Source organism: Mycobacterium sp. Marseille-P9652 (assembly GCF_902652685.1).
GTDB lineage: Bacteria > Actinomycetota > Actinomycetes > Mycobacteriales > Mycobacteriaceae > Mycobacterium.
In genome coordinates this window covers 1-57,671 of sequence record NZ_CACRUY010000009.1, presented here as the reverse complement: position 1 = coordinate 57,671, position 57,671 = coordinate 1, and the positions used below count along the sequence as shown (strand labels likewise).

Here is a 57,671-nt window from a genome sequence, read left to right as displayed (position 1 = left end):
GGACTACTACTACGACCCGGAACCCGGTGTTCCCGGCCGCTCAGTGTGCAAGTGGGGTTCGTTCCTCGACGAGGTCGGCGACTTCGACCCCGAGTTCTTCGGCATCACCGAAAAAGAAGCGACCGCGATGGACCCCCAGCACCGGTTGCTGATGGAAACCGCTTGGGAGGCCATGGAGCACGCCGGCCTCACCAAGGACACCATCGCCAAGCAGACGGGCGTCTTCGTCGGGTTGATGCACGACGACTACAAATTCCTGCACGCCACGACCGACGCCTTCGACGGACCATACGGAAATCCCGGCACCATCTCCTGCATGGCGTCCGGACGAGTCTCCTACGCCCTGGGCTTGCACGGCCCGGCGTCGACGGTGGACACCGCCTGCTCCTCGGGCCTGTTCGCGATCCACCAGGCCTGCCGCAGCCTGCACGACGGCGAGAGCACGATGGCGTTCGCGGGCGGCGTCAACGTGATGTTGGAGCCTCGCAGGTCTGCTTCCGCGTCGGCCGGCGGCATGCTGTCCGGGACCGGGCACTGCCACGCTTTCGACGTCAAGGCCGACGGTTTCGTGTCGGGCGAGGGTTGCGTGGTGCTGCTGCTCAAGCGCCTGACGGACGCGCAGCGCGACGGTGACCGCATCCTCGGCGTCATCCGCTCGACGGCGGCGAACCAGGACGGCCACACCGCGAACATCGCGATGCCGTCGGGCGAGGCGCAGGCCGCGGTGTACCGCGCCGCGCTGGCCGCCGCGGGCGTCGAGGCCGGCAGCGTCGGCATGGTGGAGGCGCACGGCACCGGCACACCTGTCGGAGACCCGATCGAATTCTCAAGCCTCGCAGCGGTATACGGCGTCGAGAACCCTTGCGTGCTCGGAGCTTCGAAGACCAATTTCGGCCACACCCAGGCCGCGGCTGGTGCGCTCGGCATGATGAAGGCCGTCCTTGCCGTCCAGCACGGTGTCGTTCCGAAGAACCTGCACTTCGAGGCGCTGCCCGAAGAGATGGCGCGGATCGACACGAACCTCTTTGTGCCGCAGGAAAACACGTTGTGGCCACTCGAGGGGGGCGAACCGCGCCGCGCGGCGGTTTCGGCGTACGGCCTCTCCGGAACGAACGTGCATGCCATCGTCGAGCAGGCTCCCGCGCCTTTGTCGCGCAACGGCGTGGCGGTCCGGCGGGGCGATGACGGCGCGATGCTGTTCCCGATCTCCTCCTCCTCGGCGGAGGGGCTGCGCGAGACGGCCGAACGACTGGCCGACTGGGTCGAGGCGCATGCGTCGGAATTGGCCACTCCCGACTTGGCATACACGCTCGCCCGCAAGCGCGGGCACCGGTCGGTCCGGACCGCCGTGCTGGCCCGCGACAACGCCGAGTTGGTGCAAGCCCTGCGGGAGGCGGCCGACGGAGACGCGCTCTACCAGGACGTCGTGGGCCAGGAGGAGCGCGGACCGGTCTGGGTGTTCTCGGGGCAGGGATCGCAGTGGGCCGCCATGGGCGCGGACCTGCTGGCCAAAGAGCCCACGTTCGCCGCGACCATCGCCACAATCGAGCCGCTGATCGCCGCGGAATCCGGGTTCTCGGTGACCGAGGCGCTCTCGGCGCCCGAGAAGGTGACCGGCATCGACCGCGTCCAGCCAACCGTCTTCGCCATGCAGGTCGCACTTGCGGCCGCGATGAAGTCGCTCGGGGTGCGTCCGGGGGCGGTCATCGGCCACTCGATGGGTGAGTCCGCCGCGGCCGTCGTCGCGGGCGCCCTGTCCCTCGAGGACGGCGTGCGGGTGATCTGCCGCCGGTCGCGACTGATGACCAAGATCGCCGGATCCGGCGCGATGGCCTCCGTGGAACTGCCCGCGCAGCAAGTGCTTTCGGAACTGATGGCACGCGGCGTCGACGACGCCGTGGTGGCGGTGGTGGCGTCTCCGCAGTCCACTGTGATCGGCGGCGCGACCGAGACCGTTCGCGAGCTGGTCGAGGCGTGGGAGCAGCGCGACATCATGGCCCGGGAGGTGGCGGTCGACGTGGCGTCGCACTCGCCGCAGGTCGACCCGATCCTCGACGAGCTGTACGACGTGCTGGCCGAGATCGAGCCGCTGAGCCCCGAGATCCCCTACTACTCGGCGACGTCGTTCGACCCTCGCGAGGAGCCGTACTGCGACGCCAACTACTGGGTCGACAACCTGCGCCACACGGTCCGGTTCTCGGCGGCGGTGCAAGCGGCGCTCGAAGACGGCTACCGCGTGTTCGGCGAACTGGCGCCGCACCCACTGCTCACCCACGCCGTCGACCAGACAGCCCGCAGCTTGGACATGACGGTCGCCGCACTGGCGGCCATGCGGCGCGAGCAGCCCCTGCCTCACGGCATGCGCGGCTTCGTGGGCGACCTGTATGCAACCGGCGCCGCGATCGACTTCTCCGCGCTCTACCCGTACGGACACCTGGTCGACGCTCCCCTGCCGGCATGGACGCACCGCACGCTGCTGCTGAGCCGCGACGGGCACAGCTCCCGGGCGCTGCGGTCCAGCGTGGCGGTGCACCCGCTGATGGGTCAGCACGTTCGCTTGCCCGAGGAGCCCGAGCGCCACGTCTGGCAGGCCGAGATCGGCACCGCGACCTTGCCGTGGCTGGCCGACCACCAGGTGCATGGCATGGCCACCCTGCCCGGCGCGGCCTACTGCGAGATGGCGCTGGCCGCGGCCCGCACCGTCTTCGGGGAGGCGGCCGGTGTCCGCGACGTCCGCTTCGAGCAGATGCTGCTCCTCGACGAGGAGACGCAGATCAGCCTCACCGCCACCGCGGAAGTGCCGGGCCACCTCACGTTCGCGGTGGACACCAGTGAGGACGGGCTCCAGACACGCCGGGCGTCGGCCGTGCTGGAAGCGCTCGAAGACGCCGCAGAGCCGGCACAGCCGGCCGCCCACGACATCGAGCTGCTGCTGGCCGCGCACCCCAGCCGCCTGGACGGTGACGACCTGCGCGACGCCATGGACTTGTGCGGAATCCAGTACGGCCCGGCTTTCACCGGCCTGGCCGCGGCGCACACCGCCGAGACCGGCACCACGGTGCTGGCCGAGATCGGGCTGCCCAGCGTGATCCGCACGCAGCAAACGAATTTCGGCGTGCACCCCGCCCTGCTGGACGCGTGCTTCCAGTCCGTGGCGGCCCACCCCAGCGTCGCAAACGCCAGCCTGGGCGGTCTGCTGCTGCCGCTGGGCGTGCGGGAGCTGCGGACCTACGCCCCGGTTCACACCGCGCGCTACTGCTACTCGCGGGTGACCGCGGCGACGGGCGGAGCGGTCGAGGCCGACCTCGACATCCTGGACAAGCACGGGACCGTCCTGCTGGCCGTGCGCGGACTGCAGATGGGCACCGGCATCTCGCAGGGCGGTGAGCGGGCTCGCGTCATGAGCGAGCGGTTGCTGACCGTGGAGTGGCAGCAACGCCAATTGCCCGAGGTGGCGACCACCGAACCCGGATCGTGGCTGCTGGTCAGCACTTCCGATGCCGCGGACCTCGTGGCGACGGCCTACACCGACGCGCTGAAGCTGCACGACGCGGAATGCACCACCCTGTCCTGGCCGGACTACGCCGACCACTCGGCGACGGCCGCGCGGCTGCGGGAGCTGATCGCTCGGGGCGGGTTCACCGGCGTGGTGCTGGTGACCGCCGCCAAGAACGGCAACCCTGACGAGGAATCGCCCTCTCGCGCAGGCGATTACGTGCGTCACCTGGTGCGCATCACGCGCGAGCTGCCGGAGATCCAGGGCGAGGCGCCCCGCCTGGTCGTCATCACGCGCAACGCGCAGGCGGTGCTGCCGGAGGACGTGCCCAACCTGGAGCAGGGCGGTCTGCGGGGCCTGCTCCGGGTGATCGGCATGGAACACCCGCACCTGCACACCACTCAGATCGACGTCGACGAGCAGACCGGCGCCGAGCACGTGGTTCGCCAACTCCTGCTGGCCGGCCCGGGCGAGGACGAAACCGCCTGGCGTAACGACGAGTGGTACACGGCGCGCCTGTCCCCCTCCCCCCTTCGCCCCGAGGAGCGGCAGAGCACGATCGCGGCTCACGAGAGCGACGGCGTGCGCATGCAGATCCGCACTCCTGGTGACCTGCAGACGATGGAGTTCGCCGCCTTCGACCGGGTTCCGCCGGGTCCCGGACAGGTCGAGGTCGCCGTGACGGCGTCGAGCATCAACTTCGCCGATGTCCTCAACGCGTTCGGCCGCTACCAGAGCCTCGACGGCATCCTGCCGAAGCTGGGCACGGACTTCGCGGGTGTCGTGACGGCCGTCGGACCCGACGTCACCAACCACAAGGTCGGCGACCACGTCGGCGGCATGTCGCCCCACGGCTGCTGGGCAACCTTCGTCACGTGTGACGCGCGGCTGGCGACGACGCTGCCCGAGGGGTTGACGGACGCCCAGGCCGCGGCCGTGACCACCGCGCACGCCACCGCCTGGTACGGGCTGAACGACCTGGCCCGCATCAAGGCCGGCGACAAGGTGCTGATCCACTCCGGCACCGGCGGCGTGGGGCAGGCGGCGATCGCCATCGCTCGCGCGGCCGGTGCGGAGATCTTCGCCACCGCCGGCAGCGAACAGCGTCGGCAGATGTTGCGGGACATGGGCATCGAGCATGTCTACGACTCGCGCAGCGTGGAGTTCGCCGACCAGATCCGCCACGATACCGACGGCTACGGCGTCGACATCGTCCTCAACTCCGTGACGGGCGCCGCGCAGCTGGCCGGGCTCAAACTGCTTTCGCTGGGTGGGCGTTTCGTCGAGATCGGCAAGCGTGACATCTACGGGGACACCAAGTTGGGCCTCTTCCCCTTCCGTCGCAACCTCGCCTTCTACGGGGTCGACCTCGGGCTGATGTCGGTCACCCACCCGCGGGAGGTCAGTGACATCCTGGGCACGGTCTACCGGTTGACCGCCGAAGGCAAGCTGCCGATGCCGGAGACCACGCACTACCCGTTGGCCGAGGCGGCGACGGCGATTCGCGTGATGAGCGCGGCCGAGCACACCGGCAAGCTCATCCTCGACATCCCGCAGGCCGGGCGAAGCAGTGTTGTGCTGCCGCCCGAGCAGGCTCACGTGTTCCGCCGCGACGGCTCCTACATCATCACGGGTGGTCTGGGCGGCCTGGGCCTGTTCCTCGCCGAGAAGATGGCCGGCGCCGGTGCCGGACGGATCGTGCTCAGCTCCCGCTCCGAGCCGACGCTGAAAGCTTTGGAGACAATCGAACTCGTGCGTTCGATCGGGTCGGACGTGGTGGTCGAGTGCGGCGACATCGCGCAGGCGGACACCGCGGAACGGCTGGTCGCGGCGGCCACCGCCACGGGACTTCCGCTGCGCGGCGTGCTGCATGCCGCCGCGGTGGTCGAGGACGCCACCCTGACCAACATCACCGACGAGTTGGTCGACCGTGACTGGGCGCCAAAGGTTTACGGCGCGTGGAACTTGCACCAGGCGACCGCCAAAGCGGACCTGGACTGGTTCTGCTCCTTCTCCTCAGCGGCCGCCCTCCTGGGCTCGCCCGGACAGGGCGCCTACGCCGCGGCCAACAGCTGGCTGGACGCCTTCACGCGCTGGCGTCGCGCCCAGGGCCTGCCGGCAACGGCGATCGCCTGGGGAGCCTGGGGTGAGATCGGCCGCGGCGCAGGCTTCGCCGAAGGCACCGGCGCTGCAATCACTCCCGACGAAGGCGCCTACGCGTTCGAGGAATTGCTGCGCCACGACCGCGCGTACACGGGTTACACGCCGCTCGTCGGTACGCCGTGGATATCGTCCTTCGCCGACCGCAGCAAGTTCCTGGAGCTGTTCAAGTCGGCGGGCGAAAAGCGCTCGGGTTCCGGCAAGTTGCGCGCCGAGCTGGCCGAACTTCCCCTCGACGAGTGGCCCGGCCGGTTGCGTCGTCTGCTCGCCGAGCAGATCGGCCTCATCCTGCGCCGAAACATCGATCCGGATCAGCGACTTTCCGAGTATGGACTCGATTCGCTTGGTAACCTCGAGCTGAGGACACACATTGAGGCGCAAACGGGGGTGCGCATCACCTCGGCCGACATCACCACGGTGCGGGGGCTCGCAGATCACCTGTTCGACAAGCTGGCTCCGAAAGAGGGCGCAACTGCGTGACTGATCTTCAGACGGCAAAGTCGCCTTTACCGCAGCGGGTGGAAAATAGGAGGGAATCGTGTTCATAGGTGGAGGGTCGGAGCACGACAGCCTGCGCGTAGGGAGCGCCTACGACTGGAACCCCGGTGCGGGGAACGTCATTACGTGGCATCCAACGCCCAGTTCACTCGCGAAGGCGCGCCAGGCGCCGGCGACCTCGGTTCCGCCGAGTTCCATGCAGGCGGGCCACCTTCGCGGATACGTCGAGTTCCGCGAGCGCGGCCTCGACTACTCCCGCACGGTCATGGGTTCCTGGGACGTGCCCGGCAAGTGCGACATCCGTGCGATGACGTACCTGATCAACGCGCACCTGCGGCGCCAGGCGACCTACCACAGCTGGTTCGAGTACCGCGACGAGAAGAACATCATCCGGCACACCATCAAGAACCCGCGCGACATCAACTTCGTCCCGAAGGAATACGGCGTCCTCACACAGCAGCAGTGGCACGACCACGTGCAGGCCACCCCCGACCCGCTGCAGTGGGATTGCTTCCGGTTCGGCGTCATTCAGCACGACGACCGATTCACGCTCTACGCCGTCGTCGACCACCTGCACTGCGACCCGATGCTGCTCTCCGGGCTCTACATCGAGATCCTGATGAACTACACGTCGATCCTGGAGGGCAAGGCGCCGGTCGCGTTGCCGCCGGCGAACGGATATGACGAGTTCTGCCTTCGGGAAAGCCAAACGGTGGAGTCGATGACGCTGGACTCGCCGGAGGTGCGGACCTGGGTCGACTTCGCCGAAGCCAACGGTGGCACGCTGCCCGATTTCCCGCTGCCGCTGGGCGATCAGTCGATTCCGTGCGGCGGTGACGTCCACGTGGAGCAGCTGCTGGGATCGGACAAGACCGCCGACTTCGAGGCCCTGTGCCAGCGCGCGGGTGCCCGGTTCAGCGGTGGCCTGTTCGCCTGCCTCGCACTGGCGCACTACGAAATGACCGGCGCCGAAACGTATTACGGGCTCACCCCCACCGACAAGCGCAAGAGCCCGGAGGACTTCCTGACGGTGGGCTGGTTCACCGGTGTCGTGCCGTTCACCGTTCCGGTCGACCCGACCTCGTTCGAGGAGACGGCCCGCGCCGCGCAGGCGTCCTTCGACGCGAACATGAACTGCGCGCAGGTGCCGTACGACCGCGTGCTCGAGCTGGCCCCCTGGCTCCAGAGGCCCGGACCGCAGTTCACCATGGTGAGCTACATGGATGCGGGACTTCCGCCCCTTTCCGGTGTGGTCGCCACCGCGCTGGACGGCGTGAATGCGACCGCGTTCACCGACGGCAGGAGCCCGGCGTACATGTACTCGACGGTGTTCCGGCTGTTCGACGAGGTCTCCATCATGGTGTCCTACCCGAACAACCCGATCGCCCGAGAGTCGGTGATGCGCTTCACCGCCCAGCTGAAGTCGGTGTTCGAGCGGGTCGTCGCCGGCCGCCTGTCCGAGGTCGCGGTTCGCGTCGCCAGGTAGGCATCGCGGCTTCGCGTCCCGGTCGAAAGGCTCACCTTCGCCGATGAAGTTCGTCTTGGCGGCGCACGGGACTCGCGGCGACATCGAGCCCGGCGCCGCGGTCGGTGTCGAGTTGCAGCGCCGCGGGCATGACGTTCGAATGGCGGTGCCGCCGAACCTTGTCGGCTTCGTCGAGGACGCCGGACTGTGCGGCGTCGCCTACGGGCCCGACACCCGGGAACAGGTGGAGGCCGTCGCGGACTTCACCCACAACGCCTTGACGGTCCAGAACCCCGCCAAGATGTTCCGCGACCTGCGTGAGCTCTTCGTCGAGGGTTGGGCGGAGATGAGCCGCACCCTCACCTCGCTGGCCGACGGGGCCGATTTGCTCTTGACCGGCCAGACCTACCACGGGGTCGTGGCGAATGTCGCGGAATACCAAGGCATTCCGGTGGCGGGGCTGCATCACTTCCCGGTCCGGGTCAACGGCCAGCTCGGCGTCCCGTTCCTTCCGACGCCGGCGCCCGTGGCGCGCAACACCTTGCGGGCGGCGTGGTGGCTGTATTCGCGTGTCATCACCAAGGCCGACGAGGACGCCCAGCGCCGGGCGTTGGGCCTGCCGGCCACCTCCGTTCCGGCCTGGGAGCGGATGGCCCAAACAAGGACTCTCGAGATCCAGGCCTACGACGCGGCCCTGTTCCCGAAGCTCGAGGCGGAATGGAATGGCCGGCGGCCGTTCGTCGGCGGCCTGACGCTCGGGCTGGGCGCGGACACCGACGACGAAGTCGTGTCATGGATTTCGCAGGGGTCGCCGCCGATTTACTTCGGTTTCGGCAGCACGCCGGTCCGCTCCCCGGCCGAGACGGTGAGCATGATCGCCGAGGCCTGCGCGGAGGTGGGCGAGCGGGCGCTGATCTACTCGGGCACCCAGGACTCGGTCGCGCATCCCGACCACGTCAAGCTCGTGGGCCACCTCAACTACGCCACGATCCTGCCCATGTGCCGCGCGGCGGTGCACCACGGCGGCGCGGGCACCACCGCCGCGAGCCTGCGGGCCGGGCTGCCGACATTGGTGCTGTGGGATGTCGCCGACCAGTTCATCTGGGCAACTCAGGTCAAACGGCTCAAGGTGGGATCCGCCCGGCGGTTGTTGAGGATCACGCGCAAATCCCTGGTGGCGGAGCTCCGCGCGATCATGGAGCCCGGATGCGTGGCCCGCGCCCGCCGGATTGCCCCCCAGATGTCGACACCCGCCCGCAGCGCCGCCACCGCCGCCGACCTGTTGGAGCAGACCGTGGGGGCGCGGGTTTGATCTAGCGCGGGCTGCTCTACCCTCGGGCGGGCGCCTCTTGCGGGAGCGGGAATGACTTGTGCCACTTGCGCTTGTGCGCCATACCCATCTCGCGCAGGATGCCCATGGCCGCGGGCCAGCCATGCGTCCGCCGCAAGCCCTGGATCATCGCCCAGCTGGAGCCCCAGTGGTACTGGCGACCACCGAAATGAGCGTTGGCTGTCTTCCGTCCGAAGTGATTGACATAGGCCATTTCCGTTGTGTACACGCCGAATCCAGCTTTTCGGGCACGCAGCGCGAGGTCCAGGTCGAGGCCCCACCCATAACGACCGAACGTCGCCAGATCCATTCCGCCGACGCTGTCCCAGCATGCCCGGGACATCACCAGCGCGGTCCCCTCCACGGCAGGGACGACGCGGTACCGCGGCCGGGGGATGTAATCGGAAGCGGCCGGCGCCTCGTCGTCGAGCGCATACGGGAAACCGATGTTGAACATCGGCCCGACTATCCCGACGTCAGCCGGCAGCCGCGGGTCGAGCAAGCCTGCGACGAAGCCTTTTGATATTCGCGTGTCGTTGTTGAGTGTCATCGCGTGGGAGTAGCCCTCCGCGAAAGCCGTCCGACAGCCGAGTTCGCTGCCGCCGGCCCAGCCGAGATTCTCCCCGGGCGTGACGACACGTTCATTGCCGATCTTCGGATAGTCGCCACGGTTGTCGACGATCAGATAATCGACGCCTTCGCGGACGAGGTCGGCCACCAGTGCGTGGGTGTACTCGTGCTGCCCGAACACCGGCACCGTGATCAGAAGGGACACAGCCGGAGCGTACCCCGGCAGGTCCGGTGAGGAGTGGTCTTTCCCGACGCCCATCGCAGGTCAGCCGCGGCGAGCGGCGGCTTCCACCAGGTCGGCGACGTCGGTAACGCTTGCCGCGGGTTTGGTCATGCGGGAGGCGATCTCCCGGGCGCGGGCGGCAAACTCGGGCGAGACAACGGTCCGCAGATCCGCAATCAGCGATTCTCGGTTCGTGTTCGAGAATCTGCGGCCGAGCCCGACCCCCAGCTGCTTCATTTGTGCAGCCCAGATCGGCTGGTCGGACGTCACCCACAGGATCAACGTCGGGACTCCCGCGCGCAGACCCGCCGCGGTGGTTCCCGCACCGCCGTGGTGGACCACCGCCCGGCAGCTGGGAAAGACGGCCGCATGGTTGACCGCGCGCACGACCTTGACGTGGTCAAAACTCGGAATGCCGCGTACCTCAGCCGGTCCCGAGCAGATCAATGCCCGCTCCCCCAGCGCCGCGGTGGCGGCGCCGATCATCGCGACCCTGTCGGCCAGCGATCCGACCGGCATGCTGCCGAAACCGAAGTAGATCGGCGGGCTTCCGGCAGCGATCCACGAGGCCACCTCGTCGTCAGCCTCCGTCGGCAACTCCATCGTCAACGCGCCGACAAACGGTCGTCGGTTGTCCCACTCCGCGCCCAGTCCCGGGAAACACAGTTCGTCGTAGGCCTGTATCTCCAACGCACCTCGCTCGGCCATCCGCCGCGGCGCCGGCGCGGTTGCCCTCGGCAGGCCCAACGCTCGGCGCTGGGCGTCCTCGACCCGCTTGGTGGCGCGCCAGTAGATGTAGTCAAGCGTCTTCATCGTGGAGCGGACGACCGCCGGCGGGAACCGGGCCGGGAAGGCGATCTGGCCGTTCGGCCGCATGGGATAGAAATGCAAAGCGGCAAGCGGAATGTCGTAGTGCTCGGCGACATTCGCAACCACCTCCTGGTAGATCTGGCCCGTCAACAGCAAATCGGCGCCGTCGGCTACGGGCGTCAGCATCTCACCCAACTCGACCCAGCCCGCGGTGACCGGCTCCATGGCTTGTCGCGCCAACCTGATCGGGTTCTGGATCTTCCATGACACTTCGTGCAGAAACTGCTCGTCGAGTTGCTGCTGCGAGTCCCGCCGCCCGTACAAAGTCGCGGCAAGCCCCGCCGACTCGACGAACCCAATCAGGTTGGGCGGCACGGCCATAACGACATCGTGCCCGCGGCGCAGCAGTTCGGATCCCACGGCGGCGCACGGCTCGATGTCGCCTCGAGTGCCGTAGCTGGCCACGACGAACTTCATCGGCGGCACCTGAGCTTCAACAACCTCAGGGGCACGTCCGCGTCATCAGTCCTTGGCAAAGCAGTAGATCCGGTACGAGAATCCACCGGCGCGGCGCAGGTCCCAGTCCAAGACGCTCACGGCGTATCGGGTCAAGCCGGCGAGCAACGCCGGCGCGCGCCGACCGATGGCCTCCTGCGAGCGTTGGGTGTTGGCATCCAGGCCGCGTTTCGCCTCTTGTTCGATGTTGCGTTCGGAAATCTTGCGGAGTGGCGCAGCTGCCAGTGCCGACTCCCATTCGGGCACAACCGGGTTGCGGCGGGAATCGGTGTACAGGAAGTGTCCTCCGCGGCGAAGCACACGACTCACCTCGGTCAGGAACTTGGGGAAGTCGGGGTACTGGTGCGATGCCTCGACATTGATCACCGCGTCGAATGACTCATCGGGGAAGGGCAGGTTCTGCGCGTCGCCCTGCACGAAATCGAGTCCCGGAAGCTTGTGCTTCTTCTTGCACAGCTCGATGCTTGCCGGGTTCAAATCGAGACCCGTGTACGAGGCCGGGCCCAGGGTGCGCACTATGTAGGACGCCCCGCCACCGGCGCCGCAACTGACCTCCAAGACCCGTTTGCCGGTGAGATCCACCTGGCTCGCGGTCTGGTGATACAGCTGGATGCAGTAGCGGTTGGGCTCATCGGAGGCGTCCAACGGCAGCGCCATCGGCGGATTCTCCTCGTAGCCGAAGTTGAAGAACACCACGTCATCGCCGACCTGCCGGGTACCCAGGGGCAGAAGATACTTGGTAGTCACCTTTCCGACGAGCGGATTCGATTGCAGGCGGTATCTGAGAGCCACGGGGCACAGTGTCGCATGGATGCGCGGCACGGGGCCGCCGAATGAGTGACGTCGACACGTCGACACGCCCTGACCTGCGGTAAACGCCGCTGTACGGCCAAGTCGCGGCAACCTGAGGGTAGCCTGAGAGATCTTGATTAGCCCTCGCCGCGAAGCGGTCGATTGTAGGATCGATCGGGTGTCAAGCCGGATCCATACAGGCGAGGCAGCCAAGCCTGGGGGACTCTTCGACCGCCTCGGCGACGTGGTCCTGCGCTGGCCGCTGCTCGTCATCGCCTGCTGGATCGCGGTCGCGGGCAGCCTGGCGCTGGCCTTCCCGCCCCTGATGGAAGCGGCCAGCAAGCACGAGCAGAAGCCCCTGCCCGACGACGCTCCGACCAACATCACCAACAGGGAGATGGGCAAAGCGTTCGCGCCCATAGCTTTGCCCGCTGACAAGGCAGGCAAACCCGGTGGTGGCGGGAATCCCGGCAGCGAGTCCACACCTCCACCGAGTAGTGCGGCCGCAACGAATCCGTTGGGCGCCGGCGGTTCCCTGCTGATGATTCTGCTGACCGACGAGAAAGGTCTCACCAAGGCCGACGAGGACACCTATCGCAAGCTGGTCGAAGCGCTCCGCGCGGACAAGGTGCACCAACCGACGGTGCAAGACTTCCTCGGGTCGCCGCAGATACGGGAGGTCATGGCCAGTAAGGACGGCAAAGCGTTCGTTTTGCCGGTTTCCTTCCCGGGCGCTCCCACCGCGCCGGTGACGATCGAGGCTTACAAGAAGGCCCAGGAGATCACCAAGCAGGTCACAGCAGGTACGACGCTGAAGGCCAATGTCACCGGACCGCTGGCGAGTCTCATCGACGCGACCGAAATGGCGCAAGAGGACGCGCATTTCATTGAAATCGGCACAGTGACCGCCGTCTTGTTGATCCTGTTCCTCATCTATCGCAACCTGGTCACCATGTTGGTCCCGCTGGCCAACATCGGTGCGTCCATCGGGACCACGCAGGGCGTGTTGTCCGCACTTTCGGAAACCGTCGGCCTGCCGGTGAATCTGCAGAGCATGGTTCTGATGAGCGCGGTCATGATCGGGGCGGGAACGGACTACGCCGTCTTCCTGATCAGTCGCTATCACGACTACGTGCGACGCGGCCACGATTCCGATGAAGCGGTCAAGATGGCGTTGATGTCGATCGGCAAGGTGATCGCCGCATCGGCAGCCACCGTGGCGGTCACATTCCTCGCCATGGTGTTCACCAAACTCGAGGTGTTCTCGACGGTCGGCCCGTCCATCGCGGTATCGGTCGGCGTGGCTTTGCTGTCTGCCACGACCTTGCTCCCCGCTGTGCTCGTGCTGGCCGGGCGGCGCGGGTGGATCAAGCCCCGGCGGGATCTGACGACCCGGTTCTGGAGGGTGACGGGGACGCGCGTCGTGCGCCGACCACGTGTTCATCTGGCCGGCAGCCTCATCGTGCTGATCGCCCTGGCGAGTTGCACATCCGTGATGCGCTTCAACTACGACGATCTCAAGTCCATGCCGGATTCCGTCGACAGTTCCCGGGGTTGGGACGCGATCAATCGCCATTTCCCCAACAACGCACTCAACCCCATGGTGATGCTCATCCAGTCGCCGTCACACAACTTGCGGACACCGGCCGCGCTCGCCGATTTGGAGCAGATGGCCGCACGCGTGAGTCAGGTGCCCGGTATCGCGATGGTGCGAGGGCTGACGCGTCCCAACGGGGAACCGCTGGAGCAGACCAAAGTCTCCTACCAGGCCGGCGAGGTCGGCGGCAAGCTCGACGACGCCTCCACCCAGATCCGCACCCGCAACGGGGATTTGGACAGGTTGGTCAACGGGTCGAACCAGTTGGCCGACGCGCTGGCGGGACTCCGAGACCAGGTCACCGGCGCCGTGACCAGCCTGAGCCCCGTGGTTGAACTGCTGACGACCATGGAGCAGTTGGCGGGCGGCGACCGCACCATCGCCGCCCTCGATCAGGGGGCTGCCCTCACCGGTCGGATGAAAACCCTTGGTGACAACCTCAGCTCGTCGACCGCGAACGCGGAGAACATCGCGGCCTGGGGCGGACCGATGTTGAATGCGCTCAACAACAGCCCGGATTGCAACGCCGACCCGGGCTGCGTGAGTTCTCGTTCGAGTTTGGCGGCGCTGGTCCAAGCCAACAATGACGGGACCTTGACCTCGATCAAGATCATGGCCCGCAACCTTCAGGCGGCGCAGCAGGCGGGTTCTATCGGGCAGACCCTCGACAAGATCCAGCAGACGTTGACGCAGGCCTCGGCCGCCATGACAACGATCAAGAACCTGCAGAGCACGATGTCGTCGGCGGAACAAGGCGCCAACGCCCTTGCCGACGGGAGCCGCGCGGTCGCCGGCGGGGTCAAGGCACTGGTCGACTCGACGAGGCAGATCGGCAGCGGCCTCGGCGAGGCGTCGGAATTCCTGCTGAACATGAAGCACGACACGGACGCCAAAGCATCCATGTCCGGCTTCAACATCCCGCCGCAGGTCATGACGAAAGACGAGTTCAAGCAAGGCGCCGCGATATTCATCTCTCCGGACGGCCACGCCGCGCGTTACCTGGTCCAAAGCGAGCTCAATCCGTTCACCACCGAAGCCATGGACCAGATTCCCAGAATCATCAAGGCCGCCCAAACGGCTACACCGGGCACCGACCTGGCGGATGCGAAGGTGTCATTGGTCGGCGTCACCAGCGGGCTGAAGGACACCCGCGATTACTACAACGGCGACATCGCCTTCATCGTGATCGCGACGATCCTCATCGTCTTCCTGATCCTGGTGGTGTTGTTGCGGGCGATCGTCGCGCCGCTGTACCTGATCGGTTCCGTGCTGCTGTCGTACTTGTCGGCCATGGGCCTCGGCGTGCTCGTGTTTCAGCTGATCCTGGGGCACAACCTGCACTGGAGCTTGCCGGGATTGTCTTTCATCCTGCTCGTCGCGGTCGGCGCGGATTACAACATGCTGCTCATCTCGCGCATCCGCGACGAGTCGGCGCATAGTGTGCGCGTCGGCGTCATCCGCACCGTCGGATCCACCGGCGGGGTGATCACCTCGGCCGGCCTCATCTTTGCGGCCTCGATGTTCGGCTTGACGACCGCCAGCATCTACACCATGGCGGAGGCGGGCTTCATCCTTGGAACGGGTATCTTGATCGACACGTTCCTGGTCCGATCGATTACGGTTCCGGCCCTGGCCTCGATGATCGGCCAAAAGAACTGGTGGCCGTCCCACCTGGGCAAGAGCGCCACACAGGTCTACGCGGCCCACCAGAAGAAGCAGGCACAGCTGCAACAGCTGAGCGAGCAGCTGGTCCGGATGAAGGTGCTACCGAGCCCGCACACGATCAAGCCGGCGCCGGTCGCCCAGCCGAACGGCGACGCTGAGTTTTCGACCCCCGGCGACCTGCTGGTGCGCCTCAAGATGGTGCCCGACCGCAAGCCGCGGAAAGGGCAGGCGAAGCCACGCGCGGCCGGCGCAGCACGATCGACCGTTCCTGTTCCCACGCATGCGCTGCCCCTATTCGACCTCAGCGGCTTGCCGGACCACGTGACCGACGACCTCAGAGACTCGGCGCTGGACACAGCGCCGACGACCGCGTCCAACGGCAAGCGGAAAGCCGAGCGGTACCTCGGCCACTCTCTGCCGTTGTTCGGTCACGGCGCGGCGGTTCAGCGCCCAATCACTCTCAGCGCCAAAGCCAATGGTCATACCAACGGCAACGGGCGCGCCAAAGATTCGGCCGAGGACGAGGCGGGCGACCCGCTTCCGCTCTTCGGGCCGAACGCCTGAACGTCTACGCGTCCAGCCGGACGAACTCGTCCTGGCGATACAGCTCGACACATTGCGATCGCCTGATCTTGCCGCTGGTGGTGATCGGAATCGAGCCCGGCGACACCAGGACCAGGTCCGCCACCTTCAGACCGTGCGACTTGGAAATCGCTGACGCGACTTCACTTTTCACGCCCCGCAGCCTATCTGCCGCCTCCTCTTCGGAGTCGCCCCGCTTCTTGAGCTCGACGATCGCGACCAGCTTCTCTACGCCCCGGTCGGGCACCGCGATCGCGGCACAGCGGCCAGCGGTGATCTCCTGGATCGTCGCCTCGATGTCGTCCGGAGAATGGTTGCGGCCGTAGACGATCAACAAGTCCTTGATGCGGGCGATGATGAACAACTCTCCCGCAGAGAAGAAGCCAGAGTCTCCGGTTCGCAGCCAAGGCTGTTCGGGTGTCCCCGGCGACGGGTCAACGATGGACCCGCCGAACGTGCGCTCGCTCTCGTCGGGTTTCTGCCAGTATCCGGCCGCCACATTGTCCCCGCGCACCCATATCTCACCAACGGTGCCCTCGGGACACTCCCGTCGCGTCTCCGGGTCGACGATGCGCACGAGCATCGATTTCGGATCGCCATAGCTGACCAGCGGTGTGCCGCTGCCGCTTTCGCACCGCTGCGCTTGCCCACCGGGAAGTTTCTCCGAATCGAAGTAGACGATCTCGGGGGGCTCACCCACCTGTCGCGTCGCCATGTACACCGTCGCCTCGGCCATGCCGTAGCAGGGCCGCAACGCCCGTGGGTCGAAGTTGAAGCGGGCGAACCGGTCGGCGAATCGCTTGAGCGTCGCCGGCTGCACGCGCTCGGCGCCGTTGAGAATCGTGTGCACGCCGGAGAGGTCGAGGCCGGCCATGTCGTCATCGGACGTCTTGCGCACCGCCAACTCGTAGGCGAAGTTGGGTCCAGCCGAGATCGTGCATCCGTTTGTTGCCAGCAGTTGCATCCAGCGAGCAGGCCGCTGCAGGAAGCCGACCGGGCTCGTCAGCACCGTCGGCACGCCCGCCAAGATGGGCATGATGATTCCCAGGAAGAGTCCCATGTCGTGGTAAAGCGGCAGCCACGACATACACGTGATGTCGGGGGGCGGCACCCCGCCCTCGGGGGCGAAGAAGTCGCCCATGATTTGCTCGAAGTTGGCGAAAACATTCCGGCTGGACACCATGACACCGGCCGGCGTCCGGGTCGACCCGGAGGTGTACTGCAGGAATATGAAATCCGACCTGTCGCCGGCGCCGGCGCGGGGCCTCTTGCCTGTGGGCCGTTGCCGGGTCTCGAGATCCAGCAAGTCCAATTCGACGACCGCGGGTTCTGATCCGGCCTGATGCGATCGAAGTGACGCGCTGACGTTGTCCATGACCGGGGACGTCGTGAGAACTACTGAGGGCGAGGTGTCGGCCAACACCGCGATCGTGCGTTCGTCGTGGGCGCCGCCGTAGGGAACCGAGAGCGGAACGGCGACCAGTCCGGCCTGAAGGGTTCCGAGGAAGCCAAGGACGTAATCGAGCCCCTGAGGGGCGAGGATGAGGGCCCGGTCACCGGTGGATCCGTGGGCTCTGAGCTGATCGCCCAGGTTGAGCACTCGCCGATACAGTTGCGACCACGTCAGCGTATGTGCAACGCCTTCCCAATCGTGGTCATAGTCAATGTATGTGAACGCCGTGTCGTTCGGCTGCAGGCTGGCGCGCTCGCGCAACACGTCGGGGATCGAAGACAGAACCACGGACAACACACTACCTTCGCCGCCCACCTTTCCGGCCGGGAACCGCGAGTTGAGACCACGCAGACGCGCGCCCGCAACGGAGCCCGCGAGCCGCACGCTCAGCCGGAGGCCAGCGGTGTCTCCGGCTTCGCGGTTAGGCCGTCTCGCACCCGCCGAGCGTGGGAGAACGCGGAAGGCGCCCCCGCCAACGTCTTCAGATGCATCCTCCGCTGCGGCCCGAATACGGCTACTTCGACGGCCAGCCTCAGCCATGCGGGCACCCACCATAGCAGCGCGATGATCCGGACGGAGAGGGGCGACGCCGGATCAACGGCCAGCCAGCTGAGGATGCGTAGCTGGTCGAGCACATTGCGCCAGGTGCTCATGACATGCGTCGTTTCCGTTCCCCTCATGTGACTGCGCACCGACAGTTCGTGCGGCACGAAGCACACAACCGAGCGCAGCATCAACCGCAGCCACATGTCCAGGTCGACCATCTGGTAGATGTCGTCGCGGAAACCGCCTACATCAAGGGCAAGCCGGCGCCGGAACATGACGGAACTTGGTTCGCCCACCCAGTTGTGCTTTCCGCCGCTCAGCACCAGTTGTCGCACCAACGACGGCCCGTCATTGCGTTCGCGCAGATTCCGGAAGTGCTTGTGCACCTTGCCGTATCTGCGCCGCCATCGCTCGTCGTCGCCCACCACCTGCCGTGGCGCGAACGCCAAGCCGACGGCCGGGTCGTCGAAGCACCGGGAGAGCGTCGCCAAGGCACCGGGCAGCAGCCAGTCGTCGCCGTGGACGAACTGGACACACCTGCCGCGAGCCAGTTCCAGGCACCTGTTGTGGTTTCCGTTGAGGCCCAGACGGGGTTGGTTCCGCACCAGCCGGTCTTGCGGCCGCAGCATCCCGGCGGCAATGGTGGGGCCGTCGTCGGACGAATCGTCGTCAACCACCACGATCTCGAAGTCGACGCCGTCCTGCTCCAGGATGCTATGCAGGCAACGCTCGATCGTTGCGCCGTTGTTGTACATCGGAATGCAGACCGAGACCAGCGGACTCGACGACGGTTGGTCAATGCCGTTCAGGTTCACCGAAACACAGCCGATGTCATCGTGCCGGTCCGCGGGTGACTCAGAGACTGGTCACACCCTGGAACAAACACATAACGCCCGTGAAGCCGATGATGGCTTGGGTGAGCTGTAGGCGATAGGTCCTCATCCACTCGTGGATGCGCTCCACCACCGCGTGGGTCTTCGCCGGGACCGCCAGATAGCAGAGCAGCGGGATCTCGATGACGGCAAGCAGCAGCAGCATGAAGAGCATGAGCGCGCCGAACTGGGTGCCCACCGCGGCTCCCGAGGCGCCGATCGCGGCCACTACCAACCAGCCCTCATAAGGCGGAAACGACGAGCAAAGGCCCACGAAGAACGGTGGCCAGAGGCGATCCCCGCTCAGGATGTCGTGGCTTCGGGCTCCCAATCGCTGGAATACGTTCGCCGGGCGCTCCTCCACCAGCGTGGCTACATGGCCACCGCCCATATCGGCCCCGCCGACACTCAATCGCGCCGCGGTGCGCGCCCGGATCGTCATCACTGCAAGGATCACGAACGCGAGCACACCGAAGGCGATCTGCAAACGCCCGCCCATGAAGATGACGGTGGCGACCCTGACCCTCGTCAATACGTCCACGACGAAGTGCAACGCCATAGTTGTCAGATCACGCATCACCACCAGCGCGGCCAGTCCAACGGCGACGCCAGCCACTACGCCACCCAACCAGAAAGCCATGAGATTTCTGAAGGGTCGCCGCTGCGACATCATGATCACGGCGAGACCAATCCGCACGGGATCAATCGCCATGCCTAGCCCGCACACCACGACTATCGTCCACATCAAGGGGGACTTTACTAGCCCGTGGCGCTTCCCGTGGCGCGACTGAGAAAAAGCTAAAAAGTATGTCCTGAACAGCAACAACCCGCCGCGACCGACGCCTGCTGTTGACCCGTCAGCGGGTTGTGCGCGCCGCCGCTCACGACGGGACGTTGCGCACGTAAAGCACGCAGCCTTCACAGCCGGGGACGTCGACCGAGATGGCGTGGAACTGCCGGGCCACGAGCGCGAAGAGTTCGGGATAGAACCGCGACAGCGTTATCCTCTCCGGAAGGCACTCAGGCACTGGGGCGTCGAGGCTCTCGCCGGGACATTTGGCCCGCTTCACGCTCGATGTATCGACCACGCACTTTGCCTGGTCGATGCTGGCACGGACCACCGGCTCAGCCGACTTCTTTAACGCATCGCTGTAGACCAGCCCGCCCACAATCGTGTAGGGCGTAGTGCTCTGCCAGTCCTGTTCGATATAGAGTTCACCCGCCCAGCCCCAGACCATGGCTCTCGACCCGGGCGGGCACTCTCGGGCCATTATCGGGTTGCGGTGGACCGAATTAGGTGAGAAAGCGGCCAGGGCCATCCGGGGTGGCGTTGGTCGCCAAGTGTTGGTGAGGTAACCGGCTACCAGCACGAGAGCCGCCACCATGGCGAGTGCCCCGGCCACTAATTTCGGCGTCATCCGCGGCGGGAGCAAGCTGGCGTCAGGGTTGACCGGCATGGTGGCGGCCAGGGCGCCGGCCCCGAACAACAGGATGTTGTAAGGGGGGAAACCCCTGCCGCCGAACAGCATGGCCGCCAACCCGCCCGTGATGAGGACGACGCGGGCCACGTTGGACGATCTGTCGCTGTGCCGGGCCAGCCAGATCAGGCCGGCTAGCGCCACGAGAATATAACCGCCCGGCGCGATGAGCGACCCGAAGGTGACTGCGAACCGCTGCACCAGGGATGGGCCGGCACCGTAGCTCAACACGGCGGAGAAGTTCTGCTCGACGAGCGTCCAGTTGGTCGCCGGTGAGACCACGACGACCAAAGCGATCGCGGCCAATGGCAGGATCGCGCCCACCAGCCACCACAGCACCGCCACGACGATGCGCCTCACGTTGGGGCGCAGCACAATAACCTGCGCCACGGCGAACGCGCCGGCCAGCGGAGCGACTTGAGGCTTCGCGCCGATCGCGAGGCCGGCCAACAGGCCGAGGACGGCGAACAGCCAAGGCCGCGCCGCCAACTGTTCGCGGGGCACCAGCGCCGACGCCACAACGAGCAGTACCGGCAAGTACTCGGTGCTCAGCGTGTTGTAAGCCTCCGGAAAGCCCAACCCGAAAGTCGTCGCGAGAGGTAGCCACCACACCATCGTGGCCACCAGCGCGGGTCCCCGACCGATGGCGCGGGACCCGGCGACGAAGAAGACTGCGGCGGTGAGCGCCAACAGAATTGCCGTCAGCATGTGTGCGAAGGCAAACGTCAGCGGGGCGCCGAGCGCGGCGAGCCCGGCGAGGAAAAGTGGCCAGAATGGGCCGAGGGTCGCAAATTGCCAGGTGCTGAACGGGACGGGAGAGTGCAGCGCGGCGCGCCCCCAGACCAACAGCCCCGTCTCGTCAGGGTTGAGGAATCGCCAGTCGGTGATCGCGTGTCCGCGCAGGATTACGGTGGCTACCACGAGCACGGCGGCAACCGAGACATCTACGACGGCGGGCCGCGCGCAAACGCTACGGATGGTCAGCTCCTTTCCCGTGGCCGCCCGGAATCTATCATGATGAAGATTGCGGCGTTGTGGCCGCCATCGAGCGACTGCACGATTTGCAGGCCGGCACATCGGCTCTGGTTGTCGGCAGTGTGATATAACGAAAACCGTTGTCTCGCACCGATTCGAGTGCGATCAGGCGCTGGCTTTTCATCCGGGAAGGGTGCAATCTGACGCAAAAGCTGATCTTTCTGGGAGCCGGAGGCATCGCTACAGTTGCGTTCGATATAGCGATCGCGCACGGATTCGAGGTCGCTGGTTTTCTGGACGACGATCCCGCCCGCCACGGAACCACATTCCGCGGCAAAACAATACTGGGTGGAGTTGATTTGCTCCCGGAACTGAAGAAACAGGGACTGGCACTGGCTTCGGTGGCGTTCGGCAATTGCGCGGGGCGGCTGAAGTCCGCCGCCCTGGTGCGCTCACTCGGCTTCGAGATGCCTAACCTCGTGCATCCTTCGGCGGTTATAGCGCCAAACGCGGAGCTTGGCCCGGGAGCAATTGTCATGCCGGGCGCCATCGTCAGTACGGGGGCCAAGGTCGGCGCGAATGTCATTCTGAATACGGCCTGTAGCGTTGACCACGATTGCCGTGTAGCCGAGGGCGCGCACATCGCGCCGGGCGTGCACATTTCGGGACGCGTGACGATCGGCCGCGCAGCCTGGGTGGGCCCAGGCGCCGTGGTGCTCGAGGACGTCAACATTGGGGCCGACGCTTTGGTCGGCGCCAGTTCGCTTGTGCTGAAAGACATTCCGGACGGTGTGGTGGCCTACGGAACGCCCGCGAGGGTGATACGGCCAAACACGCCGGCCGGGTAGCGCCCTACGCCCCTCGCTCGCCCTCACGGGCAACCACGGGAACGGGCACCATCGACGCACTCACCAGACTCCCCGCCGGGAGCTTCTGGGTGCCCGCGGCAACATGAGCGGAGACGGTCTGCTCCAGCGAAGCAACGAGGGTGGCAGCCAGCGATTTCGCCAACGAGCGGATGCGGGGCGCGTTCTCCACGTGCCACAAGCGGATTCTGGAATTGAAATTCCCGCCGATCAGCGGCCCGATGAAGTAAAAAGCCGGGCTCGCCTCGAAATCGTCGTTCACAAAGACGCCCCGGTTGGTGCGGTTGGGTCGGCAAAGGCCGTTCTGCATCACACTGACGAGAAACGGCGAGGAACATGCGTCCAGTTCCTCGAAACCGCCGCAATTGACCACCACGGAGAAAGGTACGGGATGCACATGCTCGGCACCGCCGGCGCGGTAGATCATGGTGGCGAACGGCTGGCCGGATGCACACGGTTCCACGCGCAACACTTCGCCGGCCAGCGTGTTCAACGTGCCGTCCGCGACTAATTCCTCCGATGCTTGGCGGCAATCACGCCCCGCGCGCCGCACCAACTTGGTGAAGTTCATGCCGTGTACGCAGTAGAACTCCTCCTGCTGCGCGATATCCATCTGCGCCAGTGCCTGCGCCACCAAGACGCCGATGGCGTCGTACAAATCAGCCAGGTTCAGCGAGCGTTCCTCGGCAATTCCCAGATCGGCCCGGATCGCGGACATAAGATCTGCCGCCTCTACCGTCTCCTCACCGAGCAGCGCGTTGAGCCGCGGAAATTCGAACTCCGGCGGCTCGTCGCAGATCTTGTAGGGAAGCATGCCCGAGCGCGAGACGACGGTGATGGAATGGATTCGCTCACGGATCCGGGTGTCGTGACGCATGAGGTAAAGCGCCTCGAGAGAGGTGGCATTGGACCCCACCACCAGCACGTTGCGCTTCTCGCGCGGCTCGATGCGGTCGAGCGACTCGCGCAGCCGCTGCAGATTGGTCTCCTCGCAGGGCAAGTAGAAATCGTCGATATAGGTGAACGCGGGGTCGGAACCGCACTCGACGATCGATTTGGTAGGCGGGCTGCCGATCGCCGCGATGACTTTGCCCGCTTCGATCTCCGTCGGCCCCTCTCCGCACGGGCTGAGGCCGATTAGGAAGTGGCCCTGTGCGGCCCGGGCGCTGATGGCCTCGGCATGGATGGTGACGACTTCGGCCAGATCGCGCTCGCGAAGCTCCGCGATGGCGGCATTTACCTGTTCCGCGATGAAAACCCCGAAGAGATACCGCGGCAGGTAAAGCCCACCCCAGCTGTTGGCGTCCAGAGCCTCGCGGTTGTCGCGGATCCAGCACGCCGCTGCCTCACCCCCATGCTCCTGGAAGGATGCCAGCCATTGCGCCTTGTTGCGTTCCAACCAGGCGATATACGCGGACCTTTCGGGCCCGGTGACGAAATCGTCGAGCTTCTGAATGGCGAGCGAGCGGACACTGGTACGCCGACCGTAGGGAATTCCCGACCAAAACTCCTCGTCCCGCTCCACCACCGCAATGCGCAGCCTGGGCTGCGGCAGCCCGGGCCTCAGCAAAATCTCGGCCAGTTCCAGCAGAGTCATGGAGCATGCGACGCCGCTGCCGATGAACGCTATGTCGAAGACAGTGGTTGGCTCAGGCGACAGGCGCGACGTATTCGCACCGTGGCCATCGTCTGCCATGGGTGGTCTCCCTAAGATTCAGTTCGCCAGACTTACGTCTGGTTTCGACGAAGTCGCCCCACACAGGAAAGTCATTCCCGGGTGCGGCGACATATCCGGCCCGCGGATGCCCCGCAATGCTCTTCCTTGCGCCTGGCCGGGCCCGTTCTCGTCGCCTCGACAGCTGCAAGAGACATCAAATCATCAAACCAGGCACTGGACATGAATTTCGGCCCAAAGGAGCGGCCGCACCGACGCAGTTCTGCGATTCCAGCCCACTGCCGAGGGCTCGGCACTCTACTTCAGGAGCGCGTGCTCCGTGTCCACTGTCCAGAAGGCGCCGTGCCTGCCAGTCTGCGCGAACACGCACTTCAGGCATGTCGACGACAACAACCACTACACACCGGCATCCGTACTTTGTGGCGAACCCCCAGGTGGTAGAGTTCGCGAATCTGTCAGTCACGGAGCACATCTGATTGCGAATCGTGTCGCTGCCGATCCACGACGACATGGCATCCAAGCGGGACGGGTCGTCGCCGCCGTTAAGGAAGGGGGACTCGCTTTTGACCGAGTCCTCTGAGATTCCCTTCATTCGCCCGAGTTTTCCCGGGCCGGCCGAGCTCGCCGAGGACTTCGAGGACATCGTTCGCGCCAACTGGTACACGAACTTCGGCCCGAAGGAGCGGCAGTTCGCCCGCGCCCTGGGCGAATACCTCGGACCTGACCGGCACGTGGCCACCCTCGCGAACGGTACCGTGGCGCTCCTCGCAGCACTCGACATCACCTTCGGTCCCGGAGCGCAGGACAGCTACCTGCTGATGCCGTCGTTCACGTTCATCGCGGTGGCTCAGGCCGCTCTGTGGACCGGCTACCGCCCGTGGTTCATCGACATCGACCCCGTCACATGGCAGCCCAGCGCGGCCTCCGCCCGTGCAGTCCTCGAGCGCTCCCGCGACCAGGTCGCCGGCATCCTGGTCGCCAACACGTTCGGCGTCGGCAACCCCGACATCGGTAGCTGGGAGGATCTCGCCGCCGAGTGGGAGCTGCCCATGGTGGTCGACTCGGCGGCGGGCTTTGGCTCGATGTACGCCGACGGCGAACGCCTCGGCGGCCGCGGCGCCTGCGAGATCTTCTCCTTTCATGCGACCAAGCCGTTCGCGGTCGGTGAGGGCGGCGCGCTGGCCTCTCGCGACCCGCGGCTCGTCGAACAGGCGAATCGCTTTCAGAACTTCGGCTTCACGGCGTCGCGGCGGGAGTCCACTCAGCTCGGGATGAACGGCAAGCTGCAAGAGATCAACGCCGCCATCGGCCTGCGCCAACTGGTCGGGCTCGATCGGCGCCTCACGAGCCGCCGTAACGTCCTGAAGTGCTATCGAGGCGAGCTCAGCGGCGCGGGTCTGCGGTTCCAGCCGAACGCCGACGCCGCTTCGCTCTGTTTCGCGAGCGCATGTTGCACGTCCGCCGACCACAGGGCCGCGGTGCTCGCCAGCCTGAGTGAACACGCGGTCCAGGCCCGTGACTACTACAACCCGCCGCTGCACCTGCAGCCGTACTTCAAGGCAAACCCTCAGGTGGAGTCAGCCGGCCTGCCCGTCACAGAGGACATCTGCTCGCGAATCGTCTCACTGCCGGTCCACGACAACATGGCCCCCGAAGATGTCGCGCGCGTCGTTGCCGCCGTCCAGGAAGGGAGCTCGCGGTGACCGAACAGGCACCCGCGAACCCAACCAAGGTGAGCGTGGTGTCCATCACCTACAACCATGAGGCCTACATTCGAGAGGCCCTGGACGGCTTCGTCGCCCAGAAGACCGACTTCCCCGTGGAGTTCATCATCGCCGACGATGCCTCGACCGACGCCACCCCGGCGATCATCCGGGAGTACGCGGATCGCCACCCGCACCTGTTCCGTCCTATCCTGCGGTCCGAGAACGTCGGCACCTACGCGAATTTCACCGACGCGCTGTGCGCCGCTCGAGGCGAGTACCTCGCTCTGTGCGAGGGAGACGACTACTGGATCGATCCGCTGAAGCTGACCAAGCAGGTTGCGTTCCTCGACCGGCATCCCGAAACCGCGGTGTGCTTCCATCCCGTGCGGATGACCTGGACCGACGGCCACGCCAGAGACTCGAAATTCCCGCCACTCAAAATTCGCGGCAGGTTGAGCGTGGAGACCCTCATCTCGCGGAATTTCATCCAGACCAACTCGGTCATCTACCGCCGCCTCGCGCGCTACGACGACATCCCCGTCGACGTCATGCCCATGGACTGGTACCTCCACGTCCGGCACGCGGTCCACGGCGACATCGTCATGCTGCCCGACACGATGGCCGTCTACCGCCGCCACGCTGAGGGTATGTGGCATAACAGGGACGCGGACCCCCGACGGTTCTGGTTGAGGCGAGGTCTCGGGCACGCGGCGTTGTTCGACGCGATGTTCGACGTGGTCCGCGGCGACGCCGTGCGCGAGGATCTCGTCGCGCGCAAGGCGGACTGGGTCCTGCGCGAGATCGCGAAGGTCCCGGGCCCGGAGGGGCGCGCGGCGCTGCTGGACACCATCACACGGCACCCCCGGTCCGCAATGCTGGCACTGCAGCACCGGTGGACGACGCCGAGGCGACGGTTCAAGACCATTCGCCGCAAGCTCGCCGCCGCTTCACCGAGCCGCAGGGGACTCGTCGACATATCCCCCGGCCGACTCAAGCACCAGTGGGAGAAGGCCGGCAGTCCCGTTTAGCCGCATGGCGACTGGCGTTAGCGCCGCCCAACCACGGTCGGCCTGTCAGACGGCGTCGGCCTCCGGCTTGCGCACGACGTACAGCACCGAGCCGGGCGCGATGGCGTGCCGGGTAAACGTCTCGTCGCCGAAAGTCGATGAGTCCAGGCTCGCAACCTCAAACCCGCTCTGACGGATTCGTGAGAGGAGCGTGGAGCGATCGTAGAGCCGCACGTGATCCCCTTGGGCGAAGCGGCGCCACCGCTCGGATTCATCGGTCACCGCCGGGTCTTCGTCGAAGCTGCCCTCAGGCGCAATGGGAGTCATGACGATGCCACGCCCGCCGGGCGCCAGTATCCGGTACAGCTCTTTCAGGGCGCGGCCGTCGTCCGGGACGTGTTCGAGGACGTGGGAGCAGATGAAGAAGTCGAACGATGCGTCTGCGTACATCGGCATGTCGGTGATGTCGACGACGTCGTCGACGCCCGCCATCATCAGATCCGCAGTGCGGTGCTGGAAGTCGGCGCGGCTGCGCAGGTACGCCGAAAGGGGCGCCGACGGCGCGAATTCCAGCACCCGCCGGACGCCGTCGGGCGGAAGAAAGCGGTCGATATACAGCTTGTAGAGCCGGTCCCGGTCGACGGAGCCGCACACCGGACAGAGGTACCGGCGGTGGTTCAGAGTCTCGAATTCGTCGAGTGAGTAGGGGCAACCGTACGTGGCCAGCGTGCCGCCGACCGTGCGACTCACGCTCCTGAAGCGGACGCGGCTCCCGCATATGTTGCATTGACCTCGGCCCACGTAGTACGCGCGACGGATGAGGCGGTCAGCACGCCGGCCGGTGTCCGAGAGCAGCATGCGTCTCATTCAACAACAGCGGTGTCGGCAATGGCACCGAGGCTGGCATGACGGCGACTCCTGGCCGATTGGACGCTGCCCAGAATCGGTGGCCGCCGCCGAAAGCGGTGCGATACCCGTTGTCCTGCGCGCGCGGAGCATTTCGGGCGCCCACGTGCAGAAGCCACAGGGCTACGCGTTGGGCTCGATGATCCGGGATGCTGATGCGGGAACCATCCGAATCATGGCGCGCCGTACAGTATTTCGCCGCTACGTGCTCGCCGAAGAGCTATTCGCGATAGGCGTCGCGGAGGGTGGCGTGGGTCCCGCCACGGTCGACAGCGGCGGCGGACTGATGGAGATGGCCGAACTCGCCACGCGGATCGCCGCCGTCGTGCGACCTGACGCGGTGATCACCCGCGACGAGGTGGATACCCCTGATCTGGATAGGCATTACTCCGACGGCCAGGGTTGGGAACGGCGTTGCCACAGACGGGGTTTGGCGAGCGCTTCGCTTGATCGTCAGATCGAGATCAGCGCACGCGGGGTGCTCGGCGCGCGTGATCAACCATAAACAGGTCGGCGAGAGGTACAGCGCAACTGGCGAGGGGCCGGGGCCGTGGCGGCGATCTCCTTCACACCCTCGGCTACCTGCTCTAATTTCGCGGCGACTCGTCCTGAGTTCCGGCGGGACTTCGCCGGAAGGAAAAGTAGCGGTGACCGAGGTAGTTCAGCAGCAGGGTGGGCACAAAGACGATTGCTTGCGCTGGTATCCGGTGCACTCCCAGTTCGACGAGGACAAGTAAGGCGACGGCGTTGATGCCGAACGTGGTGACGTAGACACTCTCGAAGCGCAAGAGGTCCCGCAGCACGTGGCCTTCCACACGAAATACGAACCGTCGATGCATGACGAAGGCGAATAACACGCTGAGTATGTGCGAGATGACGATCGTGACAAGGGTTCCGGCGATCGCGCCGAACCTACGGTCGACGAAATGGCCAACGGTCTGCGAGCAAGCGACAAAGATCCCAAAGCCGACCGCGGTGTTGATGCCTCCTACCAGCACAAAAGCGGTCCGCTGGTCGCGGACGAACCGGATCAGCGGTCCAGGCGGCGCCGATTCGGGCGGCAGATCGAATTCAGTCATTCGAGTCCTTCGACTGCGGCGACCTGCCCAAAGGTCACCATAAGCGCGTCGGCGTCGGGGTGCATGCGCCGCTCCCGGTCGGTCGTCCATGCCAGGGCATCGCGGAAGCCTAGCCGACTACGCCAGCTGTACGATTCCATCCCTCTCCCTCGTATCGGAGCGCTTCCCACAGACAAATACCCGAATACCTCATCATCTCGACGTTAGGCAAACGCGGTCACCCGCGGACGCGACCGCGAATATGGTCTCGGCGCCGGTGCCGTCGTCGGCGCACCCGCGCATTGATCGCCGCATCCGAGGCCTGTTCGGCGCTGTCGGCGATGCACACCTCGGGCCGCAAACACCGCTTGCTGAACCAGAGGGCGCGCATGACTTCGGCCCCTCCTTCGGCACTGCCGGTGAAGGTTCTCTGCTGGGAGGTGCAGGTCGCGGAGTTGAGAGCGCACCCGTCAGCGGTGCTGGCTGTCAGTTCCAGAGATGTCATCGACGCCGCGGGGAAAGATTGGTGGTGTTACGGACACGAACCGGAAAGGGCCACAAGTGATGTGGCTTAAACCCGGTTAGTCGATCAAGGGCGTGTGAGGGTCTTGCGGCCTACGACATGGGCAGGAAGGCTCGACGGAAGTCATGGCGAGAGGAAGCGGCACAGCTCCGAGCAGCTCATGCACAAGCTGGTGACGGCGAAGCAACACCTTCCCAGATGAAGCCGTACGGAAAACCAAGTAACTTTCCAATCTAAGGGTGCGGCGGTGCTGGCCAAGGTAACCTGTTGCAGGTGATTGAGCCTTCCGTTCAGCCATGTTGAGTGAGAGCGCCGGTCTGCAGCCCAATGACACGGTGTTCACGCTTGTTGATCATGGGCGGGATTGGGGCGGCGTTGCCGAGACCTCGACGTGGTCCCAGTCGTATCGGTGAGCGCTACAAAAGCCCAGGCTTTACGGTCTTTGGTGTCCCGCGGCGGCTTTGGCAGTCCAGGGAGTGGTCTAGTTCGCTGCGCTTCCGGGGCATTGCAGACGGGCAAGGTCAGTTCGCCCGATTGAACGCGTAGGAATCATTTGCTATGAGCACGAACTCTGAAATCGCTGGCGTCAATACCATCGTCAGCCGCTGGCGAAAGCGGCGACGGATGGGGAGCATCAAACTCGGGCAGGTATTCGATCCTCGCGAGAACGCGCTGAACGCGTGGCGGTTAGCGCTGGCGACATCGGTTATCCTGTGCCACTCCTACCCAATCACCGGCCGCGAGGTGCGGTACGCGCCGGCTGAGCAACTTCTTGATCAGGTGGGGGTCGATGGGTTCTTTGCGATCTCAGGATTCCTGATCACATCAAGTTGGCTCAGCAAGCCGCAGCTCCGCAACTACTTGGTCGCTCGAGGTCTTCGCATCTTTCCCGGTTTGTGGGTCTGCCTGGTCGTCATCGCGTTTATCATCGCTCCGCTGGGTGTGGCGATTCAGGGGGGTTCGGCCGCGGACCTGCTATTTTCCCGCGCGCCGATCGACTACGTCTTAGACAACGGCGTGCTGAATGTACTCCACCACGGTATCGGCGGAACACCGCGCGGGGTCCCGCGGCCGGGTGAGTGGAACGGTTCTCTCTGGACCCTCCCGTTTGAGGTGACTTGCTATATCGCTGTTGCCGGTCTCGGCGTAGTCGGACTCCTAAGTCGCCGGTGGCTTATTCCGGTGGCGTTCGCACTGGCACTATCGTGTGCCGCGCTGATTTCGTACCCAATCTCTGCAATGCCAACTGTCCCGCAGATGTGTGCGCGTTTCGCTGTGATGTTTCTTGCCGGAGCGCTCCTGCATCAGTTCCGAAACGTGATTCGCGCTCGATGGTCACTCGTCGCGGTGAGCGTCGTCATCGTGCTGGCGGCCGGCCTGCTGCCGAATTACCGCGTAGTCGCCGCCGTTCCGCTGGCTTACGCCGTCATCGTCTCGGGTGCCCTAATCCACAACAAGCGCTTGAGATTACGTAACGATATGTCCTACGGCGTGTACATTTACGGATGGCCGATCCAACAGTTGCTGGTCATCTGTGGCCTCGTGAGTCTGAACCCGATTGTTTTCACGATCATTGCAACGATCGCCACCTTGCCGCTAGCCGCACTGAGCTGGTTTTTGGTCGAGAAGCCCGCGATGTCTTTAAAATCTCGTCTCAAGCGGAGGGGCACTGTTCCGGCCGGGGATGCGCCAGCCCGGGTAGACGGTTTTGCGGTTAGACCATCGGCAACTGACTAAGTCCATCGCGATGTCCCGTTCGCCTGTATGGCCAAGTGGGCGGACAGAGAAGCGGAATCGCGGTCCTAAGGCAGCGGGTCCGCCGACGCGAATAGGCGAGTGGGCGTGTACGAGCCCGGTGTACACGATTCATCCCATACTCGGCGTTCCCGTAGAGATCGAGGAGGACCTCGGCGATCCCGTCTCACTCTCAGGTTGCTGCAGCAGGATCGGCAGAACGAGCTCTCGCGTCGGGCGTTGGCGAGCGACACGCTGGGATCGGCCCAAAGTGCGTCCAACTCGTCGGGGACCGTCCAGGAGTTGAACGCGAAGGTGGTGTCGGCGCCACAAACCACGCGGCGGCCCGCCGCGTCGGCGCGGCGGTCTCGCAGGGGGCGGAGGTTGAGGAGAACGGGCCGCCCCACGCGGGCTTTCACCGCCGTGGCCACGCTTACAGCCTTGGAAATGGTCATGCCTTGCTCTCCATTTCAGCAAGCGACGCTTGGGGAGTAGGCGGATGCTCTTGGGCGGTCCACGCTCTCGGGTGTGCCGCGCCATCTGTGCGAAACTTAGCGCCAGACTGAGTTAAGAACTAAATTGCTGCGCATGGTCCCGGTCCCTACCCCGGCGCTCCCGGTGGTGGTGCCCGGCCATGACGTAAAGGATGCGCTTCGGGGGTACATCCAACTGTCGCAGCTGGTCACAGTGATCGTGTCGTGCGGGTGGTCCACTCAGTCGGGTCTCGCGTTCGCCGCCATCCCGCCGAACTCCGCGTAGCCGAGCAATAGGAGGCAGCATCGTGGCGCCAGTAGTTTCCGTCGTCGTGCCAGTGTTCAACGGCATCGCGTTCATCGATGCAACCATGAAGTCGATCTTGGCGCAGACATTCACCGACTTCGAACTCGTGGTTTCGGACGGGCTTTCCGATGACGGGACCTGGGAGGCCCTACAGCGCTACACCGTCGATCCGCGGGTGCGATTGACCCGACTGCCTTCCAGAGCTCCGGCAACGGTGAACTTCGAAACCGTCACGAGTCTCGCGACTGGTGAGTTCATCAAAGCGGTCTGCGCCGACGACATTCTCTATCCCAATAACCTCGAGGTACTGGTGAATGAGCTGAGGGCGCACCCTTCAGCGGTGCTGGCTGTCAGTTCCAGAGACGTTATCGATGCGTCAGGTGGGATCGTCCTGCGCAACCGCGGGTTGGGCGGATTGCGCGGTGAAATCACCGGACCTGAGGCTATCCGGCGCAGCGTGCTCGCCGGCACGAACCTTTACGGTGAGCCGCCATCGGCGCTCTTCAGACGCGCCGCCTTCGTTGCCGCCGGTGGCTGGGATTTCCGATTTCCGTTTTTGATGGATCTCGCCACCTACTCCACGTTGCTACTGCATAGCAAAGGCACTTTGATTGCGGTACCCCAGCCGCTGTGGGCATTCCGCGTCAGCGGTATTCAGGCCAGTGTGGGTATGCAAATACAACTGCAGGCCACCGAGGTCATCAAATTCTTTCGCGTTCTGGCCGCTGATTACCCTGAACTGGTCAGTCGGCGGGACGTGCTCATCGGTAGCGCGCGTGCCCGTGTGAACGCCTTCGGACGCCATGCCGTGTACCGCTGGCTTGGCCGGCGGATGCACCCCACCTCGTCCGCTGCGAACAGTCACCCCGATACCAGCAAAACGAGCTAGGGCTCGGTGAAAAGACTGCAGTCGATATCTGAGGCACCGGCTTACAACAACTGAGCGATCGGTCCGGTCGGCAAAGGCAGTTCGGTCAAACCTGATTGGCCATTGCTCGGCGCCGGAGCACATCGTCGTATACGCGCTTGACTGTCACCGGAAATGGTGTGATGGCTACGCTGTGAAAGTCATCCGGGAACTCGGTGCGCAGCCGCAGGTCCCGAACGTGGTAGCGCGACGACGGGCTGCTGCCGAGCGCGATGCGGACCGAGCGATGGGCAACCTGTTGCACCGTTCGAAGGACAGTGCAGACAGACACCGGTCGTTGAGACGAGATGTTGCGCAGCACAGGCGTCGACGGTTGGGCGCTTACCGCATTCTCGACTAGCGTGCGCACCATCGCGGCGCCATCATCGACATCCAAATAGTCTCGGAGCGTCTCCATCGGCACGAAGACGTTCAACGACTGTCGCATTACTACAGCGCTGCACAGCTGACTGACGAGACCTTGCTGCTTCGTTAGGTTTTGGCCTGGTCCCGCGAGGTTCGAGAACCGTCCGATGACGAGTGGCAGACGGCCCGCGAGTGTCGTCCGCAGCATCTCCTCCTGCGCGAATTTCGTTTCGCCATAGAGACTTAACGGCCGCGGCGTCGTCGATTCGGTGAACGGCGGACAAACCGACCCCGCGTAAACGCCGCCCGCGGAGGAGGAGAGGAAGAATGCACCCCGACCTGTCGGCCGCGAGTCCCGCAATCTCATGGCGAAATGAGACAAGATACGTGTCTCTGCGGCGAGTTTATCGGCCGTGGAACCGATGACGCCGCTGCCGGCGGCCCAAATCACCGACCAATCGTCGTTTCGGGCCTCTGTGATGAATCGCTGGATGTCTGAGTCCAGCACGCTTACGGCGGCATCATGGTTCTCCCATGCCACTGGGAGCCCGATGAACTCGGGACCCACCGCCCGCGATACGGCACCGCCAAGCAGACCGCCGCGTCCCACGATCCAGGTGAGCACCCCTCAGGCCGCCGGATTGTCGAATATGTCGCTGGGATCGCGCACGATGACATACACCGGCTTGCCCATGGCCATAGTCGCTGCCGCGGCGATGTACTCGGCGATGATCCCCAATGCGAACAAGACGGCGCCGCCGACGACCAGCGTCGCCACAAACACCGACGTCCACCCCTGAACTGTGATGTCCCCGAACAACTTCTGGATCACGCTATAGATCGCCACGCCAGAACCCGCGAGGGCGAAAAAAATGCCCATCATGGAAACAAAACGCAGCGGCCGAGTGCCCGAGGAGATGACGAGCCGCCAGAAATGCGAGACCAAGCGACGAAAGTTGTAGGCGCTGGCGGGTCGTCCTTCTTGGCGCATAAACACCGAACAGGTCGAGGGGTTGGTGACAACCCATGAGAGAGCGACGTCCAAGAACACCCCTGCACCGGTGTAGGCCGCAACACTGCGTCCTGCCTCGCCGAGAATCAGCCGATAACTGTTGAAGGTCTTGGGCCCACCCGGGGGCACCAGGAAGCGCACGAACAACCACTTCGTCAGCGACGACGCGGCGTTACGAAAAACACCGTGAGGTGGCTGATTACTGGGCGTTGCATAGACCAATTGGGTGCGGTCCCGGTACGCCGTATCGAGTAGGTCGCCGATGTAGGCCGGATCATGCTGCCCGTCCTCGTCCATCGTGACGATCCAGTCGCCGCCCGAAGACGTCATACCGGCAAGTGTCGCCGGATGTTGTCCGAAGTTGCGCGACAACCACACTGGCCGAACCCAGTCGGCACGCTCGGCCAACTTCCGCACGACTTCGCCGCTACCGGCGATGCCCCGGTCCCACACCAGGAGCACCTCATCGACACGAAAGGAACGACCTTCGGCGGTTTTCTGGGTCGACCGAAGTTGCTCAAGCTCCTTCACTACGCCGGGCAATGTCACGGCCCCGTTGTAGACCGGGATGACAACACTTACCGAGTCCACACGGCTCGATTGATCGTCACCAGTCACGCGATGCCTCCCCAACGTACGGATCCCGTTAGGTGACTGTACCGATGCCTGACCCCGCAAGTGCTGACGATTGTCGTTTCGCCGACGCGACACCTGATATGAGCCGTAGCACGAGGACGTGCGCAGACTCCGCTTCTTGAAAAGTCGAAGTCCGAAGGCTCACCCGAAGAGTGATCAGGCGGGGTTTGTCGCGCGATTCCAGCCGGCGGCGTTGGTAGCCGGTGTACGCTCACCGCGTGTTCCTCCCGATCAGGGTCCCTGGTTCGGGTGGCATGACTACACTCATGCGCCCGGAGGCGACCTGGGCGGCGAGGTCGCGCAGTGTCTAACCGCGGGGGTCTTTCATCCTAGTTATCGTCGTACCGAACAGTATTCAAACACTTCTTGGATAAATTTGGAATATATGACTGTGAAAAAAGTTGGTGACGCAGGTTGCGCTTGTGGATTAGCCGATCCGACGAGCCGGTCGATTTGGCTCCAACCCAGATCTGAGCGGATACGATGAAGGCAGTAATACTGGCAGGTGGCCTCGGCACTCGCCTGAGCGAAGAGACCGCAATCCGCCCTAAGCCAATGGTGGAGATTGGGGGGCGGCCCATTTTATGGCACATCATGAAACTCTACTCACATTATGGCATCAACGACTTCGTCGTTTGCTGTGGTTATAAGGGTTACGTGATCAAGGAATATTTCGCCAACTATTTCCTGCACATGTCGGACGTAACCTTCGATATGTCCCTTAACAAAATGGAAGTGCATCGGCACCACGCGGAACCGTGGCGGGTGACGCTGGTCGACACTGGCGACGACACCCTGACGGGCGGGCGGCTCAAGCGCGTAGCAACCTACATTCAAGATGAAGAAGCTTTCTGCTTCACCTACGGTGACGGGCTTAGCGACGTAAACATCGGTGCGAGCATCGAATTCCATCGTGACCACGGTCGTCACGCCACCGTCACGGCGGTGCTTCCGCCGGGACGCTACGGGGCCATCGAGTGCGCGGACAACCGGGTCACGCGCTTTGTCGAGAAGCCACGCGGCGATGGCGGCCTTATCAACGGCGGATTTTTCGTCCTGTCCCCCGCGGTCCTCGATTACATCGACGGAGACCAGATCGCGTGGGAAGGCGCTCCCTTGGCCCGTCTCGCCGCGGACGGCGAAATGATGGCGTTCGCACATTCGGGCTTCTGGCAGCCGATGGACACCCTTCGGGACAAGAACCTGCTGGACGACCTGTGGGATAGCGGCGAAGCTCCGTGGAAATGCTGGCGTTGAACACCTTCGAAGCTGTTCATTGCGGGTGCCAGTTAGCTGATCAGCAGTTGATCAACACTTACGCCACCCGAGCCGTAACTCCCAGGTGGGCCGCGGCATGAAAATCATCGACACGCCGATCGCGGACCTGAAGATCGTGGAGTCCTTACCCCACAACGATTCTCGCGGAGCTTTCGTCCGGCTTTTCTGCGCTCAGGAACTTGAGCCCTTGCTGGGCCACCGCCAGATCGCGCAGATCAACCACTCCCGAACCAGCCATGTCGGGGCCGTGCGTGGCTTACATTTCCAACATCCGCCGCATGCGGAAATGAAAATGATTCGTTGTCTTCGTGGCCGAGTCTGGGACGTCTCGGTGGACCTGCGGGCAGAATCCCCTACGTTCCTGCGGTGGTACGCCCGCGAACTGGTGCAAAACGACGCGCAGATGATGGTCATCCCCGAAGGATTCGCGCACGGCTTTCAGGCGTTGGAACCGGACAGCGAGTTGCTGTACCTGCACACCGCGTTCTACCAACCGGCTTCCGAGGGCGGACTGCGCCACGATGACCCGCGCCTTGGGATTGCCTGGCCACTGGCACCGCAGGACCTTTCACCTCGTGACCTTTCCCACCCGCTGCTTGGTGCCGATTTCACGGGAGTCGCGTTATGAACTGCCGACACTGCGGCACGCCGTTGCAGAACAGTTTTGTGGACCTGGGTTTTGCGCCCCCCTCCAACGCCTACCTGTGCGCCGCGGACCTGTCGAACCCGGAGGTGTACTACCCGCTGCGAGTGATGGTGTGCGACCGTTGCTGGTTGGTGCAGACCGAGGATTACGCCCGCGCCGAAGAACTGTTCAGCGCCGAATACGCGTACTTCTCCAGCACTTCGAGCAGTTGGCTTGAACATGCCGCCACTTACGTGAGCATGATCACTGAGCGACTGCAACTGGGCCACGAGAGTTTTGTCATCGAAGTCGCCTCTAACGACGGTTATTTGCTGAGAAACTTCGTCGCAGCCGGCATCCCCTGCCTGGGTATTGAGCCGACCGCAAGCACCGCCGCGGCGGCTGAGGCGCTGGCAATCCCAGTCCGGCGGGAGTTCTTCGGCGAAGCTCTAGGTCGCCGACTGGCCGCCGACGGAATGTGCGCGGATTTGATTGCGGGCAACAATGTGTTCGCTCATGTGCCTGACATCAACGACTTCACCCGCGGATTGGCCGCTGCATTGAAGCCCGAAGGCACCGTCACACTGGAATTTCCCCATCTACTGCCGTTGATCGAACGGACCCAGTTCGACACCATCTACCACGAGCACTTCTCGTACCTGTCGCTCACCACCGTGGCGACTATCTTTGCCGAGGCGGGATTGCGGGTGCAGGACGTGGAAGAGCTGTCAACGCACGGCGGCAGCCTGAGGGTGTATGGCTGCCATGCCGGTGCGGCGGCCGCTACCACGGACCGCGTCACATCGCTGCTGACTCGCGAGGACCACTTCGGGGTGACACGGCTTGAGACCTACACCGAGTTCCAGAAGCGTGCCGACCGCGTGAAGGACGATCTTCTGACATTCTTGATCGAACAGAAGTACGCCGGCCGGCACGTGGCTGCCTACGGTGCCGCAGCGAAGGGCAACACCCTGCTGAATTACGCGGGTGTCAGGCCAGACTTGCTGCCGTACGTCTGTGACGCCGCGGTGTCCAAGCAAGGAAAGTTCATGCCCGGAAGCCATATCCCTATCCGCTCGCCGGAGGCACTACGCGACAATCCGCCTGATTTTGTGGTCATCTTGCCCTGGAACATCGCTCAGGAGGTGCAGACCCAGTTGGCTGATCTTGTCCGCAGCGGTACCCGGTTCGTGACAGCCGTTCCAGAGCTGAGCTACCTGTGAAACCTCGCATCCCTTACACCAGACCGTCGATCACCGACCTCGAGGTGAGCTACGCAACCGATGCTGCGGCAAACGGCTGGGGCGAGCGCTGCTATGCATACCTCGAGCGCTTCGAGAATTCCTTCAAGGCCTATCTGGGGGTCAAACACGCGATCGCGACGTCGAGTTGCACCGGCGCGCTGCACATGGGCATGGCCGGCCTCGAAATCGGTCCCGGCGACGAGGTCATCATGGCCGACAGCAACTGGATCGCTACGGCGGCGCCCATCGTTCATCTGGGGGCCACCCCGGTATTCGTCGATATTTTGCCCGATAGTTGGTGCATCGACCCGGAACTGGCCGAAGCCGCGATCACCCCACGCACCAAGGCCATTGTCGCGGTGCATCTTTACGGCAACCTGTGCGAGATGGACCGTTTGCTGGAAGTTGGACGGAAGCACGGTATCCCAGTAATAGAGGATGCCGCGGAGGCCGTTGGTTCGGTTTACTACGGAAAGCTCGCCGGATCCATGGGTCGCTTTGGGACTTTCTCGTTTCACGGCACCAAAACGATCACCACTGGTGAGGGCGGCATGTTCGTGACTAATGACGACCAGCTTTACGAGAAGGTTCTCACGCTCAGCAACCACGGCCGCGCCCGCGGTCAGAAGAAGCAGTTCTGGCCAGACGTAGTTGGATTCAAGTACAAAATGTCGAACCTACAAGCTGCTATCGGTTCGGCGCAGATAGAACGTGTCGATGAATTGGTTACCCGGAAGCGGGACATATTCCAGGTGTACAGCAACGGCGTGTCGGATGTTGCGGGGTTGTCGATGAACCCTGAGCCGCCCGGCACACGGAACTCGTTCTGGATGCCGACAGTGGTATTCGAGCGGTCGAAGGGCCTGACGTCGGAGCGTATAACGGCAGCATTTGCGGCTGAAAATATTGACGCCCGGGTCTTCTTCCATCCGCTGTCTGCAACCCCTCCGTTTGCGGGTTCGCCCGGCGGCAAATGGGCCGAAGATATCTGCGACCGCGCGATCAACCTTCCGAGTTTCCATGACATCACAGAGAACGAGCAGCACCGAGTCGTGCAAGTAGTCCGGGAGCTTGGCTTTGCATAGCAAGAGCCCGCGGGTGCTGATTGCCGGCATCGCGGGTGCGTCGCTGGGGACAGAGATCGCCAAAGCCCTCAACCATGCGGGCGGCTATGACGTTCTGGGGTGTGACATCTCCCCGCTCGCCTTCGGGCACTACGACTCACATTTCAACTCGACATTCCTGGTCGATCGCGAGACCTATGCGCAAAGTCTGCTGGATCTTTGCGTCCGCGAGGAGGTCGAATGCCTTATTCCAGGTGGCGACGAGCCTGCGGTGCTCATCGGCAGGGCCCACGAGCTGTTCGCGCGCGCCGGGATAAAGCTCGGTCAGAACAACCCGCAACTCACCGAGCGCCTCGCCCACAAAGGCCAATGCTTCGAGATCTTGAAGCGCGCCGGCGTCAGAACGCCCCGAACGCTCACCGTCGAACCGGGGACGGACATTAGCGACTTCCCGATGCCGTGCATTGTGAAGCCCGCGGTAGCGAGCGGCGGCAGCGTATTCGTGTTCTTTGCCAAGAGCCGCGAGGAAGCACGCCTGTACTGCACTTATCTGCACAACAACGGTCGCGCTCCGGTGATCCAAGAGTATCTGTCCGAGGACGGAGGCGAGTTCACGGTCGGCGTCCTCTCGTTACCCGACGGCACCTGCGCGGGCGCGATTGCGCTCAAGCGCGCGTTCAACAGCAAACTATCCGTCTCCATGCGCGGCACGGACTTCCTCATCTCGAGCGGATATAGCCAAGGTCTGATCGAGGCCTACCCCGCCGTCTGCGAGATCGCGGAACTGATCGCGCACCGCCTCGGCAGCACGGGTCCCCTGAACATTCAAGGCAGGATGACCGCCGACGGTACGTTCGTCCCGTTCGAAATCAACGCCCGCTTCTCGGCCAGCACTTACTTGAGGACACTCGCGGGTTTCAACGAAGTCGATTTCTACGTCCAACGCCTTCTCGGCCGCAGCCCGCGGTCAGCTCTGGACATCACTCCTGGTTGGTACCTGCGGACCCTGAGCGAGGTCGCCGTTCCGCTCGACAAGGTCGTGAAATGATCCGCTGGATTGTCGAAAACCGGCTCGGGACTGCGCCGGGCGACAGTATTGCGGGCGATTTCCCCTTCAGCATCGTCGATACCAGAGCCATGGTCGACAAGCGCGGCAATTCGGCCGATGAGATGCTCGCCAAGGTACGGGAGGGTGTGGCAGAGCTCAGGCGTGGCGGCTCTGTCGTGGTGGTCTGTGATTTCGGAGTGTCGCGGAGCAACACCCTCGCGGCGGGCATGCTCGCCGAATGGCGTGGCATCGATCTGGATTCGGCAGTGGCTCAAGTCATTGCGGCAACTGGAGAGCACGCCATCAAGCTCGAGATGGTCGACTCGCTGCGCGCAGCGCTGTCCAAGTCTGAAAAATCGGGCGGACAAGGCGATGGCATTCTCATCACCGGCGGCAGCGGCTTTCTAGGCGCCGCCCTGCGCAAACGCCTCGCGAGATCGCATCGTGTGCTCGCGCCCCACCGCGCCGCGGTCGACCTGCTCGGTCCCGTTGTCCACCTCGACCACTATTGCCGAGACAACAAGATCGGCAAGATCATTCATCTCGCCTCTCCGCGGATTTACACAAACAACGACGCCATGGGCCAAAGTTTGACCATGCTGAGAGGCATTCTCGACGTCTGCAACTCGCGTGGAATCCATCTCTATTTGCCCTCAGGCGCGATGGTGTTCTCGGCCTACCGATCAAGCTCGATGATCGCAGACGTCAACACAACGACGCGTCCTCGGGGGGTATACGGCGAAACAAAGTTCCTCGAGGAAGTCCTCGTGCAAAATGCGCGCGCCAACGGTGAGGTCGACTCCACTATCGTCCGGATCTCTCCGACTTTCGGCCCACAAAGCTCGCGGCCACGCTTGATAGGGTTAGCGCATCGGTACGTGACAGAGGGACGGGCGATCGTCACCCACCGCTATCGCAACGGGTTGCCAGCGTTGCAGCTTCTCTACGTTGACGACGCTGTCTCCGGCCTTGCCGCCATCGTCGAAAAGGGAGGAAGCGCTCCGATCTACCACCTCGGTGGCGATTTCTCCTACGAACCGCGCGAAATCGTCAGCAGAATCGGCGAAATCATCGGATGCCGCGCGGAGATTCAAGAGACGAAAATTGATGACGACATAGCAAACGTTTTCCTTGATTGGTCATCAACGGAGACGGAATTGGGATGGCGCCCGACGACCAATCTAAGCGATGGGCTGCGCCGCACACTTGCGGGCGCCGCTTCTTCCGTAAGTCAGACCGAAAAAGGGTGAGTGATGGATAACCGCTTCTCAATGCTCGACGCGCGCGCGCAAACGTCCGCCGACGAAGAATACGCAACCAGGATGCAGGAATTTTTCAACGCGGGCGAAGGCGACACAATCGCCAAGCTGAAGAACTTCGCTAAGTTCGTTCCACGGCAGACCATGGCAGCGTTCCTGGCCAAGAACGAGATCTTCAAGCAAATTGTGGACGTTCACGGCCATGTCGTGGAGTGCGGCGTGTTCATGGGAGGCGGCCTGATGACGTGGGCGCAGCTCTCGGCCATCTACGAGCCCTACAACCACACCCGAAGGATCCTGGGGTTCGACACGTTCGCCGGTTTCCCGAGCATCGCGGAGGAAGACGCCACCACGGCCGACGACGCAAGCCTGTCCTTCGCCAAGGTCGGCGGCTTGGCGGTGCAAGGCATCGAAGAAGACATCCGGCACGCTGTGTCCCTCTACGATCTCAACCGCCCGCTGGGGCACATCGAGCGGGTGGAACTCGTCAAGGGTGATGCCCAACATACGATCCCCGCCTACCTGGAAGACAACCAGCACACGGTGGTCGCCCTTCTCTACCTCGACTTCGATTTGTTCGAACCGACGTTGGCAGCGATCCAGACGTTCCTGCCCAGAATGCCCAAAGGGGCGGTCCTGGCCTTCGACGAGCTAAACCAGAAATACTGGCCAGGCGAGACGGTTGCAGTGCTGGAGGCGGCCGGAATCCGGAATCTCCGTATTCGCCGCTTCCCTTTTACTCCCCAAATCTCGTACGCGGTGCTGGACTGACGCGTGAAGGCGGCGTGACAGGCATTGGTTCCGGCGCTGGCCGCATCCCGGTAGTTGTCGGGGCAGTCAGTTCGAGGTGGAGCTCGATGCTGCCGCTTAGTGTGGTGATCACCTACCTGGACATGAGGAGATCTCATTTCACAATTCGGTAATGCTGGTGCTGGGCACCGCGGGTTCGAGGCCGATCGCGCAGAGGGGCGCTAACCGTGCACTACCTCGTCACCGGGCATACCGGCTTCAAAGGACCCTGGCTGCTCCTCCTCCTGCTCGGCCGCGGGCACCAGGTCTCCGGCCTGGCTCTGGATCCGCCCGAAGGCAGCCTCTTCGACCGGGCCGGACTGGCCGACCACCTCGTCAACGACTACCGAGTCGACATCCGCGACGCGAGCGCCACCGCATCGGCGATCCAGGCCGCCGCCCCGGACGTCGTGGTGCACATGGCCGCCCAGTCCCTGGTCCGCGAGTCCTACCGCGAGCCGCGGTTCACCTACGAGACCAACGTGATGGGCACCCTCAACGTGCTGGAGGCCGTCGCCGCCACCCCATCGGTACGCGCGCACGTCGTCATCACCTCCGACAAGGTCTACCGCAACGTCGATCAGGAAGAGGGTTACGTCGAATCCGATCCCCTTGGCGGCGACGACCCTTACAGCGCCTCCAAAGCGATGGCCGATGTACTAACGCAGTCCTGGATCCGCAGTTTTCCCGGCTGCCCCACCGCAATTGCCCGCGGCGGCAACGTGATCGGGGGCGGCGACGTCAGCCAGGAGCGGCTGATGCCAGACCTGGTGCGCGCCTTCGCAACTGGCCAGGCACCGCTGCTGCGGTTCCCGAAAGCAGTACGGCCCTGGCAGCACGTGCTCGACTGCCTCAACGGTTACCTCACCATCGCCGACGCACTGCTGGACGGTTCGGGGCTGGGCCAGTGGAACATTGGGCCCGGCCGGGACAGCTTCGTCGAGGTCGGCCAGGTGGCCGACCTCGCCGCGAACCTGTGGGGCGGCGGTGCCCACTGGGGCCGTCAACCCGGCGAGCACCCCCACGAGGCGAACCTGCTCGCCCTCGACGCCACCAAGGCCCAGGCCGAACTCAGCTGGCGTAACCGACTCGGCTTTCGTGATGCCGTCAGCTGGACGATCGACTGGGAAAGGCAGGTCGTTGACGGCGCCGACCCACTGGCCGTGACCCGACAACAAATTCAGGCATTCGAGAGCCTCGATTGAACCCGGCTTTGGGACAGCGAAGAATAAGGCCGCCGAGACCCCGGACGAGACGTCACGCAGGTGGAGCGTGCAGCCGTCACAGCCGCCGCTGACGGGGACGATGCGGAACCGCCGGCTTGCCGGGCGCCACCTAAAGGCCGTGGGCTGGAGGGCGGTGCGGGCATCGGCTGGTCCGATTTGCGCGAAGCGCTGCTGCCAAGGCGTGAACCTCCTAGCCTGAGACGAAAGCAAGTCACCGCATAAAGACGGCCTCAATTGCGCCATGTCTGCGGTCAGGTTCGGGGAAACTGGGAAGCAGGGGTTCGCATGGCACCGCGACTGGCGAAGCGGATTGCGTCATCTGACGACGCCAGTCCACGACCCGGGTGGGATTGCGCCGATGCTCCCGCTGAAGTACACGGCCAGCCCCTGACCAGCACCGGCGGGCCACCCGCCCCATCGCCGCGCGGAGCGGTTGCTTTACTGCTGGCGGCTGTGGCCTGCGCTGTCTTCGGCGCCAAGCTCCTCACCATTTCGACACTCGGTTCACCGATGCCCTTGGTGGATCAGTGGGACGGGGAGGCGACGGGCGTATATGGCCCGTATCTCCACGGCACGCTGACCTTCTCCGACCTTTTTGCTCCGTTCAACGGACACCGCATTTTCCTCACCCGGGTGTTCACGTTGATGCATCTCGAATTGGCGGGCGAGTGGAACACCCGCTTGGAGATGATTCTTTGCGCCATAGTGCACACAGCCCTGATCACCTGGCTGGCCGCGTTGCTGCTGCCCCTTGTCGCGCCGCAACGCCGGATGCTCCTAGCGTGTTTCGTCGCTTTGCTGTTTGCGGTTCCAATCGGCTTCGAGAACACGCTACTGGGTTTCAACATTCACTTCTATTTGACGGCGTTGTTCGGCATAGCGGCATTGGTCTCCTTCGCCGCCGCACGCGCTTTTTCTTTGCGCTGGTTTCTCGGATTGGCCGCCGCGGTCCTCAGTTACTTGTCTTTCACGTCGGGGTTGGCCACCTTTGTGGCCGCAGCGGCAATCGTGGGGCTGCAGCTCGTGACCAACAACAGGAAGCGCTGCGCGCGCGAATTCACCTCGGTCGCCGTTTTGGCATCCCTCGCCGTGGCAATAGTTGTGTACATGCCTTCCGGCGGCAGGACAGCGACCACCCCGTCGACGATTTTGGAGGGATTCGTCCTGTTGACCGGCATCATTGCCCCCGCACTGGTCCCGGCGGTGTGGTTCTGCCGGCACACGGTGGCACAGCGCCCCGCCATCTCCCACCGCGCATGGGTTGCAGTGGGAATCGTCGCGTGGGTCGTCATTCAGGTCGCGCTGCTGGCATACGGCCGTGGAAATCAGGTGCTGATATCGCGCTACATGGACCTGCTCTTGCTTATTTATCCGGTCGGGCTGGTCGCGGTGTTCGCATTCGCCGAAAGAGCTTCTGTCACACGGCTTGGCCGCTACGCGCGGGGAGGCGCCGTGGTATGGGTGTCCCTGGTCGTATCGCTGATTGCATTAACAGGCTTTGTGAACGCACTTGCGGCGATCCAGTGGAATACGTCGGCACGCCAGCAACTGGACAACGTGCGAAAATATCTCGCCACCAACGACATTGCGTACCTCAAACCAAGGCCCGACCCCGGCTCGGGGATCAACGTCACCTACTTCAACCCACAGCCACTGGCCCACATTCTTCAAGACCCAGCTGTGCGAGCGATACTGCCGCCCGAAATCCGACCCGCCGACGCTGACAACGCCGACGCCCGTAAACACATGCGGCTGAAGGGGGCCCTCGCTGGTGTGACCGCCGGTGCGGTTCACGTCCTCCTCGCGATGGGACCCGCGTTGCTCGCAGTGGGGGCGGGTTTGTTCTTCGTGACCGCAGCACGACGAGAGCGTTCGCCGCGAAGCGCTGACACCAGCTGACAACTTCAGCTGTTGCAGGCTCCGGCCTGAGTAGGCGGGCCGATCCGTGTGACCGGGTGGTGGATCTGCCCTTGATGAAGACCGCTTCTTTCGGTTCGAGCCCGCAGTGAGTGATTACGGCGTAGCTTGCTGACCCATGGGGCTCGTCGGGGGCTTGGCTGCCTATGCCCACACGGTGGAGGGACGCAAGAAGCTGCGATACGCCGCCGTGGCGTCAGCGTTCCTCCCTATCAGCCAAGGTCTGATTCAGGCGTTGGGACTGTGGCTTGACGACTACGCCGCCGCGTCGTTGACGGGCGCGGCCATCGCCACAATCCCGAACTTCTTCGCCAACAAGTACTTCGTGTGGCGGGCCACCTCGCGCGAGAACCTGCGCAACCAGATCCTGAGTTTCTGGTTGATCGTGATGTTGGCCGTGTCGCTGGCGACGTTCTCGACCTACCTCGTAGACCATGCCACTCAAGGCCAGCCAACCCCTGTCCGCGGCGCGGCCGTGTTCTTGGTCCAGGTGCTCGCGTTCGGGGTCGTCTGGGTCGGGCGCTTCTTCATTCTGGATCGCTGGTTCTCCAAGCTCGCGCCTACACGAGCACTCACCGACGGCATCACCGGGGAAGTGCCGGGCTGACGACACGGGGCGTCAACCGCGGGCGAGCGCCCGATCGGCCAGCGCGGCGATCGCCGGCGCCAGCAGCCGCGAGTATTCGAGCGTGAGGTGGCCCGCGTCGACGTACACCAGGGTGTTGCCGACGATGACGGGGCAACGGTTCTTGGTGCAGAACAGGTCGGAGAGGTCGACGTACTGGCCGCCGCCCGCTTTGACGGCGGCGGACTCGGCCGCCATGCCGGCCCGGTCGAACGCGGACGACATGGGCGGCGAGCAGGCCGTCGCGTCGGACAAGTGCTCGGACAGGCAGCCGGGCACCGCTGTCTCCAGGTGCGGCAGCGGCCCCAGCACCAGCACCTTGGCGCCGATGCCGCGCAGTTGCTGCACCAGGCGTGTCATGCCGTCGATCCACGCGTGGTCGTAAGACGAGAACCCGGACAGGAAACCGTTGCTGTGGCTGGCCGTGTAGCCCCGGAAAACGCTCAAAATCACCAGTCGGGGGTGCTCGGCGCTCAATCGGGCCATGATCTGGCCGCGCCACTGCTCGCAGTGCTGAATGGCCTCGACTATCGGGGCGGCGATGCGATTGGCGATCGGCAGGTCCATCATGGGGCACGCCGCCTTGGCCATGGTCTCGATGCGCCAGGGCCGCTGGGATCCGATCTGCTCGAACGCCGGAATCCACATGGAGGCGTGCGAATCGCCGACCACCGCGACCGTGGTTTTCGAGGCAGTGTCGCCCAGCGCGCATTCGGGCTGTCCGGCCTGCACGGGCATGCGCAGGCAGCCGCCGAACATCATTCGGCCGACTTCGCCCGATGCGTCGGCGAGCGACGGATTCAGATTGGACGGAACGTCTTTCACGTCCGCGGACGCCGCCACGGCCGCCTGTACCTGCGCGAAGACGTTCTGCACGGCCGCGTCGTAGGCCGCCTCGTTGTCGCCCGTCGGGACGGGCGGCGCCTTGATCGTCAGCGCGGCCGCCGGGGCGCCGTGCCCCACCGCGACGGGCATCGGTTGCGACTGCACCCACAGGAGCAGGACCACCCCCACGCACGCCGCGGCCGACGTGGCGAAACCACCCACCGCCAGGCTCTTCATCGGGGATTTACGCAGCGCGGCGGCGTAGCGAAGCGGGTTCTCGATATACCGCAGCGTGAGCCAGCCGAGCGCGCCGGAGACGACGACCGCCGCGATGAACCTGCCCGCCAGCCCCAGCGGGTGGCCCACCACGATCGGCGCGAACACCAGTACGGGCCAGTGCCACAGGTACCACGAGTAGGACAACCGCCCGGTCGCCCGCATCGGCGACCATCCCAGCAGGCGCCCGGCGCCCTGGTTCGGCGTCGAACAACCCGCGGCGAGCAGGAGCGCGGTGCCCAGGACGGGCAACAGGGCGGCGGTGCCGGGGTAGGGAATGTCCGGCGTGTAATAGGCGCAGGCCAGCAGGACCATGCCCAGGCCGATCCACCCGGTGGCGACCGCGGCCCGCGCCGGGAGCCGGCGCCATTGGTCGGCCGTGAGTGCCACGAGGGCGCCGAGCGCCAACTGCCATGCCCTGGTGAACAGCGAGAAATACGCCGCGAGCGGCATCACGTAGGTGACGAGCCACGACAGCAGAAACGACGTCACCGCAATGAAGGTGACGAGGATCAGATAGGGGGTTTTCGACGGCGCTCTTACGGGCGCCCCGGCCTTTGCCCGCCGGCGCGAACGGCGAATCAGCCACGCCAGGCCGACGATCATGGGCGGCCACAGCAGATAGAACTGTTCCTCCACGCCGAGCGTCCAGTAGTGCTGGAACGGCGACGGTGCGCCGCCGGCGAAATAGTCGACCTGTTGGACGATGAACCAGAAGTTCGGGACGTACAACGCGCACGCGATGGCGTCCTTGAGGGCGCCCTGGGCCTGCACCTGCGGGAGCAGGAAAGCCGCGACGACCGCGGTGATGACGCCCACCGTGGCCGACACGGGCAGGAGTCGGCGGGACCGGGCGCCGTAGAACTTGCGCAGACCGACGGTGCCGGTGGTGCTCACCTGCCGCCAGAGTTGGCCGGTGATGACGAAGCCGGAGATCTCGAAGAAGATGTCCGGGCCGACGAACCCACCGCTGACGCCGGGCATCGAGATGTGCCAGCCGACGATGGCGAGCAGCGTGAAGCCGCGCAGCCCTTCGATGTCGTTGCGGAATCCGCTTTCCGGTGTGCGCTTCTCCTGCGCCCCCGGGGCGGGAAGAACGCTGACCGCGGGGTCAACGCTGTCGGACGGGCGCACGATCACCCACTGTATAGAAGTGGGCGCGAACACAAGCCGTAACGGCGGCACCGAGTTGGCGGGTGCCGCGCGGCGGCGTCAGCCCGCGGCGGCCCCCGGCTCGGAGTAAGGCGCCCCGAATTCCGTCACCGGCTCGAAGCCGTCCTTGCGCGCATTCACCGCCGCCTGCCGAAGCAGGTAGCTGATGCCGATGAAGCCGGCGTGGTCGGTCAACACGAACGGCGACAGCAGCCGGTTGTGCACGAACGAAAACGCCAGGCCCGTCGAGGGATCCGCCCACCCGAGCGAGCCGCCGAGCCCGACGTGGCCGAATCCGGGCATCACGTTGAGGAACGGCACGCTGTGATAGCCGAGGTTGAAACTCATGGGAATCACCAGGTTTCGGTCCGGGCGCATGTCACGCTGCCCGGTCAGGCGCGCGACGAGTTCCGGTGAGAGGAACTGGGTCCCGTCGATCTCCCCGTGGTTGGCGATCGCCCCGTACATCCGGGCGAGCGCGCGGGCGGTCACAACGCCGTTGGCGGCGGGGATCTCGGCGTCGAGCAGGGGCGTATCCCCTTGAATGGCCCCGAGCACGCCCTTGAAATACATCGAGCGGAACGCGCCGGAAACCTGATTGGCGACCCTCTGCGTCAAGCAGTTGACCACCCGGTTGCTGGCGATGCTCTGCGGCATGATGATCTCGGCGACCCGGGTGGGCGCCCCGGCGGGTGGACGACCCAGATGGAAGCCGTCGGTGCCCAGCGGCTCGGCGAGTTCCTCGCGGAACAGCGTCCGCATGCCCTTCCCGGTGACGCCCCGCGCCAGCCCGGACATCAGCCAGCCGTAGGTCAGCGCGTGGTAGGCCGACTTGCCGAACAGGCGGCCCGGAGCCGCGGCCGCCAGCCGCTCCTCCATCCCGAGGTGGTCGAGCAACTGGTCCATGGAGGCGCCGCGCAATCCCGACAGGCCGGCCTGGTGGCGCATCACCTGGCGCACGGTCATGTCGTGCTTGCCATTGGCCGCGAACTCGGGCCAGTACCGCGCGACGGGGGCCTCGTAGTCGATGAGGCCGCGGTCGGCGAGCCGGTGGATGACGGTGGAGGCCATCCCCTTGGTAGCCGAGAAAACCATGGGCGCGGTGTCCGCCGACCACGGCACGCGGCCGGCGCGGTCGGCCCAGCCGGTCCACACGTCGACCACGGGTTGACCGTCGAGGTAGACCGCGAGCGCCCCTCCGCCGAACCAGCGGCCGGGGAACATGCTGGAGAAAGCCCTGATGACGCAGCCGAAATGGGAGTCCGCCGCGCCAGACACACGATGGCCTGCGTCAGGGCCATCGTGGATGCTGACCGCGCGTCGATCGACTCCGGTGTCCATCGTCACAGTCTCGAATTTACTTGGATTTCATACCTTCCGTAGGGGCTATTGGCACTTCTTTACCTTTCCGTTAGGCCCGAGGCGGCCGCGAGGATTTGCTGCGCCGCCAACGCGGGGGTCAACTCCCCCGCCTTGACCCGACGTTCCACGTCGGCGCGGAGCTTCCGTACCGCCGGATTGGACAGCACCCGGTCCAGCACGGCGTCGCGCACCATCTGCCAGGTCCAGTCGACCTGCTGCGCCCGCCTCCGCTGCTCGAACTCGCCGGCCTCGGTCAGCACTTGCCGATGGCGCTCGACCGTATCCCACAATTCGGCCAGCCCGGTCCCCTCCATTGCGCTCATTGTGAGAACCGGCGGGCGCCAGAGCGATTCGCGCGGATGGATCAGCCTGATCGCCGAGGAGAGTTCCCGCGCGGCCATGCGCGCCTCGGCGAGATGGTCGCCGTCGGCCTTGTTGACGACCACGATGTCGGCCAGCTCCAGCGCGCCCTTCTTGATGCCCTGCAACTGGTCACCGCTACGCGCCAGGGTCAGCAGGACGAAGGTGTCGACCATGTTGGCCACGGCCACCTCGGACTGGCCGACCCCCACGGTCTCGACCAGGATCACGTCGAACCCGGCCGCCTCCAGCAGGACAATGGTTTCCCGCGTGGCCTTGGCGACCCCGCCCAGCGTCCCGGAGGTCGGGGAAGGCCGAATATAGGCGTCCGGGTGCACCGCCAACCGCGCCATGCGGGTCTTGTCGCCGAGGATCGAACCGCCGGTTCGCGTGGAGGACGGGTCGACGGCCAGGACGGCCACGCGGTGGCCCCGGTCGATCAGGTGCATCCCGAGCGCCTCGATCGTGGTGGACTTCCCTACGCCCGGAATGCCCGTGATGCCCACCCGGTGGGCATTGCCGGAGTCGGGCGTCAGCGCGAGCAGCAGCTCCTGGGCGCGCTGATGATGGTCGGCGCGTGTGGATTCGAGCAGCGTGATGGCCCGCGGCAGCACCGCGCGGTCGCCACTGCGGACCGCCTCGGCCAGCGCATCGACGGTGTCGCCGTCGAATGTCATCGGATTCCGACCGGCCGGCGGCGCATCACGTTGAGTCCCGACACGATCCCTGAGCGTATAGGGCCGGCGGATCAGAACAGATGCACGCTCCACACCCCGACGTTGTTGGCGGCTCCGGTCGGTAGGACGGCCAGCGCCATCACGACGTAGAGGAACAGGGCGGCGCTTTTTCGCGACAGCGGTCGGTCGATCTCCGGCCTCTTGATCGCATACAGGATGTACACGACGGCCACGTCGAAGGAAATCAGAATCCACCAGCGCGTCCAATCGACGGCCGTGACGAACAGCGGAACCAGAAAGGCCACTGCCAGCAATGGCAGTCCCGGATTGTGCCGGAATTCGTTCACGAATGCTCGCACGGGAACGCCGGAGAAATGACGGATGATGCCCGTGGTGCCAATGAAATACACCACGCCCAGCAGAAACGCACCGGCGAGCGGGAAAAGCCCCCAACCCCGCACCATGATGACCGCGCCGCGGGTATCGGCGTCGAGTATCGGGATGACTTTGCTGCACATGAAGTCGTGGAAGTCGGTCCGGCTCTCGACGCGACCCAGCATGTAGTCGATGGCTCTCAGCGGTGTCGTCGCGACTCCAAATGGATGTTCGATCAGCCCGTGGGGCACCTGGGCACACACCTGCGCCGCGATATCGCGGCGCCCCAGCCACGCGATCAACAGGGTGGAAGCGATCCCCGGACCCACCGCCAGGACGGCGCAGACCCGTTTTGTGGCAAGCGTTGCACATCGGGGCAGAACGAGGATCGCCAAGATGGCGCCGAGCGCGAGTTGCAGCGGAATCGCTTCATGGGCAAGTGCGAGCACCGCTATCGCCAAGCCGTACAGCGCGCTTACCAGCATAAAAACGCGCCGGGTTCGTGCCGCGTTGACGGCGCAACTGAACGCCACCAGCGCGGCCATGCCGAAGAGCTCCGGATGAGGGCTGTAAATGGCGTACGAGAGCGCGAACGGAAGCACCGGCACCACAAGGGCAAGCAAGACCCTGCGCTGAGACCGCACCCCGGTCGAAAGGATCCGACGCATCAGCACGGCGATGGCGATCAGCGAGACGACGATCGACGCCCACAGGATCCCGTATGCGACGGTGAAGTAGTGGGCGCGCGGGAACATGCGGATGAATTCCCCACCGAGCCCGCGGCGTACGAAGCCCGATGCGTAACTGGGCACGTAGTACTGCAGCCACCACAGATCGTTGGAGAAGACGACTCGCTGGAACAGCATATGGACGACGACCCAGATGACCAGCCAACTGGACGTCAGCACATAAAGCGGTGAGAGCTTGTTCGCGGTTTGCGGGTGCATCCGCGGGATCCGCGGGATTGGGTCCCCGGTTCGATATTCCGGGACGACCAATAACTGCATTACCCGCACCTTCCCGATGAAGTCTGGCGGTAGATTAGTCGACGCCAGCTGGGTAAGGCAGGGACTTTCGTCCTATTGCCGGTATTTATCGGCTGAGCAAGGTCACGAGTTATTCAAAGGGATCGCGGATGTCCACAGGGGGGGTACCCGCCGAGGAAACCCGTGACCTCTGCATAGCTGCGCATTCGGCCGGTCGGCGCCAAGATCAGCGCGACAACGGGTTGGTTGTGTGCCGAGTCAGCTCAACTCATACCCCAGCCGCTCGCCCAGCTTGTGCAGCAAGCCGATGGCGGCGTCGGCGATCACCGTGCCGGGCGGGAAGATCGCGGCGGCACCGGCGGCGTACAACTCGTCGAAGTCGTCGGGCGGGATGACACCGCCGACCACGATCATGATGTCGGGGCGCCCCACGGCGGCCCCCAAGTCGCGCAGCGCCGGCACCAGGGTCAGGTGCCCGGCGGCCAGGGAGGACACCCCGATGACGTGCACGTCGTTGTCGGCGGCCTGCCGGGCCACCTCCTCCGGCGTGGAGAAGAGCGAGCCGACGTCGACGTCGAAACCGATGTCGGCGAACGCCGTGGCGATCACCTTCTGGCCCCGGTCGTGGCCGTCCTGGCCCATCTTGGCGACCAGGATCCGGGGCCGGCGGCCGTCGGCCTCGGCGAACTTCTCGACCAGTTCGGTTGCGGTGGCGATGTTGGTGGCCTTTCCGGCTTCGTCGCGGTAAACCCCGGCGATGGTACGAATCTCCGCCTGGTGGCGCCCGTACACCTTCTCCAACGCGTCGGAGATCTCCCCCACCGTGGCCTTCGCCCGGGCGGCGTCGATGGCAAGCGCGAGCAGGTTGTTGCCCAGGCCGTCTTCTCCGGCACGGCCGTGCGCGGCGGCGGCCCGCGACAACTCGCCCAGCGCGGCGTCGATGGCGGCCTGGTCCCGGCTCGCCCGCAGTTCCTTCAGCTTGGCCAGCTGCTCGGCGCGCACGCGGCTGTTCTCGACCTTGAGGACCTCGATCTTCTGGTCCTCGTCGACCTGGTACTTGTTGACCCCGATGACGGGCTGCTGACCCGAGTCGATGCGGGCCTGGGTGCGCGCGGCCGCCTCCTCGATGCGCAGTTTGGGGATGCCGTCGCCGATGGCCTGCGCCATGCCGCCGTGCTCGGCGATCTCGGCCAGGTGCGCGCGGGCCTGCTGCGCCAACTGGTGGGTGAGCCACTCCACGTAGTAGGAGCCGCCCCACGGGTCGATCGGCCGGGTGGTGCCCGATTCCTGGGCCAGCAGCAACTGGGTGTTGCGGGCGATCCGCGCCGAGAAGTCGGTGGGCAGGGCCAGCGCCTCGTCGAGGGCGTTGGTGTGCAGCGACTGGGTGTGGCCCTGGGTGGCGGCCATGGCCTCGATGCAGGTGCGCGCCACGTTGTTGAAGGCGTCCTGCGCGGTCAGCGACCAGCCCGAGGTTTGCGAGTGTGTCCTCAACGACAGCGATTTCGGGTTCTTGGCGCCGAACCCGGCGACCAGCTCGCTCCACAGCAGCCGGCCGGCGCGCAGCTTGGCGACCTCCATGAAGAAGTTCATCCCGATGCCCCAGAAGAACGACAGCCGGGGCGCGAACTTGTCGATGTCCAGGTCGGCGTCCAGGCCGGCCTTGATGTAGTCGACGCCGTCGGCCAGCGTGTAGGCGAGCTCCAAATCCGCTGTGGCCCCGGCCTCCTGGATGTGGTAGCCGGAGATCGAGATCGAGTTGAATTTCGGCATCTTGGCGCTGGTGTAGGCGAAGATGTCGGAGATGATGCGCATCGACGGCTTGGGCGGATAGATGTAGGTGTTGCGCACCATGAACTCTTTGAGGATGTCGTTCTGGATGGTGCCGGCCAGCTTCTCCGGCGGCACCCCCTGCTCCTCGGCGGCCACCACGTACAGCGCCAGGATCGGCAGCACCGCGCCGTTCATCGTCATCGAGACGCTGACCGCGGACAGGTCGATGCCGTCGAACAGCTGGCGCATGTCGAGGATGGAATCGATTGCGACGCCGGCCATTCCGACGTCGCCCTGAACGCGCGGGTGGTCGGAGTCGTAGCCGCGGTGGGTGGCCAGGTCGAAGGCCACCGACAGACCCTTCTGGCCCGCCGCGAGGTTGCGGCGGTAGAAGGCGTTGGAGTCCGCGGCGGTGGAGAAGCCGGCGTACTGGCGGATGGTCCACGGCTGGTTGACGTACATGGTCGGATACGGGCCACGGATGAACGGGGGCTCGCCGGGGAAGCTGTTCAGCGGGTAGCCGTCGGCGGCCACCGCGGCGCGGTCGGCAGCGATGTAGACCGGCTTGACGTCGATGTTTTCCGGTGTGCGCCAGTGCAACTGGTCGGGAGTGTAGCCGGGCGCGCACGCCGCCGCGGCGACGTGCTTCTCGGCCTCGGCCGCGGTGGGCGGTCGCACGTCGCGGTCGCTGCGCAGCGGGACCTCGGAGAAGTTGCCGATCACCGGCGTCGTCGTCGTCATCTCGGTTACGCTCCCAACCGGGTGAGCAGATTCGAAAGGGCTTCGACCGCATTGATTTTCGCGGTCAGGAACTCGTCGGGACGCTGGGCGGCATCCTCGACCGCCTTCTCGGGACCGGCCAGGCAGACGTGGGCGACTCCGGCCTTGCGGGCCGCGTCCACCACCGCCCCCGCCTCGGTTCCGTAGCGTTTGTCGGTGCCGCAGATGACGGCGACCGCCGGTGACCCCGCTTCGGACACCGCGGCAGCCACCCCGTCGGTGTCCACGGGGCCGGGGTTGACGGCCTCGATGCCGCCCGAGGCGAGCAGGTTGGACGCGAAGGTGGCCCGGACGTTGTGCTCGGCCAGCGGCCCAAGCGGCAGCAGCAGCGCTTTCGGCCGCGATCCGGTGCGGGCCAGGAAGGCGTCCGAACGATCGCGCAGGGCTTCGAACTGCCCGGCGTAGCGGGCGACCGTCGGCGCCGAATCCTGTTGCGGCAGAGGCGGTTCCTCCAGGTTGGGATACTCGTTCACCCCGGTGACGGCGGTGCGGCGGTGGGCGATGTCGTCGGCGCGGCGCTCGGCGATCCCGGCGATCTGTTGCGCGACGAAGTCGCCGGCCTCGGCGAATCCGCCGCGGGCCTCGATGGCCTGGAAATGCTGCCACGCCACCTGCGCCAGCCGCTCGGTCAGGTCCTCGACGTACCACGAGCCACCGGCCGGGTCCTGGACCCGCCCGACGTGTGACTCCTCGAGGAGCAGCAGCTGGGTGTTGCGGGCGATGCGGCGCGAGAAGCCGGCCGCCACCCCCGGAAAGCCGCCGGGGATCGCGACGTCGAACGGGTGCACCAGCACCGTGTCGGCGCCGCCGACGCCCGCGCCGAAGGCGGCCAGCGTGCTACGCAACATGTTCACCCACGGGTCGCGCTGGGTCATCATCGGCAGCGACGTCTCCGCGTGCAGCACGGTGGCGCCGCCCTCGGGGTCGCCGACGACCTCGGCGACGCGTGCCCACAGCCGGCGGGCGGCTCGCATCTTGGCGATCGTCAGGAACTGGTCGTCGTCGGCGGCAAGCCGAAAACTGATGTGCCGCAATGCCGCACCGACAGAGATCCCGGCCGCGGTGAGTGTACGCAGGTAGGCCACGGCGGCCGCGATGCTGCCGGCGAGCTCCCACGACTCGTTGGCGCCGAGGTTGTGGAAGGCCGGCCCGTCGACCGTGATCGCGCGCACGCCGCGGTGGCCGGGCACCCCGGTCGCGACCGCGACGACGTGTTCGATCGGGGGGGCGTCCCGCCCACTGAGCCGCGCGGTCAGGGGATCGGCGCCCAGGTCGATCGACACGCCCGCGCACGCGTCGGCGTCCAGCATTTCCACCAGCGCCAGCAGGGCGCCGCTCGCGTCGGCGTAGTCGGCGCCCACGTCGAGGATGACGGGCACCAGGTTGAGGTAGACACCCGTGAGCAACTGCGCCAGCTCCGCCGGCCTGCTCTCCCGGATCACCAGGGCGCTGACCCCGTCGGACAGCGCCGCCAGCAACCGGTCGTTGGCGTCACCCGACGCGCCGAACACCTCGGCGACCTTCCAGCCCGCGGTGACGTCGCGCGACGCGTCCGCGCCCCGCACGTACGGCCACTCGCCCGGCAGCGGCGGCTCGGCCAGCTCGTCGAGCGCCGTGTACAGCGCACGGATTCCGATCCCGTCGTAGGTCGGGGTTTCCAGCAGCAGCTCGGGCCGGTCCCCCAACTCCGCGGGTTCCTTGCCGGTGGTCTTGGCCAGCACGCCGGCAACCGCTTCGCGCCACCGCCCGCGAACCTGTTCTAGGTCGGCGAGTTCGGGTACATCAATGGACACCGATAGCTCCCTTTTTCCCAGCAAGTGGCGGTTTACCGCCGGAACGCCAGTCGCTAATCAGGCTAAGTGATGGGGCGCCCGCGAAAAACTGCGAGGTGCGCGCCCGGGGCTTCCCCGGCGATGAAACGCCAGCCTCGGGCAACGGTTTATTCATCTCGGCCCCGTAACCTTGAGACCCGTGACGGCTTCCGCCACCAGCAAAATCACCGCGACCCTGCGCGATCTCGGCAACGCGCTGGGCGCCGCCGCGCGCCAGGTGTCGCGGCCACGCATCGTCGCGACAGTGGTCGGTATCACAGTCGTTGTCGTCCTCGCGACATGGCTGCCGCTGCCCTCGCCGGTGCAGCTGCGCGCGTGGGCGGAGTCGGTGGGTCCGTGGTTCCCGTTGGCGTTCTTTCTCGCGCACGTCGTCGTGACAGTGGTGCCGGTGCCGCGCACCGCGTTCACGCTGGCGGCCGGCCTGCTGTTCGGGCCGGTGCTGGGCATCGTCATCGCGGTCGTCGCCAGCACCGTCAGCGCGCTCATCGCGATGCTGCTCGTGCGGGCGGCGGGCTGGCGGCTCAACCGGCTGGTCCGGCACCGATCGGTAAAGACCGTCGACGAGCGCCTGCGGCAGCGCGGCTGGTTGGCGATCCTGTCGCTGCGCCTGATCGCCGCCGTGCCGTTCTCGGCGCTCAACTACGCCGCCGGCGCGTCGACCGTGCGGGTGCTCCCCTACGCGCTGGCCACCCTGGCCGGACTGCTGCCCGGCACCGCGGCCGTCGTCATCCTCGGTGACGCGCTCGCCGGCCATCCCAGCTCGCTGCTGTACCTGGTGTCGGTGTGCACGGCGGCGCTGGGGCTCACCGGCCTGATCGTCGAGATTCGCCACTACCGCCGGCACCACCGCGCCAAGCACGAGGCCGGCGCGGCCGCCCCGGAGCCCGCCGCCCTGCACTGAGCCCTCAGGGCCTCGCGGCGAGCGGCAGGCGGAGGCGGAACCGTCCGCCGCCCTCGTGTGGCAGGCACGTCAGCTCGCCGCCGTGCGCGCGGGCCAGCGCGCGGGCGATGGGCAGGCCCAGACCGGCGCCGCCGTGGTCGCGGGCCCGGCCGGCGTCGAGGCGGACCAGCCGCTCGAAGATCCGGTCCCGCTCGGCCTCGGGGATGCCGGGGCCGGTGTCGGTGACGATCACCTCGGCGCACCCGTCGTCGCCGGTGCGAAGGTCGACGGTGATGGCCCCGCCGGCCGGGGTGTGGCGCCGGGCGTTGTCGAGCAGGTTGGACAAGATCTGCGCCACCCGCGTCGCGTCCGCCCTGACGGCCAGGGTCGCGAGGCCCGTACGCGTGACGGTGATCTGGGGCGCGAGCATGCCGGCGCGGTCGGTTTCGGCATCGACGACGACGGCCAGGTCCACGTCGTCCAGATCCAGCGGCAGCCCCGCGTCGATCCGGCTGAGGTCGAGCATGTCGCTGACCAGCCGGCCGGCCCGGCGCGCATCGGTCAGCAACAGGCTGGCCCGCCGGTACTGGTCACGCGCGTCGGCGTCGTCCTCGTGGCGCGACGCGTTGACGGCGAGTTGTTCGGCGGCGGCCTGGACCCCGGCGATCGGCGTGCGCAGTTCGTGTGCGGCGTCGACGAGAAAGCGCCGGGTCGCCGCCTCCCGCCCGGCGGCCGCGTCGGCGGCGCGCCGGGCGCGCCGCTCGGACGTCTCCAGCGCATCCAGCATCCGGTCGAAAGCGCCGGCGGCGCGGCCCAGTTCGGTGTCCGTGCGCTGCGGGCGCAGGCGGCGGCCGCGGTCGCCCGTCGTGATGGCATCGGCCAGGGCGGTGAGCCGGTCGAGGGGCCGCAGCGCCGCCCGGCTCACCGCGACCAGCAGCAGCGTGGCGACCAGCAGCGTCACCAGGCCCGCCCCCACCATCAGCTGACGCAGCTGCCGGGTCACCTGCGTCGTCTGGGTCGTGTCCGCGACGAGGATGACCCTGGCGCCGTCCGGAAGCGGGTGGACGACGGCCGTGGCGGTGGCGTCCGGCGGCGGGCCGGGCGCCACCGCCACGGG

At 65.4% G+C, this 57,671-nt stretch carries 40 protein-coding genes and 1 pseudogene (1 of these 41 running past the window's edge); 22 read left to right on the top strand and 19 right to left on the bottom strand.

Translation table 11 applies throughout. The annotated features are described in order from the left end of the window. The 3 genes in view from pks2 to GPY60_RS07605 are tightly spaced (at most 58 nt apart) and all read left to right on the top strand, a layout consistent with a single transcriptional unit that may run on beyond the window. Positions 1–6,136: the 3' portion of a sulfolipid-1 biosynthesis phthioceranic/hydroxyphthioceranic acid synthase gene (pks2, locus tag GPY60_RS07615; protein ID WP_231639449.1), read on the top strand. 107 nt of this gene lie to the left of the window's left edge; the window shows 6,136 of its 6,243 coding nt (coding positions 108–6,243); the start codon falls outside the window, past its left edge; its stop codon occupies positions 6,134–6,136. 58 nt (positions 6,137–6,194) lie between these two features. Then, entirely contained in the window at positions 6,195–7,640 is a 1,446-nt protein-coding gene (locus tag GPY60_RS07610; RefSeq protein WP_156687032.1) for a condensation domain-containing protein, read from the top strand. 43 nt (positions 7,641–7,683) lie between these two features. Next, positions 7,684–8,931: a glycosyltransferase gene (locus GPY60_RS07605; protein WP_156687031.1), complete on the top strand. Its 1,248-nt coding sequence runs from the start codon at positions 7,684–7,686 to the stop codon at positions 8,929–8,931. 16 nt (positions 8,932–8,947) lie between these two features. Here GPY60_RS07605 and GPY60_RS07600 read toward each other — a convergent pair whose 3' ends face one another. From GPY60_RS07600 to GPY60_RS07590, 3 genes are read right to left on the bottom strand one after another with little or no spacing between them, the layout of a single operon-like run. Further along, positions 8,948–9,778: a glycosyltransferase family 2 protein gene (locus GPY60_RS07600; RefSeq protein ID WP_156687030.1), complete on the bottom strand. Its 831-nt coding sequence runs from the start codon at positions 9,776–9,778 to the stop codon at positions 8,948–8,950. A gap of 6 nt (positions 9,779–9,784) precedes the next feature. Next, the gene (locus GPY60_RS07595; RefSeq protein ID WP_156687029.1) at positions 9,785–11,029 is read right to left on the bottom strand and encodes a glycosyltransferase; all 1,245 of its coding nucleotides are present in this window, start codon (positions 11,027–11,029) and stop codon (positions 9,785–9,787) included. Between the two features lie 45 nt (positions 11,030–11,074). Next, positions 11,075–11,890, bottom strand: a complete 816-nt coding sequence (locus GPY60_RS07590; RefSeq protein WP_304610693.1) for a phthiotriol/phenolphthiotriol dimycocerosates methyltransferase — start codon at positions 11,888–11,890, stop codon at positions 11,075–11,077. A 148-nt stretch (positions 11,891–12,038) separates the two neighbouring features. On the opposite strand from GPY60_RS07590, the gene GPY60_RS07585 reads away from it, so the two are divergent. Continuing rightward, positions 12,039–15,686: an MMPL/RND family transporter gene (locus GPY60_RS07585; RefSeq protein WP_231639447.1), complete on the top strand. Its 3,648-nt coding sequence runs from the start codon at positions 12,039–12,041 to the stop codon at positions 15,684–15,686. Between the two features lie 4 nt (positions 15,687–15,690). Here GPY60_RS07585 and GPY60_RS07580 read toward each other — a convergent pair whose 3' ends face one another. From GPY60_RS07580 to GPY60_RS07565, 4 genes are all read right to left on the bottom strand, one after another. Further along, the gene (locus GPY60_RS07580) at positions 15,691–17,445 is read right to left on the bottom strand and encodes an AMP-binding protein (protein ID WP_156687028.1); all 1,755 of its coding nucleotides are present in this window, start codon (positions 17,443–17,445) and stop codon (positions 15,691–15,693) included. A gap of 98 nt (positions 17,446–17,543) precedes the next feature. Further along, entirely contained in the window at positions 17,544–18,518 is a 975-nt protein-coding gene (locus GPY60_RS07575; protein ID WP_255457214.1) for a glycosyltransferase family 2 protein, read from the bottom strand. A gap of 40 nt (positions 18,519–18,558) precedes the next feature. Continuing rightward, positions 18,559–19,320 carry a GAP family protein gene (locus GPY60_RS07570; RefSeq protein ID WP_156687027.1) on the bottom strand — a complete coding sequence of 254 codons (762 nt, stop codon included), beginning with the start codon at positions 19,318–19,320 and terminating at the stop codon, positions 18,559–18,561. A 136-nt stretch (positions 19,321–19,456) separates the two neighbouring features. Next, the gene (locus tag GPY60_RS07565; RefSeq protein ID WP_231639446.1) at positions 19,457–20,980 is read right to left on the bottom strand and encodes a hypothetical protein; all 1,524 of its coding nucleotides are present in this window, start codon (positions 20,978–20,980) and stop codon (positions 19,457–19,459) included. Positions 20,981–21,168: 188 nt separating this feature from the next. On the opposite strand from GPY60_RS07565, the gene GPY60_RS07560 reads away from it, so the two are divergent. Beyond that, positions 21,169–21,876: an acetyltransferase gene (locus tag GPY60_RS07560; RefSeq protein WP_156687026.1), complete on the top strand. Its 708-nt coding sequence runs from the start codon at positions 21,169–21,171 to the stop codon at positions 21,874–21,876. A gap of 106 nt (positions 21,877–21,982) precedes the next feature. Here the strand turns inward: GPY60_RS07560 and GPY60_RS07555 are convergent. Beyond that, positions 21,983–23,590 (bottom strand): annotated as a pseudogene (locus GPY60_RS07555) (FAD/NAD(P)-binding protein); the annotation flags it as partial. Positions 23,591–24,132: 542 nt separating this feature from the next. Between GPY60_RS07555 and GPY60_RS07550 the strand changes: the two are divergent. Both GPY60_RS07550 and GPY60_RS07545 read left to right on the top strand, forming a co-directional pair. Continuing rightward, complete coding sequence (locus GPY60_RS07550; RefSeq protein WP_231639444.1) at positions 24,133–25,272, top strand: DegT/DnrJ/EryC1/StrS family aminotransferase; 1,140 nt, start codon at positions 24,133–24,135, stop codon at positions 25,270–25,272. A 29-nt stretch (positions 25,273–25,301) separates the two neighbouring features. Next, positions 25,302–26,303: a glycosyltransferase gene (locus GPY60_RS07545; protein ID WP_156687090.1), complete on the top strand. Its 1,002-nt coding sequence runs from the start codon at positions 25,302–25,304 to the stop codon at positions 26,301–26,303. A 45-nt stretch (positions 26,304–26,348) separates the two neighbouring features. On the opposite strand, the gene GPY60_RS07540 is transcribed toward GPY60_RS07545, so the two are convergent. After that, positions 26,349–27,140: a class I SAM-dependent methyltransferase gene (locus tag GPY60_RS07540; protein WP_156687024.1), complete on the bottom strand. Its 792-nt coding sequence runs from the start codon at positions 27,138–27,140 to the stop codon at positions 26,349–26,351. Between the two features lie 88 nt (positions 27,141–27,228). Here GPY60_RS07540 and GPY60_RS07535 point away from each other — a divergent pair, with 88 nt between their 5' ends. Further along, positions 27,229–27,693, top strand: a complete 465-nt coding sequence (locus tag GPY60_RS07535) for a hypothetical protein (protein WP_197283585.1) — start codon at positions 27,229–27,231, stop codon at positions 27,691–27,693. Positions 27,694–27,775: 82 nt separating this feature from the next. Here GPY60_RS07535 and GPY60_RS07530 read toward each other — a convergent pair whose 3' ends face one another. Further along, the gene (locus GPY60_RS07530) at positions 27,776–28,267 is read right to left on the bottom strand and encodes a GtrA family protein (protein ID WP_156687023.1); all 492 of its coding nucleotides are present in this window, start codon (positions 28,265–28,267) and stop codon (positions 27,776–27,778) included. Positions 28,268–29,393: 1,126 nt separating this feature from the next. Between GPY60_RS07530 and GPY60_RS07525 the strand changes: the two genes are divergently transcribed. From GPY60_RS07525 to GPY60_RS07515, 3 genes are all read left to right on the top strand, one after another. Continuing rightward, positions 29,394–30,506 carry an acyltransferase family protein gene (locus GPY60_RS07525; protein ID WP_231639456.1) on the top strand — a complete coding sequence of 371 codons (1,113 nt, stop codon included), beginning with the start codon at positions 29,394–29,396 and terminating at the stop codon, positions 30,504–30,506. Positions 30,507–31,091: 585 nt separating this feature from the next. Further along, positions 31,092–31,262 carry a hypothetical protein gene (locus GPY60_RS07520; RefSeq protein ID WP_156687021.1) on the top strand — a complete coding sequence of 57 codons (171 nt, stop codon included), beginning with the start codon at positions 31,092–31,094 and terminating at the stop codon, positions 31,260–31,262. 46 nt (positions 31,263–31,308) lie between these two features. Next, complete coding sequence (locus tag GPY60_RS07515) at positions 31,309–32,172, top strand: glycosyltransferase (RefSeq protein ID WP_197283584.1); 864 nt, start codon at positions 31,309–31,311, stop codon at positions 32,170–32,172. Positions 32,173–32,257: 85 nt separating this feature from the next. Here the strand turns inward: GPY60_RS07515 and GPY60_RS07510 are convergent, their stop codons facing one another. Beyond that, positions 32,258–33,181: an NAD-dependent epimerase/dehydratase family protein gene (locus GPY60_RS07510; protein WP_156687019.1), complete on the bottom strand. Its 924-nt coding sequence runs from the start codon at positions 33,179–33,181 to the stop codon at positions 32,258–32,260. A gap of 3 nt (positions 33,182–33,184) precedes the next feature. Beyond that, the gene (locus tag GPY60_RS07505; RefSeq protein WP_231639442.1) at positions 33,185–34,186 is read right to left on the bottom strand and encodes a glycosyltransferase; all 1,002 of its coding nucleotides are present in this window, start codon (positions 34,184–34,186) and stop codon (positions 33,185–33,187) included. A 501-nt stretch (positions 34,187–34,687) separates the two neighbouring features. Between GPY60_RS07505 and rfbF the strand changes: the two genes are divergently transcribed. The 10 genes from rfbF to GPY60_RS07455 all read left to right on the top strand — a co-directional run bounded on the left by rfbF (position 34,688) and on the right by GPY60_RS07455 (position 45,261). After that, the gene (gene rfbF / locus GPY60_RS07500; protein ID WP_156687018.1) at positions 34,688–35,461 is read left to right on the top strand and encodes a glucose-1-phosphate cytidylyltransferase; all 774 of its coding nucleotides are present in this window, start codon (positions 34,688–34,690) and stop codon (positions 35,459–35,461) included. 97 nt (positions 35,462–35,558) lie between these two features. Further along, a complete protein-coding gene (locus tag GPY60_RS07495) occupies positions 35,559–36,110 on the top strand; it encodes a dTDP-4-dehydrorhamnose 3,5-epimerase family protein (RefSeq protein WP_156687017.1) in 552 nt (183 codons plus the stop codon). Beyond that, positions 36,107–37,330 carry a class I SAM-dependent methyltransferase gene (locus GPY60_RS07490; protein ID WP_156687016.1) on the top strand — a complete coding sequence of 408 codons (1,224 nt, stop codon included), beginning with the start codon at positions 36,107–36,109 and terminating at the stop codon, positions 37,328–37,330. Before GPY60_RS07495 ends, GPY60_RS07490 begins: the two co-directional genes overlap by 4 nt. Further along, entirely contained in the window at positions 37,327–38,436 is a 1,110-nt protein-coding gene (locus GPY60_RS07485; protein ID WP_156687015.1) for a DegT/DnrJ/EryC1/StrS family aminotransferase, read from the top strand. The genes GPY60_RS07490 and GPY60_RS07485 overlap by 4 nt, the downstream gene beginning before the upstream one ends. A 13-nt stretch (positions 38,437–38,449) precedes the next feature. Beyond that, on the top strand, positions 38,450–39,463 hold the full coding sequence (locus GPY60_RS07480; RefSeq protein ID WP_197283583.1) for an ATP-grasp domain-containing protein: 1,014 nt from the start codon (positions 38,450–38,452) through the stop codon (positions 39,461–39,463). Further along, positions 39,460–40,713 carry an NAD-dependent epimerase/dehydratase family protein gene (locus GPY60_RS07475; protein WP_156687013.1) on the top strand — a complete coding sequence of 418 codons (1,254 nt, stop codon included), beginning with the start codon at positions 39,460–39,462 and terminating at the stop codon, positions 40,711–40,713. The genes GPY60_RS07480 and GPY60_RS07475 overlap by 4 nt, the downstream gene beginning before the upstream one ends. 3 nt (positions 40,714–40,716) lie before the next feature. After that, positions 40,717–41,493 (top strand): TylF/MycF/NovP-related O-methyltransferase, encoded by a 777-nt coding sequence (locus tag GPY60_RS07470; RefSeq protein ID WP_156687012.1) that lies wholly within the window; start codon positions 40,717–40,719, stop codon positions 41,491–41,493. Positions 41,494–41,699: 206 nt separating this feature from the next. Next, positions 41,700–42,716 carry a CDP-glucose 4,6-dehydratase gene (rfbG, locus tag GPY60_RS07465; RefSeq protein ID WP_156687011.1) on the top strand — a complete coding sequence of 339 codons (1,017 nt, stop codon included), beginning with the start codon at positions 41,700–41,702 and terminating at the stop codon, positions 42,714–42,716. 474 nt (positions 42,717–43,190) lie between these two features. Further along, positions 43,191–44,636 carry a hypothetical protein gene (locus GPY60_RS07460; protein WP_231639437.1) on the top strand — a complete coding sequence of 482 codons (1,446 nt, stop codon included), beginning with the start codon at positions 43,191–43,193 and terminating at the stop codon, positions 44,634–44,636. 136 nt (positions 44,637–44,772) lie between these two features. Next, positions 44,773–45,261, top strand: coding sequence for a GtrA family protein (locus tag GPY60_RS07455; protein ID WP_156687009.1), 489 nt, complete (start codon positions 44,773–44,775; stop codon positions 45,259–45,261). 12 nt (positions 45,262–45,273) lie between these two features. Here the strand turns inward: GPY60_RS07455 and GPY60_RS07450 are convergent, their stop codons facing one another. The 6 genes from GPY60_RS07450 to mutA all read right to left on the bottom strand — a co-directional run bounded on the left by GPY60_RS07450 (position 45,274) and on the right by mutA (position 55,635). Continuing rightward, positions 45,274–47,514 (bottom strand): acyltransferase family protein, encoded by a 2,241-nt coding sequence (locus tag GPY60_RS07450; protein WP_156687008.1) that lies wholly within the window; start codon positions 47,512–47,514, stop codon positions 45,274–45,276. Positions 47,515–47,592: 78 nt separating this feature from the next. Further along, on the bottom strand, positions 47,593–48,879 hold the full coding sequence (locus tag GPY60_RS07445; protein ID WP_156687007.1) for a serine hydrolase domain-containing protein: 1,287 nt from the start codon (positions 48,877–48,879) through the stop codon (positions 47,593–47,595). 53 nt (positions 48,880–48,932) lie between these two features. Beyond that, on the bottom strand, positions 48,933–49,931 hold the full coding sequence (gene meaB / locus GPY60_RS07440; RefSeq protein ID WP_156687006.1) for a methylmalonyl Co-A mutase-associated GTPase MeaB: 999 nt from the start codon (positions 49,929–49,931) through the stop codon (positions 48,933–48,935). Between the two features lie 71 nt (positions 49,932–50,002). Continuing rightward, on the bottom strand, positions 50,003–51,313 hold the full coding sequence (locus GPY60_RS07435; protein ID WP_231639435.1) for a hypothetical protein: 1,311 nt from the start codon (positions 51,311–51,313) through the stop codon (positions 50,003–50,005). A 237-nt stretch (positions 51,314–51,550) separates the two neighbouring features. Next, positions 51,551–53,803, bottom strand: a complete 2,253-nt coding sequence (gene scpA, locus GPY60_RS07430; RefSeq protein ID WP_156687005.1) for a methylmalonyl-CoA mutase — start codon at positions 53,801–53,803, stop codon at positions 51,551–51,553. Between the two features lie 5 nt (positions 53,804–53,808). Then, positions 53,809–55,635 carry a methylmalonyl-CoA mutase small subunit gene (gene mutA, locus GPY60_RS07425; RefSeq protein ID WP_156687004.1) on the bottom strand — a complete coding sequence of 609 codons (1,827 nt, stop codon included), beginning with the start codon at positions 55,633–55,635 and terminating at the stop codon, positions 53,809–53,811. A 178-nt stretch (positions 55,636–55,813) separates the two neighbouring features. Here mutA and GPY60_RS07420 point away from each other — a divergent pair, with 178 nt between their 5' ends. Further along, the gene (locus tag GPY60_RS07420) at positions 55,814–56,575 is read left to right on the top strand and encodes a TVP38/TMEM64 family protein (protein ID WP_156687003.1); all 762 of its coding nucleotides are present in this window, start codon (positions 55,814–55,816) and stop codon (positions 56,573–56,575) included. A 4-nt stretch (positions 56,576–56,579) separates the two neighbouring features. Here the strand turns inward: GPY60_RS07420 and GPY60_RS07415 are convergent. Then, the coding region (locus tag GPY60_RS07415; protein WP_156687002.1) for a HAMP domain-containing sensor histidine kinase at positions 56,580–57,671 on the bottom strand (1,092 nt) is incomplete at its 5' end.

What these genes read in the sequence shown, in the direction of transcription:
- GPY60_RS07605 (WP_156687031.1), top strand. Translation starts at nt 7,684, where the DNA reads ATGAAGTTCGTCTTGGCGGCGCACGGGACTCGCGGCGACATCGAGCCC.
- GPY60_RS07600 (WP_156687030.1), bottom strand. Translation starts at nt 9,778, where the DNA reads ATGGGCGTCGGGAAAGACCACTCCTCACCGGACCTGCCGGGGTACGCT.
- GPY60_RS07595 (WP_156687029.1), bottom strand. Translation starts at nt 11,029, where the DNA reads ATGAAGTTCGTCGTGGCCAGCTACGGCACTCGAGGCGACATCGAGCCG.
- GPY60_RS07570 (WP_156687027.1), bottom strand. Translation starts at nt 19,320, where the DNA reads ATGTGGACGATAGTCGTGGTGTGCGGGCTAGGCATGGCGATTGATCCC.
- GPY60_RS07540 (WP_156687024.1), bottom strand. Translation starts at nt 27,140, where the DNA reads ATGCTGCTCTCGGACACCGGCCGGCGTGCTGACCGCCTCATCCGTCGC.
- GPY60_RS07530 (WP_156687023.1), bottom strand. Translation starts at nt 28,267, where the DNA reads ATGACTGAATTCGATCTGCCGCCCGAATCGGCGCCGCCTGGACCGCTG.
- GPY60_RS07525 (WP_231639456.1), top strand. Translation starts at nt 29,394, where the DNA reads ATGGGGAGCATCAAACTCGGGCAGGTATTCGATCCTCGCGAGAACGCG.
- GPY60_RS07520 (WP_156687021.1), top strand. Translation starts at nt 31,092, where the DNA reads ATGGTCCCGGTCCCTACCCCGGCGCTCCCGGTGGTGGTGCCCGGCCAT.
- rfbF (WP_156687018.1), top strand. Translation starts at nt 34,688, where the DNA reads ATGAAGGCAGTAATACTGGCAGGTGGCCTCGGCACTCGCCTGAGCGAA.
- GPY60_RS07495 (WP_156687017.1), top strand. Translation starts at nt 35,559, where the DNA reads ATGAAAATCATCGACACGCCGATCGCGGACCTGAAGATCGTGGAGTCC.
- GPY60_RS07490 (WP_156687016.1), top strand. Translation starts at nt 36,107, where the DNA reads ATGAACTGCCGACACTGCGGCACGCCGTTGCAGAACAGTTTTGTGGAC.
- GPY60_RS07475 (WP_156687013.1), top strand. Translation starts at nt 39,460, where the DNA reads ATGATCCGCTGGATTGTCGAAAACCGGCTCGGGACTGCGCCGGGCGAC.
- GPY60_RS07470 (WP_156687012.1), top strand. Translation starts at nt 40,717, where the DNA reads ATGGATAACCGCTTCTCAATGCTCGACGCGCGCGCGCAAACGTCCGCC.
- GPY60_RS07455 (WP_156687009.1), top strand. Translation starts at nt 44,773, where the DNA reads ATGGGGCTCGTCGGGGGCTTGGCTGCCTATGCCCACACGGTGGAGGGA.
- meaB (WP_156687006.1), bottom strand. Translation starts at nt 49,931, where the DNA reads ATGACATTCGACGGCGACACCGTCGATGCGCTGGCCGAGGCGGTCCGC.
- GPY60_RS07435 (WP_231639435.1), bottom strand. Translation starts at nt 51,313, where the DNA reads ATGCAGTTATTGGTCGTCCCGGAATATCGAACCGGGGACCCAATCCCG.
- scpA (WP_156687005.1), bottom strand. Translation starts at nt 53,803, where the DNA reads ATGACGACGACGACGCCGGTGATCGGCAACTTCTCCGAGGTCCCGCTG.